The organism is Hydrogenovibrio sp. JE_KL2 (assembly GCF_009296185.1).
In the GTDB taxonomy this organism is placed as follows: domain Bacteria; phylum Pseudomonadota; class Gammaproteobacteria; order Thiomicrospirales; family Thiomicrospiraceae; genus Hydrogenovibrio.
The window spans coordinates 288,358-346,028 of record NZ_WBJR01000003.1; the positions used below are offsets into that span (position 1 = coordinate 288,358).

At 44.5% G+C, this 57,671-nt stretch carries 52 protein-coding genes, 1 tRNA gene and 1 pseudogene (2 of these 54 only partly in view); 27 read left to right on the plus strand and 27 right to left on the minus strand.

All coding sequences use genetic code 11. The annotated features are described in order from the left end of the window. From cheD to htpG, 5 genes are all read left to right on the plus strand, one after another. Positions 1–537, plus strand: the 3' portion of a protein-coding gene (gene cheD, locus F8R13_RS07365; RefSeq protein WP_029912947.1) for a chemoreceptor glutamine deamidase CheD. It extends 39 nt beyond the left edge of the window; the window shows 537 of its 576 coding nt (coding positions 40–576); its start codon lies beyond the left edge, outside the window; it ends in the stop codon at positions 535–537. An 11-nt stretch (positions 538–548) separates the two neighbouring features. Continuing rightward, positions 549–2,642, plus strand: coding sequence for a chemotaxis protein CheA (locus F8R13_RS07370; RefSeq protein ID WP_172967728.1), 2,094 nt, complete (start codon positions 549–551; stop codon positions 2,640–2,642). A 34-nt stretch (positions 2,643–2,676) separates the two neighbouring features. Next, on the plus strand, positions 2,677–3,243 hold the full coding sequence (locus F8R13_RS07375; RefSeq protein ID WP_152833112.1) for a hypothetical protein: 567 nt from the start codon (positions 2,677–2,679) through the stop codon (positions 3,241–3,243). A 198-nt stretch (positions 3,244–3,441) separates the two neighbouring features. Beyond that, positions 3,442–4,332 carry a hypothetical protein gene (locus tag F8R13_RS07380; protein WP_152833114.1) on the plus strand — a complete coding sequence of 297 codons (891 nt, stop codon included), beginning with the start codon at positions 3,442–3,444 and terminating at the stop codon, positions 4,330–4,332. 146 nt (positions 4,333–4,478) lie between these two features. After that, positions 4,479–6,371, plus strand: coding sequence for a molecular chaperone HtpG (htpG, locus tag F8R13_RS07385; protein ID WP_152833116.1), 1,893 nt, complete (start codon positions 4,479–4,481; stop codon positions 6,369–6,371). 66 nt (positions 6,372–6,437) lie between these two features. Here htpG and F8R13_RS07390 read toward each other — a convergent pair whose 3' ends face one another. After that, on the minus strand, positions 6,438–7,430 hold the full coding sequence (locus tag F8R13_RS07390) for a 2-hydroxyacid dehydrogenase (RefSeq protein WP_152833118.1): 993 nt from the start codon (positions 7,428–7,430) through the stop codon (positions 6,438–6,440). Positions 7,431–7,660: 230 nt separating this feature from the next. Here F8R13_RS07390 and chrA point away from each other — a divergent pair, with 230 nt between their 5' ends. Further along, positions 7,661–9,028 (plus strand): chromate efflux transporter, encoded by a 1,368-nt coding sequence (chrA, locus tag F8R13_RS07395; protein ID WP_152833120.1) that lies wholly within the window; start codon positions 7,661–7,663, stop codon positions 9,026–9,028. Between the two features lie 12 nt (positions 9,029–9,040). Here the strand turns inward: chrA and F8R13_RS07400 are convergent, their stop codons facing one another. Next, on the minus strand, positions 9,041–9,625 hold the full coding sequence (locus F8R13_RS07400) for a DUF4136 domain-containing protein (protein ID WP_152833122.1): 585 nt from the start codon (positions 9,623–9,625) through the stop codon (positions 9,041–9,043). A gap of 128 nt (positions 9,626–9,753) precedes the next feature. After that, complete coding sequence (locus tag F8R13_RS07405) at positions 9,754–10,638, minus strand: DMT family transporter (RefSeq protein WP_152833124.1); 885 nt, start codon at positions 10,636–10,638, stop codon at positions 9,754–9,756. Positions 10,639–10,998: 360 nt separating this feature from the next. On the opposite strand from F8R13_RS07405, the gene gshB reads away from it, so the two are divergent. Further along, positions 10,999–12,027: a glutathione synthase gene (gene gshB / locus F8R13_RS07410; protein ID WP_371414923.1), complete on the plus strand. Its 1,029-nt coding sequence runs from the start codon at positions 10,999–11,001 to the stop codon at positions 12,025–12,027. Further along, on the plus strand, positions 12,020–14,014 hold the full coding sequence (locus F8R13_RS07415; protein ID WP_152833126.1) for a flavohemoglobin expression-modulating QEGLA motif protein: 1,995 nt from the start codon (positions 12,020–12,022) through the stop codon (positions 14,012–14,014). Before gshB ends, F8R13_RS07415 begins: the two co-directional genes overlap by 8 nt. Before the next feature lie 74 nt (positions 14,015–14,088). On the opposite strand, the gene F8R13_RS07420 is transcribed toward F8R13_RS07415, so the two are convergent. Next, positions 14,089–14,946 (minus strand): DUF5718 family protein, encoded by an 858-nt coding sequence (locus F8R13_RS07420; protein WP_216642611.1) that lies wholly within the window; start codon positions 14,944–14,946, stop codon positions 14,089–14,091. 41 nt (positions 14,947–14,987) lie between these two features. After that, positions 14,988–15,851, minus strand: coding sequence for a thioredoxin (trxA, locus tag F8R13_RS07425; protein WP_152833128.1), 864 nt, complete (start codon positions 15,849–15,851; stop codon positions 14,988–14,990). 957 nt (positions 15,852–16,808) lie between these two features. Here trxA and F8R13_RS07435 point away from each other — a divergent pair. Next, a pseudogene (locus F8R13_RS07435) lies at positions 16,809–17,305 on the plus strand (GGDEF domain-containing protein); the annotation flags it as partial. An 88-nt stretch (positions 17,306–17,393) separates the two neighbouring features. Here F8R13_RS07435 and mutS read toward each other — a convergent pair. Continuing rightward, on the minus strand, positions 17,394–20,018 hold the full coding sequence (gene mutS / locus F8R13_RS07440) for a DNA mismatch repair protein MutS (protein ID WP_152833134.1): 2,625 nt from the start codon (positions 20,016–20,018) through the stop codon (positions 17,394–17,396). A 242-nt stretch (positions 20,019–20,260) separates the two neighbouring features. Here mutS and F8R13_RS07445 point away from each other — a divergent pair, with 242 nt between their 5' ends. The 8 genes from F8R13_RS07445 to F8R13_RS07480 all read left to right on the plus strand — a co-directional run bounded on the left by F8R13_RS07445 (position 20,261) and on the right by F8R13_RS07480 (position 27,771). Next, entirely contained in the window at positions 20,261–20,758 is a 498-nt protein-coding gene (locus F8R13_RS07445; RefSeq protein WP_152833136.1) for a CinA family protein, read from the plus strand. A 294-nt stretch (positions 20,759–21,052) separates the two neighbouring features. Further along, positions 21,053–22,090, plus strand: coding sequence for a recombinase RecA (gene recA / locus F8R13_RS07450; RefSeq protein WP_152833138.1), 1,038 nt, complete (start codon positions 21,053–21,055; stop codon positions 22,088–22,090). A 23-nt stretch (positions 22,091–22,113) separates the two neighbouring features. Next, positions 22,114–22,599, plus strand: a complete 486-nt coding sequence (locus F8R13_RS07455) for a regulatory protein RecX (protein WP_253806386.1) — start codon at positions 22,114–22,116, stop codon at positions 22,597–22,599. A 60-nt stretch (positions 22,600–22,659) separates the two neighbouring features. Further along, positions 22,660–25,251 carry an alanine--tRNA ligase gene (gene alaS / locus F8R13_RS07460; RefSeq protein ID WP_152833140.1) on the plus strand — a complete coding sequence of 864 codons (2,592 nt, stop codon included), beginning with the start codon at positions 22,660–22,662 and terminating at the stop codon, positions 25,249–25,251. Positions 25,252–25,266: 15 nt separating this feature from the next. Beyond that, positions 25,267–26,493 carry an aspartate kinase gene (locus F8R13_RS07465; protein WP_152833142.1) on the plus strand — a complete coding sequence of 409 codons (1,227 nt, stop codon included), beginning with the start codon at positions 25,267–25,269 and terminating at the stop codon, positions 26,491–26,493. Positions 26,494–26,638: 145 nt separating this feature from the next. Continuing rightward, positions 26,639–26,839: a carbon storage regulator CsrA gene (csrA, locus tag F8R13_RS07470; RefSeq protein ID WP_152833144.1), complete on the plus strand. Its 201-nt coding sequence runs from the start codon at positions 26,639–26,641 to the stop codon at positions 26,837–26,839. A gap of 119 nt (positions 26,840–26,958) precedes the next feature. Further along, positions 26,959–27,050 (plus strand) — tRNA-Ser (locus tag F8R13_RS07475). Positions 27,051–27,195: 145 nt separating this feature from the next. Beyond that, positions 27,196–27,771, plus strand: a complete 576-nt coding sequence (locus F8R13_RS07480) for a hypothetical protein (RefSeq protein WP_152833146.1) — start codon at positions 27,196–27,198, stop codon at positions 27,769–27,771. Between the two features lie 55 nt (positions 27,772–27,826). Here the strand turns inward: F8R13_RS07480 and F8R13_RS07485 are convergent, their stop codons facing one another. The 6 genes from F8R13_RS07485 to rnd form a co-directional block, all read right to left on the minus strand. Further along, a complete protein-coding gene (locus F8R13_RS07485) occupies positions 27,827–28,570 on the minus strand; it encodes a DUF1828 domain-containing protein (protein WP_172967730.1) in 744 nt (247 codons plus the stop codon). Then, positions 28,558–29,046, minus strand: a complete 489-nt coding sequence (locus tag F8R13_RS07490) for a hypothetical protein (protein WP_152833150.1) — start codon at positions 29,044–29,046, stop codon at positions 28,558–28,560. The genes F8R13_RS07485 and F8R13_RS07490 overlap by 13 nt, the downstream gene beginning before the upstream one ends. A 374-nt stretch (positions 29,047–29,420) precedes the next feature. Continuing rightward, positions 29,421–30,152, minus strand: a complete 732-nt coding sequence (locus F8R13_RS07495; protein ID WP_371414924.1) for a YdiY family protein — start codon at positions 30,150–30,152, stop codon at positions 29,421–29,423. 33 nt (positions 30,153–30,185) lie between these two features. Then, positions 30,186–31,031, minus strand: a complete 846-nt coding sequence (locus F8R13_RS07500) for a mechanosensitive ion channel family protein (RefSeq protein WP_152833152.1) — start codon at positions 31,029–31,031, stop codon at positions 30,186–30,188. Positions 31,032–31,081: 50 nt separating this feature from the next. Next, complete coding sequence (locus tag F8R13_RS07505; protein WP_152833155.1) at positions 31,082–32,350, minus strand: 6-phosphofructokinase; 1,269 nt, start codon at positions 32,348–32,350, stop codon at positions 31,082–31,084. Positions 32,351–32,383: 33 nt separating this feature from the next. Beyond that, positions 32,384–33,523 carry a ribonuclease D gene (gene rnd, locus F8R13_RS07510; RefSeq protein WP_152833157.1) on the minus strand — a complete coding sequence of 380 codons (1,140 nt, stop codon included), beginning with the start codon at positions 33,521–33,523 and terminating at the stop codon, positions 32,384–32,386. Between the two features lie 75 nt (positions 33,524–33,598). Between rnd and mpl the strand changes: the two genes are divergently transcribed. Both mpl and F8R13_RS07520 read left to right on the plus strand, forming a co-directional pair. Continuing rightward, positions 33,599–34,999 (plus strand): UDP-N-acetylmuramate:L-alanyl-gamma-D-glutamyl-meso-diaminopimelate ligase, encoded by a 1,401-nt coding sequence (mpl, locus tag F8R13_RS07515; RefSeq protein ID WP_371414925.1) that lies wholly within the window; start codon positions 33,599–33,601, stop codon positions 34,997–34,999. A gap of 68 nt (positions 35,000–35,067) precedes the next feature. Beyond that, positions 35,068–36,096 (plus strand): diguanylate cyclase domain-containing protein, encoded by a 1,029-nt coding sequence (locus F8R13_RS07520; protein WP_152833159.1) that lies wholly within the window; start codon positions 35,068–35,070, stop codon positions 36,094–36,096. A gap of 268 nt (positions 36,097–36,364) precedes the next feature. Here the strand turns inward: F8R13_RS07520 and F8R13_RS07525 are convergent, their stop codons facing one another. The 12 genes from F8R13_RS07525 to F8R13_RS07580 form a co-directional block, all read right to left on the minus strand. Continuing rightward, entirely contained in the window at positions 36,365–37,189 is an 825-nt protein-coding gene (locus F8R13_RS07525) for a GNAT family N-acetyltransferase (protein WP_152833161.1), read from the minus strand. Then, a complete protein-coding gene (locus F8R13_RS07530; RefSeq protein WP_152833163.1) occupies positions 37,186–37,638 on the minus strand; it encodes a DMT family transporter in 453 nt (150 codons plus the stop codon). The genes F8R13_RS07525 and F8R13_RS07530 overlap by 4 nt, the downstream gene beginning before the upstream one ends. 1 nt (position 37,639) lies before the next feature. Then, positions 37,640–37,906: a nitroreductase family protein gene (locus F8R13_RS07535; RefSeq protein ID WP_172967731.1), complete on the minus strand. Its 267-nt coding sequence runs from the start codon at positions 37,904–37,906 to the stop codon at positions 37,640–37,642. Positions 37,907–37,986: 80 nt separating this feature from the next. Beyond that, a complete protein-coding gene (locus F8R13_RS07540; RefSeq protein WP_152833167.1) occupies positions 37,987–38,571 on the minus strand; it encodes a Crp/Fnr family transcriptional regulator in 585 nt (194 codons plus the stop codon). 130 nt (positions 38,572–38,701) lie between these two features. Further along, positions 38,702–39,247 (minus strand): elongation factor P hydroxylase, encoded by a 546-nt coding sequence (locus F8R13_RS07545; protein ID WP_152833169.1) that lies wholly within the window; start codon positions 39,245–39,247, stop codon positions 38,702–38,704. 94 nt (positions 39,248–39,341) lie between these two features. Continuing rightward, entirely contained in the window at positions 39,342–40,622 is a 1,281-nt protein-coding gene (gene hemL / locus F8R13_RS07550; RefSeq protein ID WP_152833171.1) for a glutamate-1-semialdehyde 2,1-aminomutase, read from the minus strand. Positions 40,623–40,665: 43 nt separating this feature from the next. Then, a complete protein-coding gene (locus F8R13_RS07555) occupies positions 40,666–41,166 on the minus strand; it encodes a peroxiredoxin (protein ID WP_152833173.1) in 501 nt (166 codons plus the stop codon). A 138-nt stretch (positions 41,167–41,304) separates the two neighbouring features. Then, a complete protein-coding gene (gene rpiA / locus F8R13_RS07560) occupies positions 41,305–41,967 on the minus strand; it encodes a ribose-5-phosphate isomerase RpiA (RefSeq protein WP_152833175.1) in 663 nt (220 codons plus the stop codon). A 188-nt stretch (positions 41,968–42,155) separates the two neighbouring features. Then, the gene (locus F8R13_RS07565; protein ID WP_152833178.1) at positions 42,156–42,725 is read right to left on the minus strand and encodes a hypothetical protein; all 570 of its coding nucleotides are present in this window, start codon (positions 42,723–42,725) and stop codon (positions 42,156–42,158) included. 177 nt (positions 42,726–42,902) lie between these two features. Next, positions 42,903–43,418 carry a copper chaperone PCu(A)C gene (locus F8R13_RS07570; protein WP_172967732.1) on the minus strand — a complete coding sequence of 172 codons (516 nt, stop codon included), beginning with the start codon at positions 43,416–43,418 and terminating at the stop codon, positions 42,903–42,905. 10 nt (positions 43,419–43,428) lie between these two features. Continuing rightward, on the minus strand, positions 43,429–44,055 hold the full coding sequence (locus F8R13_RS07575; protein WP_152833180.1) for an SCO family protein: 627 nt from the start codon (positions 44,053–44,055) through the stop codon (positions 43,429–43,431). A 15-nt stretch (positions 44,056–44,070) separates the two neighbouring features. Next, positions 44,071–46,116 (minus strand): TonB-dependent receptor domain-containing protein, encoded by a 2,046-nt coding sequence (locus F8R13_RS07580; RefSeq protein ID WP_152833182.1) that lies wholly within the window; start codon positions 46,114–46,116, stop codon positions 44,071–44,073. 452 nt (positions 46,117–46,568) lie between these two features. Between F8R13_RS07580 and ilvA the strand changes: the two genes are divergently transcribed. The 8 genes from ilvA (at position 46,569) to F8R13_RS07620 (ending at position 54,207) form a co-directional block, all read left to right on the plus strand. Further along, positions 46,569–48,092 (plus strand): threonine ammonia-lyase, biosynthetic, encoded by a 1,524-nt coding sequence (gene ilvA / locus F8R13_RS07585; protein ID WP_152833184.1) that lies wholly within the window; start codon positions 46,569–46,571, stop codon positions 48,090–48,092. Between the two features lie 213 nt (positions 48,093–48,305). Then, complete coding sequence (locus tag F8R13_RS07590) at positions 48,306–48,980, plus strand: hypothetical protein (protein WP_152833186.1); 675 nt, start codon at positions 48,306–48,308, stop codon at positions 48,978–48,980. Between the two features lie 110 nt (positions 48,981–49,090). After that, positions 49,091–50,503: a polynucleotide adenylyltransferase PcnB gene (pcnB, locus tag F8R13_RS07595; protein ID WP_152833188.1), complete on the plus strand. Its 1,413-nt coding sequence runs from the start codon at positions 49,091–49,093 to the stop codon at positions 50,501–50,503. Between the two features lie 5 nt (positions 50,504–50,508). Next, positions 50,509–50,985, plus strand: coding sequence for a 2-amino-4-hydroxy-6-hydroxymethyldihydropteridine diphosphokinase (gene folK, locus F8R13_RS07600; protein ID WP_152833190.1), 477 nt, complete (start codon positions 50,509–50,511; stop codon positions 50,983–50,985). Positions 50,986–51,012: 27 nt separating this feature from the next. After that, positions 51,013–51,807, plus strand: a complete 795-nt coding sequence (gene panB / locus F8R13_RS07605) for a 3-methyl-2-oxobutanoate hydroxymethyltransferase (protein ID WP_253806387.1) — start codon at positions 51,013–51,015, stop codon at positions 51,805–51,807. Between the two features lie 19 nt (positions 51,808–51,826). Continuing rightward, the gene (gene panC / locus F8R13_RS07610; protein WP_152833192.1) at positions 51,827–52,675 is read left to right on the plus strand and encodes a pantoate--beta-alanine ligase; all 849 of its coding nucleotides are present in this window, start codon (positions 51,827–51,829) and stop codon (positions 52,673–52,675) included. 33 nt (positions 52,676–52,708) lie between these two features. Further along, positions 52,709–53,476, plus strand: a complete 768-nt coding sequence (locus tag F8R13_RS07615) for a motility protein A (RefSeq protein WP_152833194.1) — start codon at positions 52,709–52,711, stop codon at positions 53,474–53,476. Continuing rightward, the gene (locus F8R13_RS07620) at positions 53,476–54,207 is read left to right on the plus strand and encodes a flagellar motor protein MotB (RefSeq protein ID WP_152833196.1); all 732 of its coding nucleotides are present in this window, start codon (positions 53,476–53,478) and stop codon (positions 54,205–54,207) included. Before F8R13_RS07615 ends, F8R13_RS07620 begins: the two co-directional genes overlap by 1 nt. 3 nt (positions 54,208–54,210) lie before the next feature. On the opposite strand, the gene panD is transcribed toward F8R13_RS07620, so the two are convergent. The 3 genes from panD to F8R13_RS07635 all read right to left on the minus strand — a co-directional run. Then, entirely contained in the window at positions 54,211–54,603 is a 393-nt protein-coding gene (gene panD, locus F8R13_RS07625; protein WP_152833198.1) for an aspartate 1-decarboxylase, read from the minus strand. Between the two features lie 155 nt (positions 54,604–54,758). Next, positions 54,759–57,548 (minus strand): phosphoenolpyruvate carboxylase, encoded by a 2,790-nt coding sequence (gene ppc, locus F8R13_RS07630; RefSeq protein WP_152833200.1) that lies wholly within the window; start codon positions 57,546–57,548, stop codon positions 54,759–54,761. 93 nt (positions 57,549–57,641) lie between these two features. Beyond that, a protein-coding gene (locus tag F8R13_RS07635; protein ID WP_253806388.1) for a lysophospholipid acyltransferase family protein crosses the window boundary here: on the minus strand, positions 57,642–57,671 show its end. 888 nt of this gene lie beyond the right edge of the window; only the last 30 of its 918 coding nucleotides appear in the window; its start codon lies beyond the right edge, outside the window; the stop codon is at positions 57,642–57,644.

The window sequence follows — 57,671 nt, forward strand, 5'->3', positions numbered from 1 at the left end:
TATAAAATTCTTCCGGGGGAGTTCTATGTCACCAAGGAGAATGAGCGCATCGAGACTGTATTAGGTTCCTGTATTTCTGCGTGTGTTAGAGACCCAGTTACGGGTGTCGGTGGGATGAACCACTTCATGCTCCCCATGGACAAAAATGCAGCAGGCGCTTCAGAGCTATCCGACGCTAACCGTTACGGCAACTACGCGATGGAGAATCTTGTTAATGCGTTGCTCAACTTGGGGGCGAGGCGTGAAAGATTAGAGTTTAAGCTGTTTGGCGGTGGGCGAATTATGAGCTCAAAAACCAACATTGGTTGGTACAACATTGGCTTTGCTTTTGACTATATCTATACGGAAGGGTTTAAAATTGTTTCTCAAGATATCGGAGATGTCTACCCGAGAAAGATTTTGTACTATCCGACGACTGGAAGAGTGAGGGTGAGAAGGTTGAATGCTATGCACAATCAAACCCTGGCTGCGGAAGAAAGTCGTTATATTAATAATATTGGATCGAAACCTGTTGAAGGTGATGTCGAACTGTTCTGAGGAAGATGACTATGGATATGATGGAGACGTTTCGTCAAACTTATCTAGAAGAGAGTTTTGAAGGTCTGGATGTAATGGAAGCAGGTTTGCTGGAACTACCTCCAGGTGAACCTGATAACGAGAAAATCAATGAAATCTTCCGTGCTGCGCACTCAATCAAGGGCGGGAGTGGTACTTTTGGCTTTACCGAAATCATTGATTTTACGCACGTCTTGGAAACGCTTCTAGATGAAATGCGTGATGGTCGCCGCCAAGTCACCCAAGAAGCGAACGATGTCATGCTTCAAGCGGTTGACGTTCTACGAGACATGATGACGCGTTTGCAAAATCATGAAACCATCGACGAAGAGCGTGCTGCTGAAGTCCAAGCTGAGCTTGAACGTATTTTAGGGACCAGTGCAGACGGTTCTTCTGCGGAACCGGCTCAAGTAGTTGCCAGTGAACCTGTTGCTACGCAAGAGGCGGGGCAAGGTACTTGGAAAATTGAACTGATTCCAGAAACAGAATTGCTCCAAACAGGCAATGAACCTATCCGCATTTTTAGAGAACTTGAAACCTTGGGTTCTCTTAACGCCATCGTTGATGATTCTTCGTTACCTGACATCAACGATCTAGATCCTGAAAACCTCTATCTGAAATGGACGCTTGAGTTATCAGGCGACAATATTCAAGAAGACGATATTAGAGAAGTCTTTGAATGGATTGATGGAGATGGTGCTGAAATCAAATATCACAAGCCTGCAGTTTCTGTTGCCGCTTCAGAACCGGCACCTGCAGCTACTCAAAGTACCGTCCAACAAGAAGCTGTTCCTGCTGCGGCCGCTCCGGCGCCCAAGGTGGAAGCTGCTGCTGCGCCTGCAGCTAAGAAGGCCACTGCTGCTAAGGCGGTGGCACCGAAGCAAGACAGCTCTATTCGCGTTGACTTGAGTAAGATCGACCAAATGGTGAACCTTGTCGGTGAGTTGGTTATCACGCAGTCAATGCTTAGCCAGTTTGGAGAGCAAGCAGAACAGGGCGGAGACAATACCGAATGGGTTGATAAGTTGAAAGAAGGTTTGATGCATCTTGAAAGACATACGCGAGACCTTCAGGAAAGTGTCATGAACATCCGTATGTTGCCAGTAAGTTTTGCGTTCAATCGTATGCCGCGAATCGTTCATGATGTTAGCCAAAAACTTGGTAAATCAATTGAATTGGTAATGGAAGGTGAAGGTACCGAGCTGGATAAAACCATGCTGGAAGCCTTGACAGATCCATTGGTTCACATCGTTAGAAACTCAATCGACCATGGTATTGAAGCGCCGGATGTCAGAGAAGCGGCAGGAAAACCAGGAACTGGAACCGTTAAGATGGCCGCTTTCCACCAAGGTGGTAACATCCTGATTCAAATCACAGATGACGGTGCGGGAATTAACGCGGATAAAGTATATCAAAAAGCCGTTGAGAAAGGTGTTGTCGAAGAAGGGCAACATTTGTCTGAACAAGAGATTGTTGACCTGATTTTCCATCCCGGCTTCTCTACGGCTGATGTCGTGAGCGATATTTCAGGACGTGGCGTCGGTATGGATGTGGTGCGTCGAAATATTCGAGGGCTTGGAGGTTCTGTTGAGGTTAAAACTGAACTTGGTAAAGGCAGTATTTTTACCATTCGTCTACCTCTGACATTGGCTATTCTAGATGGTCAGCTTGCTAAGGTTGGTTCTGAAACTTATGTATTCCCGTTGGTATCCATTGTCGAATCTATCCAAGTTGATAAATCGCTTGTGAAAGGAATCGCAGGGCAAACCGAGCTTTACAAACTTAGAGACAACTATATTCCTGTTATTCGACTTCACGAGAAATTGGGTGTTGAAGATGCCAGAACCGATTTAGAATCGGGGCTATTGGTTGTGGTTGAGGATAATGGCGAAAGAGCCGGTATTTTCGTAGACGACCTTTTGGGTCAACAGCAAGTGGTTATCAAATCGCTTGAAAGCAACTACATGAAAGTCAACAGTATTGCTGGAGCAACAATCCTTGGGGATGGTACCGTATCTTTGATTCTGGATATTTCCGAAACCCTATCAGGGCATAAGGGTGGAAACATGCAGCATAGCGCTGCTTGATATGAATTGTAAAAAAATATAAAAAGAGAACTCTATGTCGTATGCACTTGGGGCGAAAGAAGTTCAAGAAACCATAATGGTTTTGAATTTATCTGTTGCTCAGATAGAATTATCAATCACCGATGGTGATAACTCTGTTAATACCTTGATCGATTCCTTTTCTTTTATGAGTAAGCATATTGAGGGAATCGAGGCTTCCAGCAGATTAATTGCTGAAATGGCTGAAGATATAGAAGGCATGGAAGAGCATAATGCATCTTTGTTATTGCAAACCAATGAGTTGGCGATGAAAATGCAGCAAGCCATTATTGCTTTCCAGTTTTACGATAAGTTGAGCCAAAGGTTGGATCATGTTTCTCAAGGTCTGTCTGGTTTAGCAGATATTGTCTCTCACGAAATGCATGCGCAGGATGAAGCTCAGTGGCAAGCTTTCAAAGAGAGCGTTCGTAAAGGCACGACTATGAAAGAAGAGGAAGAGTTATTTGAACTGATCTTCGATAAAGGGATGCCAGCTGAAGATGCGATTAACGAGATGAAAGAACGTATGCGCAATCGTATGCATGCCGAAGAGGAAGACGAGGAAGAAATCGAATTTTTTTGAGTTGGCACAAGCGCTTAATTAAAGAAACCGCAAGAATGCGGTTTTTTTGTGTCCGACTTTTTCAAGTAAGCGTATAAAGCGCTCTGTTGGCTTTACTGGCGCTTATTTGCACATAAATAATTTGAATTTTGAATTTACCAAGCTATTCCTCACAATAAGGCTTCTTTCATTAAATAATTATATTAGGGACAGGTAAACATGAAATTGAAATCTCTTTGGTCTGCATTGGCCATTTCAGCAGCGCTATTGGTTAGTTCTACCGCTGCAATGGCTGCTTCTTATATGCCATTCATTCTAGGTTCGACAACCTCAGATTCAGTGGAAGCGGCAGCAGATAAAGCAAAATCAGCTCTGACTGCAAATGGTTTTCAGGTGGTTGGTTCTTATAGCCCAACTGCAGATGTCCAAGTTGTTGTGGTAACCAATGATGCTTTGAAAGCGTTGGCAGCTCAGTCTAAAAATGGTGCTTTCGGCGCAATGGAAAGAGTGTCCATCGTAAAACGCGGTGGTAATACCGAAGTTTCTTATACCAACCCAACTTACATGTGGAATGTTTACAAAATGAAAGGGGATATTGCACCTATCCAAGCGGCAATGGAAAAAGCATTGGGTAACCAAGCAACTTTCGGTGCAGATGAAGCCTTGAGTGCAGGGGATTTGAGAGATTACCACTACAAATTCATGATGCCTTATTTTGATGATGTTGATGAGCTAGAAGATTATGATTCACATCAACAAGCGGTTGATACTATCGAGAAAGCATTGGCAGCTGGTAAAGCAGGTGTGACTAAGGTTTACCGTATTGATATTCCTGATGCAAAATCAACTGTATTTGGTGTGGCGATTTCAAAAGGAGAAGGTTCTGATAAAAACATCCTTTCACAAATCGATGGTTCAGGTCATTCACATGCAGCGCACTTGCCATATGAGATTCTAGTGGTTGGTGATAAAGCGATTGCCCTTAACGGTAAGTTCCGTATCGCAATCAACTGGCCAAGTCTATCGATGATGGGTTCAGGAAGTTTCATGTCTATCGCGAATGCACCCGATGAAATCAAAGACGCTTTGGAAAAAGTGGCTGATAAATAATCCGATTAGGATAGAAACCTAAAAAAAAGCGCAGTTTTCTGCGCTTTTTTTGTTTTTGGCTCTTGAAAAACACGCGATGACCCTTACTTAACTAAGAGCTTAAAAAACAATCATTGATGAAATCGTAAAATTAGGAGAACGATAGAATGAGTCATACCGAAACTCATGCCTTTCAAACTGAAGTCAATCAGCTATTGAAGCTGATGATTCACGCCCTTTACAGTAATAAAGAAATCTTTTTGAGAGAGTTGGTCTCTAACGCTTCCGATGCTTTGGATAAGTTGAGATTCGAGTCGGTTTCTAATGACGCCTTGACCGAAGGTGAGTCAGAGCTTTCCATTTTGGTTGATTTTGATAAAGATGCGCGTACCGTGACGATTTCCGATAACGGTATCGGCATGACGCGTGACGAGGTTATTGCCAACATCGGTACGATTGCCAACTCAGGAACGAAGAAATTTTTGGAAAACCTGTCAGGTGATCAGGCAAAAGACAGTCATTTGATCGGACAGTTCGGGGTTGGATTTTATGCATCCTTTATTGTTGCAGATAAGGTCACGCTGAATACCCGTAGAGCAGGCGATGATAAAGCGAATGGAACACGATGGGTATCAGATGGTGAAGGCGAGTACACGCTGGAAACCATCGAGAAAGAGACCAAGGGTACCGAAATCATCCTGCATTTGAAAGAAGACATGGATGAGTTCCTGAGCGACTTCCGCCTGAAAAATATCATCACAACCTATTCTGACCATATCAACTTCCCGATCAAGATGTGGAAGGAAGCGTTGGATGATGAAGGCAAACCAAACGGTGAAAAGTCACTGGAGCAGGTCAACAAGGCGACTGCGATTTGGACCCAACCAAAGTCTGAATTGACAGATGAAGAGTACAACAACTTCTATCAAACTCTTTCACATGATTTTGAAAACCCGTTGACGACCCTTCACAACAAAGTCGAAGGAACATTGGAATATACCTCTTTGCTGTATGTGCCAAAACGTGCGCCATTTGATTTGTATGACCGTGATCGTCGTTATGGGTTGAAGTTGTATGTAAAACGCGTATTCATTATGGATGACGCTGAAAACCTATTGCCGGCTTACTTGCGCTTTGTCCGCGGTGTGATTGATTCTAATGATCTGCCTTTGAACGTTTCGCGTGAAATCCTGCAAAGCAACAAGGTGATCGATAAGATTCGTTCAGCATCCGTCAAACGTGTGTTGGATAGCTTGGAGAAAATGGCAAAGGCGGAAGACCAAACCGATTTCAATACTTTCTGGGATCAGTTCGGTAACGTCATGAAAGAAGGGGTCATCGAAGATTACGCCAACAAAGAAAAGATTGCCAAGCTGTTAAGATTTACCACAACGCACGAATCTTCAACACAAGAGCAACGTGTCTCTTTGCAAGACTATGTAGACCGTATGAAAGAAGATCAGCAAGCGATCTACTTCATTACCGGTGATAGCTATGCAGCGGCGTCAGGTAGCCCTCACCTTGAGATGTTCCGTAAAAAGGGTATTGAGGTGTTGTTGTTGACTGATCGCATTGACGAGTGGTTAGTGGCGCATTTGACTGACTTTGACGGCAAGCAATTGAAGTCCATCACGTCTGCTGACTTGAAAGAGTTTGAAGCGGAAGATGAAGCGGACTTGACCGAAGAAGATAAAAAAGCTCGTGAAGCCATTACTGAAAAGGTCAAAACGGCGATTGAAGACTTGGTTTCTGATGTGCGTATTACGCATCGTCTGACGGATTCTCCAGCTTGCGTCGTGAGTGCCGAAGGCGATATGTCTGCACACATGGCACGTATCATGGAGCAGATGGGGCAGGCTATGCCTAAGCAGAAACCCGTTCTTGAGTTGAATCCGACGCATCCTCTAGTGAAGAAACTCGAGAAAATCGATGCAGAAGACAAGGTCAAAGAATGGTCATTGTTCTTGCTTGAGCAAGCACAGTTAGCTGAAGGCGATCAATTAGAACGCCCGGCAGACTTCATCAAGCGTATGAATACTTTGTTGGCGGAAGTCATTTAAGACGCTGTCTTGTGAAGTAAAAAGGGCTCCTTGGAGCCCTTTTTTTATGTCTTAGCGGGTGAAATGTTATTTCACTTGGTTGCCTGTCAATACCGTTTCTTCTTTGAAACGTTTCAGATTATCCAACGTCGTCTCAACGATATGGCATAACGCTTCTTTGGTGTAAAAGCCTTGATGCGCTGTGACCAGTACATTCGGGAACATTAGCAGGCGTTCAAAGAGGTCGTCTTGAATGATTTGTTCAGAACGGTCTTCAAAAAACAAATCCGCTTCCTGCTCATAAACATCAATGCCCAGATAACCGATTTGACCTGATTTCAATGCGTCAACGACTGCGCTGGCATCCAATATGCCTCCACGGCTGGTATTGATAATCATCACGCCCGGTTTCATCTTGGCAATGGATTGCTCGTTGATAAGATGATGGGTTTCTTTGAACAAGGGCACATGCAATGAAATGATGTCCGCCTTTGTATAAAGTGTGTCCAAATCCACATACTCCACACCAAGACCGAGGACTTCAGGGTTCTGTTTTACATCGTAAGCCAACACTTCCAGCCCAAGGCCTTTCAGAATGCGCGCCATGTGATAACCAATATGCCCGGTACCCACCACGCCAGCGGTTTTTTGGAACATATCGAACCCGAGCAAACCTTCCAATGAGAAGTTGCTGTCGCGAACACGGTTATAGGCTTTGTAGGTTTTGCGGTTCAAACTCATCATCATCGCCAAGGCATGTTCGGCAACCGCCATTGGAGAATAGTCGGGAACACGCAGTACCGTCATGCCGTATTGGTTTGCAGAGGCTATGTTCACTTGGTTGAAACCGGCACAACGCAGTAGAATCAAACGAATGCCATAGTCATGGAGTTTGGCGATCACCTTATCCGTCACATCATCATTCACAAAGACACAAACAGCGTCATAGGGTTGTGCCAAGGCAACGGTTTTTTCCGATAAATGATGCTCAAAGTAGTCGATTTCCACATCGTAGTTGCCCTTGGCAGAATCAAACAAGCGTTTATCGGTTTTGGTGGTGCTGAAAAAAGCCAGTTTCATGAGTATTCTCCGGTGCGTCTATGATGTAGGGGGTGTTGGTTGTCGTTTCAAGGTGCTTTATGATTTCTTATTAAAGCAGTTTTTGATGACAACGCCCAGCGTTAATCTTAATTTGGTGGCAGTAAAATACCCCAACCTGGTAGATTTTATTCGCTTGTTATTCACGTCACAAAGGCGTCACTTTTATCGTTTAAAATAATCCGATATTTGATTCTAAGTTGTCCCCAGTGATGTCACAACCTTCTCAATCTCCCGATCCTAAACCGATGATTCCTTTTCTGACGGCTTTGTTGTATTGGTTGAGGCTTGGATTCATCAGTTTTGGCGGACCAGCAGGGCAAATCAGTTTGATGCATCAAGAGTTGGTGGAAAGGCGTCGATGGATTTCGGAAAAGCGCTTTCTGAATGCATTGAACTACACCCTGTTACTTCCCGGGCCAGAGGCTCAACAGCTCGCAACTTACATGGGGTGGTTGATGCATGGCACAGTCGGTGGACTTGCTGCCGGACTGTTGTTTATCTTGCCGGCATTTTTCCTGTTGGTGTTGCTCAGTTGGGTTTATTTGACTTATGGTCACTTGGCTTGGATAACGGCTATTTTCTATGGCATCAAGCCTGCGGTTTTCGCCATTGTCGTGGTTGCCGTCTATCGCTTGGCAAGCCGTGTGTTGCATCATGCCGTTTTGTGGTGGCTGGCAATCGGCGCGTTTGTCGCCATCGCTGTTTTCAACTTACCTTTCCCTTTGATTATGTTGGCGGCGTTGAGCATTGCTTTGATGCTGAGCTTTGTTGCGCCTCGTGTTTTAGAGGCTAAGCCAGTTTCTGCATCAATGGGCGATAGTATGGAAAAGGCGCTGATAGATGATGATACGGTATTGGCGCACACCAAATTTCACTGGCGGAAACTGCTACATATCGTGTTACTGGGGGTCGCTATCTGGGCGTCAGCAATGGCGGGATTAATTGTATGGACTGGCGATGTCAATTCGGCGCTGGTGCAAATGGGATGGTTTTTCACCAAGGCTGCTTGGCTGACGTTTGGTGGCGCCTATGCAGTGTTGCCTTATGTTTATCAAGGGGCGGTAGAGCATTTCGCGTGGCTGACGGCACCGCAGATGATTGATGGGCTGGCATTGGGTGAAACAACGCCTGGGCCGTTAATCATGATTGTTACTTTTATTGGTTTTGTCGGCGGTTGGGGACAAGAAGCGCTACCAACCGTATCGCCATTTGTAAACGGGTTGTTGGCGGCAGGTGTGGTCACGTTTTTTAGTTTCTTGCCTTCTTTTCTGCTGATTTTGGCCGGCGCGCCTTTGGTGGAAGCCGGGCGTGAAAACGCCAAGCTAAAAGGGTTGTTGACGGCCATCAGTGCGGCATTGGTTGGTGTGATGATGAACCTTGCGGTCTTTTTCGGGTATCACGTTTTTTGGCCGCATGCCCCCAAAATGTTTGAAAACTTGGATGGTTGGCTGGCAATTGACCCCATCGCATTAGGCATCAGTGCGTTGGCGATAGGGTTGTTGTTTTGGAAGCAATGGGGCTTTATCCCGGTGATTCTGTTGAGTGCCGCATTAGGATTGGTCACATTGCTTTTTTGATGGTCTCAATCCTTATTTCTTCGGTGGATATTGAGCCATCAATTTTTGCACTATTTCATTCACGAGTTTGGTGGTTTCTTCTGGCGTTGAGTGATCTTCAAGCGGTGTAGAGCTGGTGCCGCGCCATAATAATTGACCTTTCAAACTGAGGATGTCTACCACCAATTGTCCTTCTTGATACTGCTCTACATCACTACCGGTTTGAAATCCAAAGCCAGTGTAGACTCCACCGCCCAAGCCGCTTCCGAAGCCGATAGAGGTTGTCACCGGGCTGGAACGAATTTTAGACACAGAGCTGATGTGGTAGGTGATGTAGGCATCAGCACCTTTATCAACGATTGATTGTCCTTTCAGATTTAATTCATGGACTAAAGCGGTCTCAATGCGTTTGGCAATCAGTGGATTGGTTTTTTCAAAGTCAGTCGCCTTTGGTTTGGTTTGCATATCAGCCGGTAGCCACTGGTAGCTGTGGAGCTGAGTGAAATCTGCTTTAGGGTCGTAATCCTGGCTGACCTGAATCATGGAGCAGCCTGACAGTAACAGTAATGAAGCGAAAAGCCCGCCGATAAATGAGGAACGCATGATCGTTTTATTCATGACTTTGTTTGCCTTGATTTAAAGTGAATTGAAATGGATGAATTCTATTTTAGCTTAATCATCTGCCGGAAAACCATGAATAAGCGTGGATAAAATCTGCCAGGTTGGGGTATGAGGTGATCTGACTACTATGCAACTCGCCGGGTAATCAGGTAGCCGCCAATCAAGATTGGGAAGACGCCAATCAATTGAGAAAGCGTCGGGGCTTGGTCAAGCACCCAGTAGGACAAGCCTATCGTCATCAAAGGCGCGAGTGCGAACAGTGCGTTGACCTTGGTGATGGGGAGTAAAAAAACCGCTTCTACCCAGAGAATCTTGGCAATGACGAATACTAAGGTGCCGATCAACACTAGCCAAATCCATTGGCTTTGGACGAGTTGCCAACTCGGTGACGGCTCGAAAATAACCGCCAGAAGATAAATGATGGGGAGCGCCAAAACGGAGCGTGTCAGCAAAATCGTTTCACTTGATACATGACGTCGCGCACGTTTTTGGTATAGGTTGACGAAAGGCGCGATAATCGCCGCCCCTAAAACCATGGCATCCCCAATGTGTAAGCTGAAGTGCTTCGGGAAAAGTACCAGAACCGCACCGAGAGTCATCAGGATGACGCCGAGCGTATGCGGAAGATTAAGGGTTTCTCCTTGGCGTCTTCCCAGAAGAAGATACGTGAACAGAATTTGCAAAAACAGGATGATGGCGACATTGTTGGCAGAGGTGTAGCGCAACCCGAGAAAAACCAGGGCGAATAAAGTCGTAATCAAAACGCTGATCATGAAAAGCGAGAAATAGGCTTCCTTATTGAAGATTTCATCTTGTCGTTTTCTGAACAACCACCAGAAAATTAGAGCGATAGAAGCGATGGCCAAGCTGTAAAAATAAGCATGCAATGCGCCCAGAGTTGTGACGGTAAAGGTGGCGAAAATCGGAAACCAGGCTTCGATAAAAGTCAGGCTTAAAGCGAAGAACTCTCCTTTTTTTTGAGGGCTGGTGTTCGCAAAGTCAAAGCGCATTACACAACCCTGCCAAGAGAAAGGGGCATCGGAAAGGCGAAGGATTTTCTATTTGTCGTCATGGGATTGTAGTGATAAGGTAAATGTACTAAAGCGTTAGTGACAAACTGGGTCAATCAGCTTGAAACTTAGTTGGAAATTTATAGTTTTCATTCTGCATGTAAAGCGCCTAAAGGCAAGTGAAATTCTGCTTGAATCAGGCAAGATGACAAATGGATGAAAATAAGTAAAAGACGCGATATTTCGCTTACCTTTTGAAACGCTTTCAGGTAATATCGCCACGATATTTTGAGCCCTGAAATAAAGGGGATTCAAGCTGGATTTTTAGACGGTCGATTCACAAATTGGAGGCAGTGCCACGTGAATATTCTATTTATTATGTACCCTTGGGAAAAAGTAGAACCGGAAACGGATTCCACCATACGCATGGTGCATGAATGTGTTTCCAGAGGACACACGGTGGCATTGGCAACGGTACACAACCTAACCATGCGTGAATCGACTGCCATGGCGTTTTGCCAGGTGTTCGATCAGCATGAACCGACACCGGCTAAAGTCGTCACTTTTTATAAGAAAGCGAAGTTCCGCAAGGTGAAATTACCCTTGGCGGGGTTCGATGCCATTATCATGCGTTCCAACCCGCCGCTGAATGTCACAGCCTTGAACTTCTTAGATTCGGTGCGTGACGATGTTTTTATCATGAATGATATTGACGGCTTGCGTATTGCCAACAATAAGCTATACACCAGTTCCTTTGATGACCCTGATAATCGTTTTATTCCTAAGACCTATGTGTCGAAAACCCCGGAATACCTTGAGTCGGTATTGAAAAATTCCGAGTCGGGCAAAATGATTATGAAACCGTTGGACGGTTACGGCGGTCATGGCGTCATCATGGTAGAAAAACAAGCCATCGCCAGTTTTTCATCGCTGTTGGATTTTTATATCAATAGCAGCGAAAAGGGCAATTACGTCATTTTGCAAGAGTATGTTGAAGGTGCGGATCAAGGCGATGTGCGTATCTTGATGCTGAACGGTCAACCAATCGGTGCCATGAAACGTGTGCCGGCAACGGGGGATTTGCGCTCCAATGTTCATGCTGGCGGTACGGTGCAAAAACACCATTTAACACAAACTGAAAAAGACCTTTGTCGATTGATTGGTCCAAAACTGGTACGTGACGGTTTGTACTTTGTGGGGATTGATGTCATTAACGGTAAGCTGATTGAAGTCAATGTTCTCAGCCCTGGCGGAATCATGCGTATCAACAAATTGAACCGCGTCAAACTGCAAACCAAAATTATCGATTTTGTCGAAGGTGTCGCCAAACGTAAACGCAATATCTCCGCTCGTAAAGCTGAGTTTTTAGAGGCAATGAAAGATGTTTGAATGGAGCGAAAAAGCTTGTTTAAAAGCCATAGATAAAGGCAAGTTGTTCCATGCTCGTGTAGAAAATCTGCTTGAAATCAAAATAGAAGACTACGGTTTTTTCATTTGCGCCGCCATTCATGACGGTCATCAACTTAGGGATGAGTTGATCGATTTGTGTGCGTTGAATGAGTCTGAACGCTTGTTTGAAGAAGACCCTTTTACAGGTGAGATGATTGCCTCCATGCCCATCACCATCACCGCATTAGATTCCCGCTATGAATACGACCTGAACCGTGCACCGGAAAACTGCGTGTATGAAGAAGCCTGGGGTAAACAGGTTTGGCAAACACCTTTGTCTGAAGACGTTAAACAACGTAGCTTGGAGAAGCACGCCTTGTTCTATCGTATTTTGGGTGCGCTGATTAAGAAAACCGAAAAACGCCACGGTAACTGTTTGGTGTATGACATGCATTCCTACAACTATCTGCGTATGGAAGGTCAAGAACCACCAGTTTTCAATATCGGTACCGAGCAGCTTGATTCGGTGCGTTGGGATAAAGTCATCCAGCACTGGAATCATTCATTGAACTCTATCGAGTTGCCGAATATTTCTTCTCGCTCAGCCATTAATGAAGTGTTCTGGGGGCGCGGTTATCTGGCGACTTTCGTTAAAAACAATTTCAAAAACACGCTAGCCTTGCCGACGGAAGTGAAAAAAGTCTTCATGGACGAACAAAGCGGCGAGCCTTATCCGATGGTGTTGGATACTTTGAAAGCCGAGCTGAAAGAACGCTTTTTGAACACGGCACTGTTTTTCGCCAAGCAGCATAAACCGAAGACGCCAAAACGTAAAACGCAAATGTTGTCGTCGGAAATCGACCCAAATGTTCAGAAGTTGGACATGAAGTTGCACCGCTTGTGCAAAGGCATCGAGACGCTAGCTTACATCAACCCGAAGAACATTGTGCGCGAGAAAAAGCGTTTCTTCGCCAAAGGCTATAATTATGAGCCGGACTTCACCTATCGTCAGTTGGAAATCAATCCGTTTGAGTTCCGCGAGAAGTTGTACAAGTTGCCGGAATCTTCCGTTAAGGACATCTCGATTCAGCAGATGTATCGTGACGTTATTGATGCTTACGCTACCAAGATTGACTTGCTCACGACTGTAGGCACCGACAAGTTCCTTTATAACTCTTTGCGTTATTATGGCGAGCCGAGTGATGAAGATATCGAGTTGGCGCATTTCCTACTCTATGCCAAACCGTTTGAAGAGTTTGCCGAGCGCAGTATTGACGCCAAGCAAGCCAAAGAGCGTTTCCTACATGCACTGGATGAATACAACATTCATTGTCATGTTGAAGTGACGGATAAGATCATTGCTTCCGCGATGGTCGACAACGGCAAGAGAACCATCCTCATCAACAAATCGATGCGAATGAATGATATGGAGTTGGACGCACTTATCCACCATGAGTTGGGTGTGCATATGGTGACGACTTATAACGCCAATAAACAGCAGTTAAAGGTCTTTAAACTTGGTTTGCCGGGCAATACTTACACGCAAGAAGGCTTGGCGATTTTGGCGGAGTTCATGACGGGTAATTTGAACCTACCGCGTCTGCAAACTTTGGCGTTGCGTGTGATTGCCGTGAACATGATGGTGAAGCACTATGACTTTTCATACACCTTCAAGGCATTGATCGACGATTATGGGTTGGATAAGGATGAGGCCTTCCGTTTGACTGCGCGTGTTTATCGCGGAGGTGGTTTCACTAAGGATTTCTTGTATCTGCGCGGGTTGAAGGATGCATTGCGCATCTATAAAAACCACAACCTGACGCCGCTGTATGTCGGTAAGACCAGTTTCCATTATTTGAATACCATCCAAGAGATGATTGAAAGAGGGATGGTTGCCGAGCCGACTTACTTGCCGATGTATCTGCAAAAAGATATGGGGGTGTTGCCGAATCCGATTTTGGAATATCTGTTGGCTTGCGGTGATTAGTCTTTAGCTAAATCTGGTTAACTAAAATCTGCCAGGTTGGGGTGTCTTTGTAGGCAACCCAACCTGGCATTTTTTTAAGCGGAAATGTCTTTCACCCATTGGTGCAAAAAGCAGCCTGACTCGAAAGGCTGGTTTGCATGGTGTGTGAAGTGTTCAATGACGTTGGCTTCATTGGTTTGCGTCGCGTCATAAACATACACGGCCAGTTCGTCTCCCGACTTCAAATAACCCGTCTCCCCAAAAGGCGTGTAGCGGGTCGCACCCAGTGTGACGATGATTTGGCTTGGGTAACCGATTGCCACCAGATAGCCATGTAGCGCTTCCAGAGGGCCAAAGTCCGGTTGGGTGTTAAGGGTTGACGTGATCCAGTTCAGCAGTTTCTCGTGAAAGTATTGGTAACCGACGACCGGGCTGTCGACACCATAGGCCAGCACCTCATTATCACGGCGAATCATGGATGCGATGTGGTAGTGGTCCAGCTTGCCGTTTTCCGAAAGATTATCTATCGCAATCCAGTCTTCGCCGATGCCGGTTGAAGAGGCACCCCAATTTTTCTTTTCGCTGATTTTGTGCGCATTGGGCCTGCGAATGGAGCAGTCATTAAATGCAGTGAAAGCTTTTGGCATCAAACTGTGGACTTGATTGTTTTGATACTCAACGTCCAATAACAAGCAAACTTCCGGCTCCAGTTGCAGGTTTTGCATCTGCGAAAAGTCGGCAACCAACGCATCGGAAGAAAGTGGAAAGGTTCCCACAAAAGAGTCAAACCCCGGAAGATAGATGGGAAACATACCTTTCGGAGCATGTACCTCAGCGGTTTCCACGTTGACGAAATCAGCATCTTCACCGGCCTGTGATAAATGTTCGGCAAAGTTACCGGCGATACCAAATACTGGCAGTTGTTTGAGTGTTTCTGTTGAGAGTTGAATCATGTATCTGTCTTTGAGTTCTTAAAGTCCGTTATCGTCAGTCATTAAAACATTAAGTTTTGAAGTTTGCGGCGGTAGGCTTTGACCAGCTCAGGATGGTCTTGTTGCAGCAGCTCGAAAACCTCAATCAAGGTTTTTTGTGCAAGGTTATCGCCATAGCTTCTGTCCACCATGAAGAGTTTGAGAAGTGCTTGCATGGCACTTTCAGGATTGTTGTTCAACATCAAATAACCGGAAAGCCCATAGAGTGCTTCGCAGTCGTTTTGGTCTGCGGCCAAGCGAGCTTGAATCTCTTCCAGACTACCGACTTCGGCAACGATTTTGGTAAATTTAAACAATGCCATGAGAGATTTCCCATCTTGGGATTCTTTGGCTTCGTCCGGTAATTTATCCAGTAGGTTTTGCGCTTGTTCCAAATGTCCGCTTTGGAAATACATTTTGCAGAGATCCAAATGGACGCGGAAGTTATTGGGGTTGGCTTTTGAGGCTTCACCCAAGAGCTGGATGGCTTGGTCGTATTGGCCTTGTGCAAACGCATCATGCGCCTGGAGTCTGAGCTCTTCTGACGGGTCGGCTTTGAGGTAGGGTTGTAAGGCTGTTTGGAAAGCGCTGACAGGCTGTGCGCCTTGTAGCTCTTCGACAATTTGGCCTTGATGGTAGATTTTAAATGACGGAATGCTGCGGATTTGAAATTGATTCGCCAGCTCGGTTTGCTCTTCAGTGTTGATTTTTGCGAGGATAAAACGTCCCGCTAAATCATTGGCGAGTTTTTCCAGCACTGGCATAATCTGTTTACAAGGCCCGCACCAAGGCGCCCAAAAGTCTACCAAAACAGGCACATGCATAGAGTTTTGCACGACCATTTGTTCAAAATTTTCTTGTGTGATGTCAATAATCATCGCTTGCATAATATTTCTCTCCCCAACGGTTTAGGTGGGTCTTCTATTTTATGGTGAAATCATGGTCAAAATTAAATGAGCAAATATTAATGTAATTGCGCATGAAATGGAATTTTTTGCGGTTTTCAGGTGTCTTGACTTCATATGGTTGAAAGACATGCTTCAAAGTCTAAGTAAAAAATCATAGACACATTTATCGAGCTTCTTCATAATGAAAGTCGTATAGCCTCAACGTCGAGACTTTTTTCCTTGAAGTTTTATAGGGCTATGGTCATGTGGCAATTGGATATTCGGAAACTCGAAAATAACATTACGATACGTTATGTTATTGCCATCAGTTTGATTGCGTTTCTCTCAACGATAGCTTACTACGCCTTTCAGTCAGCACTTTCCCGCTCTTACGATACGGCATTAATTGTCAATATTTCCGGTCGTCAACGCATGTTGAGTCAGCATATTGCGCTTGATGCTCACCGATTGTATCTTAAACGATTCGACCATCTGGATAAATGTCAGCATTCGGCTGTTTTTCTGATGAACGCGTTGGAAAAAAATGCCCAGGAGATGGCTTTGACGAATCAACGTCTGTCTATCGGTCATATCAGAAATGAAGAGTTTGAGATGCTTTCTCCTCCCATTTACGAGATGTATTTTGGAAAAATGAACTTGGCGAAGCGCGTTGACGACTATGTTGCTCTTGCTCGGGTGTTGGAGACAGAAAATGATAAGGTTGCCGCACGAGAGGTGTTAAGCAAAATCAATGGTGTGTCTGAAAGCTTGCTACATGACCTGAATTTGGTGGTTCATCAATACCAGAAAGAGGGTGAGCAAAAGCTCGCTAGAGTGAAGCAGATAGAATGGTTTAACTGGATTTTGACACTCATCGTACTGATTCTGGAAGTGGTATTTATCTTCAGGCCAATGGTCAGAAAAATTGTTCAACTTACCAAGTCCGAAGCGCAGACCATGGTGTCTTTACAGGAGTTGGTGGCATTACGAACTTCTCATTTGGAAGAGGCGAACTCTAAACTGGAAAAACTGGCGCAACATGATGCATTGACTGGTTTGCTGAACCGGTTGAACATGGAAGAAGATATCGAAAATGCTATCAATGATTATCACAGCCAACAGATTCCATTTGCGATTTTGATGTTTGATGTCGATTGGTTTAAGCGGGTAAACGACAACTATGGACATGATGTCGGTGATATGGTGTTGATCGAGGTCGCGAAGCGACTGAAAAAGGCGTCAGATATGATGACAAGGTATACCGAGCAGGGGGGGAGGAGTTTGTGATTTTGCTCAGTCGAGCGCCAATGGAAAACAGTCTGTCGAAAGCTATGGATATTTTAAAAGCCGTCGAAGAGCATCCTTTCCCGGTTGATGGCGAACAACTGAAGCTGACGTTGAGCGGCGGTTTATACCATTCTGATTTATGTCCGCCTGTTGATGTTAAAGGCGTGTTGAAACAAGTGGATATCGCCCTTTATGATTCCAAAAACCAAGGGCGAAATCGCCTGACGCAAGTTAAAGACTGTAACGACTGTTAACCTACTTGTCCGACAGAAGCTTTTTCAGCTCGTAGAGCGTTTCCAAAGCCATTTTTGGCGTCATTTCATCTGGATGGCAGTTTTGTAACTGCTCTATGATATTTTCTGTAGCAGGATCTGGCGCATAGGCGAACATATCGACTTGTGCATGCGGTGAACTGCTTGCTGATTGTGCTACAGGCGCGTTGACCAAGGTTTGGTTTTCCAAGCGTGCGAGCTGCTGTTTTGCAATATCAATAACGGGCTTGGGAACTCCCGCCAAAGCCGCTACCTGCAAGCCATAGCTTTGGGAAGCTGGACCTTCTTGTACCTGATGCAGGAAAACGATTTTGTCCTGATATTCGACGGCATCCAAATGAATGTTGATGACATTGTCATATTGTTCATTCAAAGTGGTAAGTTCAAAGTAGTGGGTGGCGAACAGGCAGTAGCCTTTGATTTTACCCGCCATTTGTTCCGCTATCGCCCAAGCCAATGCCAAACCATCGAAAGTTGAAGTGCCTCGACCGACTTCATCCATCAATATCAGTGAGTTTTCTGTGGCATGGTGCAGGATGTTGGCGGTTTCCGTCATTTCCACCATGAAAGTCGAGCGCCCGGAAGTCAGGTCGTCTGATGCACCGATACGTGTGAAAATACGGTCAATTGGCCCCAACCTGGCAGATTCTGCGGGGACATAAGAACCCATGTAGGCCAAGATAGCAATGAGCGCCGTTTGACGCATGAAGGTGGATTTCCCGCCCATGTTCGGCCCGGTGATGATTTGTAAGCGGCGCTGCTCGTCAAAACAAGTGTCGTTGGGAATAAACGGTTGTGAAGACAGGGCTTCAACTGTCAAGTGTCGGCCTTTGATGATGCTGATTTCCGGCGCGTCGGTCAGTTGTGGGCGATTGAGGTTTAAAGCGTTTGCCTGACGAGCTAAGTTCACCAAGACATCGATTTCAGCCAAAGCGCCTGCCGTTGCCTGTAAAGGACGCAACTCGGCATTGATGGTTTCCAACAATTGTTGGTACAGCCATTTCTCTCTGGCAAGTGCTTTTTCGTTTGCACTCAGCACCTTGTCTTCAAACGTTTTGAGTTCCGGGGTGATATAACGTTCCTGTCCCTTGAGGGTTTGGCGTCGCTGGTAGTCCATCGGCACTTTGTCTGCTTGCAGTTTGCTGACTTCAATGTAATAGCCATGCACGCGGTTGTAGCCGACTTTCAATGTTGATATCCCGGTACGTTCCTTTTCGCGTTCTTCCAGTGCCAGCAGGTAATCGCCTGCTTGAGTTTTGAGGTTGCGCAGCTCATCAAGCTCAGCATCATAACCTTCGGCAAATACGCCGCCGTCTCGCATCAGCATTGGTGGAGATTCAACCAACGCCTTATCCAAGGTATCGGCTAAGTCTGGATAGAGCCCGAGTGTTTTAGCAAGAGATTGCCACCTGTCGGCAGACTGTTCGGCCAGTAATGTTTGTAGCTCAGGCAATTGTAAGAGGGATCGACCGAGGTGCAATAAATCTCTCGGGCGCGCAGAGTAAAGCGATACTCGGCTGAGAATACGCTCAAGATCGCCAATCGGTTTGAGCAGCTCACGAAATGCATCAATTTGGTAGCTGGTCAATAAGGATTCGATAGCGTCCAGCCTTGCATTCAACTTAGCTTGATCTCTCAGCGGTTGGTTGATCCAACGTTTGAGCAAACGGCTACCCATGGCGGTTGCCGTTTTGTCGAGAATGGCAAACAGGGTGTTGTGAGTGCCGCCGCTGAGGTTGGTATCCAGCTCAAGGTTGCGGCGACTGTTGGCATCCAGAATCAGGGTGTCGTCTTGCTGATAGGTATGTAAACTTTGCACATGTGCCAAGTCGTTTTGCAGCATGGATTGAGCATATTGGATAATGCCACCGGCTGCAGCAATCAATGCTGGCAAATCATTACAGCCAAAAGCCACCAAGTCTTTGGTGCCGAACTGTTTTAGCAGCCGTTTACGCGAGCTTTCCGGTTCAAAATGCCAAGCAGGAAAATCTACCAGGTTGGGTCTGTTACGAACGGTTTCCGGCAGGTTTTGCTTAAACAAGGGATCGTCAGGCAGGATGATTTCCGCAGGTTTCAGGCGTTCCACTTCGGAGCTGAGAGCTTCTTGATCGGCAACCATGGTGCCTTCAAATCGACCACTGGCGACATCAAGGTAAACCAAACCATATTGAGCGTCATTTGCCGTTTCACTCTGGACAATCGCGCACAGTAAATTCTCTGCCTTGTCTTCAAGCAAAGCGTCTTCTACCAAGGTGCCAGGCGTGATGATGCGTACTACCTTGCGTTCAACAGGGCCCTTAGAGGTTGCCGGGTCGCCCACTTGCTCGCAGATAGCGACTGATTCACCCAGTTTGACCAGTTTCGCCAAATAACCGTCCGCCGAGTGATGGGGAATTCCCGCCATAGGAATCGGTTCGCCGCCGGATTTGCCTCTAGCTGTCAAGGTGATATCGAGCAACTCAGAAGCCTTTTTGGCATCTTCATGGAAGAGTTCATAAAAATCGCCCATCCGATAAAACAGCAGGTGATTCGGGTGCTCGGCTTTGACTGCCAAGTATTGCTGCATCATGGGGGTGTGGGTGGTTTCGGATTTGGTTTTTTTGGTCATGTTGTCGGGAGATTTAGAGTCGTGTTTCGGAAAATTCCGTCGTGTAAAAATGGTTAACAAAACGATTAGAGGATGATTTTACCGTTTTAAAGGTTTTTTTGCAGTTTTGACGGAATTTGATTTTGTCGAAGCTGTCAAAAAAATGCAAAAAAAGGTATCCTAGTCAAACTTGAGTTGTTTCGCCTTTTTGAATGGTGGGGGATTCGAACTCAAATGTATTAAAATCAAAAGGAGCCTCTTTCATGAGTGATCGTTCTCAATTATTTAGCTTGGTTTCCGAGGTGGGTGAAGCCTTGAAAAGCCATGAAAAAATGATTGTGACTGCGGAGTCGTGTACCGGCGGATTGATTGCCGAAGCCTTGACTTCGATCGCAGGCAGTACCGCATGGTTCGATCGAGCTTATGTGACTTATAGCTATGAAGCTAAGAGGGAGATGCTTGGCGTCAAAGAAACGACCATTATGAAGAAAGGGGCGGTCAGCCAAGAGTGCGTGGAAGAAATGGTGCTGGGCGCATTACAGCAGTCCCATGCCAAGGTGGCGGTTGCCTGTAGCGGCATTGCCGGACCTGGAGGCGGAACGCCAGATAAACCGGTAGGCACGGTTTGGATTTCTTGGGCGATACAAGGTCATGACAAATTGATTTCAAAAGAATTTCATTTTGATGGTGATCGCGATGCCGTGAGAAGCCAGTGTACTGTCGAAGCTTTAAAAGGTGTTTTAGACCTTTTGAACGAATAATTTCTGCCCGCACTCAGGCGGGCGCAAACCTTATCTCTCCTTCTGAAAACCCTCTTTTTGCACTAAAAAACAGAACATTTCTTTCTTGTTGATAACCGGCTCTGATTTCCTTTCAATACCGTTTAATGAGAAATACACAAAAAACCCCAGCTAACCTCAAAAATTAAGTGCTTAAATCCTTAAATTATGGGATAATTTTCGGCTAAAATTTGCGCTCGTTTTTGAGGGTTTTTCTCTCCATGGGAACAGCGCCAATCTCCGAAATGCTAACCAATCAAAAGTAGGAAAAGTTCAATGGATGAAAACAAAAAGAAAGCTCTTGAAGCGGCCTTAGGTCAAATTGAAAAGCAATTTGGTAAAGGTTCAATCATGAGGATGGGCGATCAAAGTGTTGCTCGTGACATTGAAGCGATTTCAACCGGTTCTTTGGGATTGGATATTGCATTGGGTATTGGCGGTTTGCCACGCGGTCGTATCGTTGAGATTTACGGACCGGAATCTTCTGGTAAGACAACATTGACGCTGCACGTCATTGCAGAGATGCAAAAGACGGGTGGAACAGCAGCGTTTGTGGACGCCGAGCATGCGCTTGACCCTATCTATGCTGAAAAGTTGGGTGTTGATCTGGATAACCTATTGGTTTCTCAGCCGGATACCGGTGAACAGGCTTTGGAAATTACCGATTCATTGGTGCGTTCCGGTGCAGTTGATGTGGTGGTGGTCGACTCGGTAGCGGCTTTGACGCCTAAGGCGGAAATTGAAGGTGAGATGGGTGATTCCCATATGGGTCTGCAGGCACGTTTGATGTCTCAGGCGTTGCGTAAGTTGACGGCAAATATCAAGCGTACGAATACCTTGGTTATTTTCATCAACCAGATCCGTATGAAGATCGGTGTGATGTTTGGTAATCCTGAAACCACGACGGGTGGTAACGCATTGAAATTCTATTCTTCAGTACGTTTGGATATCCGTCGAATCGGTGCCATCAAAAAAGGTGAAGAGATTTTAGGAAACGAGACGCGCGTCAAAGTTGTGAAAAACAAAGTGGCGCCGCCGTTCAAGCAGGTTGAGTTCGATATCCTATATGGCGAAGGGATTTCTCGTGAAGGTGAGATTATCGACCTTGGTGTCAAAGAGAAATTGATTGAGAAAGCCGGTGCCTGGTATAGCTATCAAGGGCAAAAAATCGGACAAGGTAAGGATAACGTCCGTCAGTATTTGAAAGAGAATCCTGAGATTAACGAAACCTTACAAGCACAAATTAAAGAAAAACTGATGCCGGCGAAGAAAGATGCGAAAGCCGCTGACGTTGAAGTAGATAGCGAAGCCTAAGTTTTTAGCCGAGTTTCACTATCTTGTTTTCGCTTGAAACCGCCTCTGCCGAAGAGATTGATTTAGTCAAGCAAATGGAGGCTAGGGCGGTTTATTTACTGGCCATGCGAGAGCATGGTTCCAAAGAGCTGAAGCGAAAACTCAAGGAAAAATTTCCCGAGACTGAAAATCGACCCAACCTGGTCGATTTTGTCATTCTGACTTGCCAAAAAAACGGTTGGTTGTCAGATGAGCGTTTTGTTGAGATCAGTGTGCGGCAAGGGATTGAAAAAGGGCATGGCCCTTATAAAATTCGCCAGACATTGCAGCAACGCACCGACGCATCGGATTTGATAGAAATGTATTTGGAAATGGATGATTCCGATTGGGCTGAAATCGCTAAAGCCGCTTTGGAAAAGAAATACGGCGACGCTATCAAGCCAAAAGAAATGAAGGAGCAAGCGCGTAGAATGCGCTTTCTACAAAGTCGTGGGTTTAGCCAATCGCAGATATGGAAAGCAATGCGATAACGAAATCGACGACGAATACAAAATTTGAATTAATGAGTAAAACTCTAGGAAAGTAACTTTATGACCAGTGCAGAAATCAGAAAAGCGTTTTTAGACTTTTTTGTAAAGCAAGGCCATACCGCTGTGCATTCTAGCCCAGTCGTGCCGGCAAACGATCCGACCCTGCTGTTTACCAACGCGGGGATGGTTCAGTTTAAAGAAACCTTTTTGGGTCAAGAAACGCGTGATTACACTCGTGCGACCAGTGTTCAGCGTTGTATTCGTGCTGGCGGAAAACATAACGACTTGGAAAATGTCGGTTATACCGCTCGTCACCATACTTTCTTTGAGATGCTTGGAAACTTCAGTTTTGGGGACTACTTCAAACGTGAAGCGATTCAGTTCGCTTGGAAGTTTTTGACCGAAGAGTTGAATCTGCCACCAGAAAAGCTTTGGGTAACGGTCTTTGAAGAAGATAAAGAAGCTGAAGATATTTGGTTGAAAGAAATGAATATCGACGCATCGCGTTTTTCGCGTTGTGGTGCTAAAGACAACTTCTGGTCTATGGGCGACACAGGACCTTGTGGACCTTGTAGTGAGATTTTCTACGATCATGGCGAAAGCGTTGCTGGCGGTCCTCCAGGTTCGCCGGATGAAGATGGTGATCGTTATATCGAAATCTGGAACTTGGTATTCATGCAGTTCGATCGTTCTGCGGATGGCACCTTGACGCCTTTACCAAAACCTTCTGTCGATACTGGAATGGGTTTGGAGCGTTTGGCGGCGGTGATGCAAAAAGTGCATAACAACTACGATATCGACCTGTTTAAAGCCATTGTACAAAAAGCCTCAGAACTGACAGGGGAAAAAGACCTTGCCAACAGTTCTTTGCGCGTTATCGCAGACCATATTCGTTCGTGTTCGTTCATGATCGTTGATGGTGTATTACCGTCAAACGAAGGACGCGGCTATGTGTTGAGACGTATTATCCGTCGTGCGATCCGTCATGGTTACAAGCTAGGACAAACACAGGCTTTCTTCCATAAACTGGTGCCTGTATTGGTCGAGCAGATGGGAGATGCCTACCCTGAGCTAGTGAAAGAGCAGGCTAATGTCGAAAGAGCGCTGAAGTTGGAAGAAGAGCGTTTTGCTGAAACGCTGGAAAACGGTATGAAGATTTTGGAAGAAGATATTGCTTCTTTGCAGTCTGACGTTATCAGTGGCACAACGGCATTCAAATTATATGACACCTATGGTTTCCCTTTGGATTTGACGGCAGACGTTGCGCGTGAGCGTGGCTTAACAGTTGATGAAGTCGGTTTCGAGAGAGAGATGGAAGCTCAGCGTGAGCGTGCGCGTTCCGCCAGTAACTTCTCAGCCCAATCAAAAGGCAAAATCGATTTCAACGGTCAAACAAAGTTCTTGGGCTACCACAAAGATGATGCTGATGGCGTGATTCAAGCAATCTTCGTCGGTGAAGCTTCTGTAGAGTCTGCTGTTGAAGGTCAGGATGCAATCGTTATTTTGGATCAAACGCCTTTCTATGGTGAATCGGGTGGTCAGGCAGGTGATTCTGGAAGCCTGACGGAAGGCATGAACAGCTTCCATGTTAATGACTGTCAAAAACAAGGCGGCGCATTCCTGCATATTGGTCGTGTGACGGCAGGGCAGTTGAAAGTGGGTCAAACACTTCATGCTCAGGTAGATGTCGCGGCACGCCGTGCTTCTGAGAGAAACCATTCGGCAACGCATTTGTTGCATGCCGCTCTAAGACAAATTTTGGGAACACATGTTCAGCAAAAAGGGTCTTTGGTTCAGCCTGAAAGATTACGTTTTGACTTTGCACATTTTGAACCGATTTCCGCCGAGAAATTGCTGGAGATTGAAAAACTGGTTAACCATAACATCATGTTGAACACACCGGTTTGCACGGAAGAGATGAATATCGAAGCCGCTAAATCCAAAGGGGCGATGGCACTTTTCGGTGAAAAGTATGGTGATGTGGTTCGCGTGGTTGATATGGGAATCTTTTCAATCGAGCTTTGCGGTGGAACACACGTTAACTCCACGGGTGAAATCGGTCCTTTCCGTATTTTGTCTGAAACGGGGATTGCTTCCGGTGTGCGCCGTATTGAAGCGGTAACTGGCGAAGGTGCTTGGGACGCGATTTACAAAAATGAACAGACGCTTCTCAGTATCTCTACGGCAGTGAAATCTGATAAACAACAAGTTGAAAACAAGGTTCTTCAATTGGTTGCAGAGCAGCGCGAACAAGAAAAGTTGATTAAACAACTGCAATCCAAGTTGGCATCTTCTCAAGGAAGTGATTTGGCCAGCTCGGTTGTGAAAGTGGGTGATGTTAGTGTTTTAGCCGCTAAGTTGGAAGGCGCAGACGTCAATACCCTTCGTGAAACATTGGATTCGCTAAGAGATAAGCTGGAACCAGCAATTATTGTATTGTCGGCGGTCATGGACGACAAGGTGACTTTGGTTGCAGGTGTCAGCAAATCAATTACACAAACATATAAGGCTGGAGAGCTCGTCAATCACGTCGCCTCGCAAGTTGGTGGAAAAGGCGGCGGTCGTCCTGATATGGCTCAGGCTGGTGGGAATGATCCAAGCAAGCTTGACGAAGCATTGGCTTCTGTTCAGGCTTGGGTGGAAAGTAAATAGGAAGCATAAAAACAGATGGCATTGATTGTCCAAAAATACGGCGGTACATCGGTTGGTAGCGTCGAAAGAATACAAAATGTAGCGAACAAGGTCGCAAAATTCGTTGATGAAGGGCATCAGGTAGTGGTCGCGGTTTCTGCCATGAGTGGTGAAACTAACCGATTGATGGCTTTGGCAAAGGAAATGCAGGACGAACCTTCCAGAAGAGAGCTTGACGTTCTGTTGACGACCGGTGAGCAGGTTACAATTGCATTGTTGAGCATGGCGCTTCAGCAAAAGGGATATGATGCGATTTCCTATACGGGATGGCAGGTTCCAATCCATACCAATAACGTCCACTTCAAAGCACGTATTGAAGATATTGATGCCGATAAGATGATGGCACAGTTGAATCAAGGCAAGGTTGTCGTTGTTGCAGGCTTCCAAGGAGTCACACCTGATGGTGATATCACGACTCTGGGACGTGGCGGTTCGGATACGACGGCTGTAGCTTTGGCAGCAGCTTTGAAAGCGGATGAGTGTCAGATTTATACGGATGTTGATGGTGTTTACACAACAGATCCAAGAGTGGTGCCAGAAGCGAAGCGCCTAGACGTCATTACCTATGATGAGATGTTGGAATTGGCCAGCCTTGGCGCTAAAGTTTTGCAAATTCGCTCAGTAGAGTTTGCCAGCAAATATAAAGTACCTTTGAGAGTATTGTCATCGTTGCAAGACGGCGGCGGTACATTGTTGATTTCAGAAGAAGATTTTGAGGGATTGGAAATGGAAAAACCATTGATTTCCGGTATTGCGTTCAGTCGTGATGAAGCTAAGTTAATGATTTTGGGCGTACCGGATAAGCCTGGTGTGGCTTACCAAATTCTAGGGCCTATTTCTGATGCGAATATTGAAATTGATATGATCATCCAAAACCAAGGTGTTGATGGCACGACAGACTTTACCTTTACGGTTGCCAGAAACGACTTGAACATGGCAAAGGACATTATCAAGAAGATTGCCGGTGAGCTTGGTGCGCGTGAAACGCTTTGCGATGACACCATCGTTAAAATCTCTATGGTAGGTGTTGGTATGAAATCTCATTCAGGGATTGCGAGCACGATGTTTAAGACATTGGCGGACAATAACATCAACATTCAGATGATTGGTACCACAGAAATCAAAATTTCTGTGGTGATTGATGAGCAGCATCTGGAAACGGCTGTTAAGGCATTACACCAAGCATTTGAGTTAGATAAATAAAGTTTTTCGACTTTATGAATGAAAAAGGCTCATTTGTGAGCCTTTTTTTATGGACATTTTTCAACATAAGGTTGAAGATAAAATAGATTTGGGGTTTGATAAAATATATAATAAGTAGTTAATCTTATAAAAAAGGATTCCATTAATGTTAGTACTGACTCGAAGAGTGGGCGAAACCCTTATCATTGGTGATAATGTGAAACTAACAATTGTTGGCGTAAAAAGCGGGCAAGTGAGAGTTGGAATTGACGCACCTAAAGAGATTCAGATTCAACGTGAAGAGCTTCTTTTAAAGCAAGACAAAAATTCAGAAGATGCTTCTTCGAGCTCAGATGAAAATAGTTGAAAAAATAAAAGATCTATTTCTCAAGAAACTTCACGATTGCGGTTTACAAAATTTCTAAGAAACGTTAATATACGCGCCATCGACAATGTCTATGTCGATGGTAAATCTACATTCTATACGGTGAAATGGCCGAGAGGCTGAAGGCGCTCCCCTGCTAAGGGAGTATAGGGTTTATCCCCTATCGAGGGTTCGAATCCCTCTTTCACCGCCATTTTCTAAATTGCTATAAAAACTTTTAAAAATCAATATCTTAATTTAGCATTGTTTTTTAGCTTTCCCCCACATTTATTTTACTCACGATGTTTTTTCTATTTGTTACTATGGTTTTTTTAATTGAAACGGCTTGAGTAAAACAAATGGCTAGGAATATTCACTGGGATTACTACATTTCTTTAGAACAAGATTTAGAAAACTTATCTAGATATATAGAGTTTGAAAAGTCTAACTTTTCTACACACTCTTTAGAGCTAACTAGATTGTTACTAACTATTGGTTCAGAAGTTGATGTTGTTGCCAAGGAATTATGTTGTTTGTTTTCTTCGAAAACTCAATGCGGGAGTAGGATTAATCAGTATAAAAAAATATTAAAGGACAATATCCCAGATATATCATCAATATCTGTATATTCTGACAGGTATATGCTTAGATTTACTCCATGGTTGAACTGGCAGAATATCGAGGCTGAAAACCCTAGTTGGTGGAAAGCGTATAATGATGTAAAACACTATCGAGGTGAGCATTTTAAGGATGCAAATTTGCAGAATGTTTTAGAAGCTATGTCTGCATTGCTAATAATGAATATATACCTTAATCATTATGTTACTGTAAGAAATGATCCTGATTTTCCTCATAATTTAATCACCTCTACTGATTGGTTGAAACCAAGAAGCTCTCTGCTTAAGTTTGATGAATTATTCTTATATCTAGGTTAGCTCCTATCTTAAAAAGACCAGAAAAAAATAAAATCCTTTTTAAGAGTTGTACTAACTAATGCAATTGGGTGAGTGGGTCAGTCCCGTGCTCTAAAGTCGTATATAGAATCACACTAGCTACGGAACTAATGATTGCACTTTCTTTGTGAGAAGCATCATGGCCTTTTCTGTCATCAATTACAAAGAAGCTTTCAGGGCTTTCAGTAGCCTTAGATAGATCGGCAATCTTTCTCAATGCAGCTCCTGTAGCATTTCTATGGGGGTTCAGAACGTCGATATAGGTGTTTCCAGCTTTAATATCGAAAGAATACTTTGAACCAGATCCACCTTCGATTGGTTTTGGGTTTGTTTCGATTGAAAGACGAGGGTTTCTACGCTTGAGGATTGTAATTACATCATCAATAGCTGCGCCATCTTCATCGTCAATAAGTAGACTTTCTCTTTCCCATATTAGCAAACTAGGTATGAACTCTAGAAACCTACCGAAAGACAGTTCTAGTTTTTGAGTTGCTGTAAGCGTTTCAAAAGCTCCTTTTTCACTTAGAGCTATGCCAAATTCCTTGGCACTTTTAGTTAAATAACTAACTCTTCTTTGGTCACTTACGTTGAGTCCTGTACTTTCTAGGTGGAATAGAAACTCGCCTTTGTCTGATATTAGATAGGATTTTCCGACTTTTTCAAGATATAGGTATACGGGTTCGCCATCATCAAAGATTAGTGGTGTTTCGATTTCTATAGAACCACTTTTTAGTTGGAAACAACCAAAACCTAGTTGTTTGAATACCTCTAGGCACTCCATGGCCATCCTCCGATTTGCTGGGACGGTGTATTGTCTTTAATGGTGAAGTTATACTTTTTAGCCATAAAATTTAGCCAATTAATTCTATTATCTCTATCAAAGCATTCAAGTTCGAGTGCTACATCGCTAACAGTATCCAATTCATGAAGGTGTGTTCCATGAAAGACGTTACCGTCAGAGTGTTTGTGCGTTCGTTTTCTGCTGGGGGCAACGTCTAACCTTGCTACAGGTTCTTTTTTGCCTTGATAGCTTTTGAATATTGAGTAGTTTTCTTTACAATTTTCTTCGCTAGGTGGATTTGCTAGCACCCTAAAGAACCAACCAGGAATGGTGACTCCATTAGCGTCGTAGAAGTCTGAAGCCCAGTCTGCGTACTCCCTGTGAGAATGTGGCTTGAGACCTTCTGCGGGAATAACGATATATTTTTCCTTTTCGATGAATGCTCGAAGCTCACTTTCAGTGGTACGGAATGGCATTACTCTCTACACTTTTTTCTTAATGTACTAGCATTATGGCAATTAAATACTAAAAGACAACTATAAGGTATTTGTTTTTGCTTATATAGGAATGAATCTGTATCACGATACACCCCTAGGGATGATACATAAGACTATCTAAAAGTCAGGGTTTACATCCCCCCAAGAATCAAGCGGAACGCCCAGATATTCGCCTAGTCTTTCAACCAATTGTGGCGAGTAAATCTAGCTAGCCTTTAATTTTAGCCGAGTGTGGCTATAAGAGCAGTTCTCAAAAGTATTGTTGGATTAGACAGAAGTGATTGTTGTTTGGCGATATGGGTTATTGTTGAAACAAAGCCGATGAAGTGAGTGCCTTCATCGGCTTTTTTGTTTTAGAAGTCGTAGATCATGGTGATCATTGATTCAGTATCTTCTTTAACTTTTCCAGCCGCCGGTGCTGAATTGTAACGATACTTGTACGACACCTTCATATTAAGGTTGTCAGCAAGTTTAACTTTAAGCCCGGTGTTGGATTCAAAGTTGGCTTGTTTTTCACCATAGTACTCGGTAAGTCCTTGGAAGAATCGAACATTGGGATTGAAACTGTAGCCAAATTTTCCGCTAAATTTACCGATTGCTTGTTCGAAATCTTTAACACCACTCTTAACCGTATAATTCTGGCTTTGATAACCTAGACCCACTTCAGCGCTTAATTTGGCGGTATCATTGTCGAGGAACTGATAACCCAAACCGGCGATATAGTAGCTATTCAAGTCAATGTCGGAAAAATGGTCGCTTTCCCAGCGCGTCTGACCAAAGCCATAAGCCTTTTGGTAGTCGGAGAAGAATAGGTTGCCTTGCAGGTCGCCAACATAACGTTCTTTTGTGCGAACACCGTTTTCGGATTTATTGTTGGCTTCAACCAAACCTTTGAGTTGATACATTTTTTGGAGATACTTCAAACGAAGTGATGAGTAGATTGAGCTTGAAGGGGTGTTACCTGTACTATCAGATAAGCCCACCTCTCCCGAACCACTGGTTCCATACTTTTTTGTGTCTGCGATTGCCGCAGTTGAAGCCATCATTAGGCTGATTAGAAGTGTGCGTTTTGCCGTAAATTTCACTTTTACTCCTTAATTTGGATTTAGAGTTTTATTTTAGTTTTCTGTTTTTGTCTCGGTGTGAAGGTGCACATCCATTTGAGGGTAAGGGATGCTGATACCGGCGTCATCAAACGCCAGCTTGACCTTTTCGTTCATGTCCCAGAGTACAGCCCAGTAGTCAGCTGCATTTACCCATGGACGGACGATAAAGTTGATGCTCGAATCCCCGAGTTCGGAAAGAGCGATGGTAGGCTGAGGATCTTTTAAGATGCGCTCATCTTCTTGAACCAATTGTTCTAAAATCGATTTTGCCTTTTTGATGTCGTCATCATACCCAATTCCAAAGGTCATATCCACCCGGCGCGTAGGCTTTGTCGAAAAGTTGGTGATGCTCCCGGAGTAGATGGCACCGTTTGGCATAATCAATGTTTTGTTATCGCCAGTGCGTAGTGTGGTGCTGAAAATACCAACCGCCTCGACTGTTCCAATTTTGCCTCCGATTTCGACAACATCTCCTACCTTAAAGTGTTTAAAAACTAGTAACAACACGCCGGCAGCAAAGTTTTGCAGGGAGTTTTGCAAAGCAAGGCCAATAGCAAGACCTGCAGCACCAATCAAAGCGATTAAGGATGCAGTGTTGACGCCTAGTTGACTCAGCGCTGCAATGATAATCAGCAGCAACAGCAGTGTTTTTGAAACAGAAACAACGAAATTGGAAAGCATTGGGTCAACGGATGCTTTTTGAAGACCTTTCTTGAGTAGTTTAATCAAGATATTCGCGATGCTTTTCCCAATAAAGAATATCAGGATGGCAAACAGAATATTGCTACCCCATGGAATGATGACTGTGTCCCATAGCGTTTCAATATCAAGGTGTGCGACTAGGTTTTCGAATGTCATAGGTTATGAGCTCCAAAAGTGATAGAGGCCGTTATTTTACGGCGTTATGCTTATTTTACAATTTTATAAGGCGCTAATTGTTGCGGTAGTAGTGAAAAATTGAATAGGCGGATATCAGGCAGTCCGTTGGTATAGGTGAACGGCATTTCCCCTTGGATTAGCGGGGTGAGGTAATCAAGCGCCGCTTGGGTGATGTCCATGCCATCTGGGGTTAGGAAGTGGTCAGGTACTGTTTTTTCCAAGTCTGCAACGGTCATTAAATCTACGTTGGTAAAGCGCCAGGTAAACGAAGAATCAGAAGTCATCTCAATAATGGGAAGTACGCCATGTTCGCCATTCATTGCGGCGATAACGGCAGCCTTTCCAGCGTCATAGGCCATTTGCCAGTCGGTTTTTGAAACGAAATGGCTGGCAGAGCGCTGAAGATAGTCAGGTGTAATGCTGTGCGTTTTAACGCCCGTTTCTTGAGCAACCATGTGAGATAAAGCGTCCGCTACACCGCCAAGCTGGGTGTAATCTTGTAGGTGGGTATGCTCGATATTGGCGATAGAGACATAGTTGCCTTGTTCATCCTGTAAGCCTTCAGACACTACGCAAAGACAATAGCCTTTTTCATCGAACAACTGCTGAACACGTGTTAGAAACTTTTGTTTGTTGAAAGCTCTCTCCGCAGGCAGAATCAGTAGAGGAATATCTGGAACTGCATTCTTGATTAACCCCCCTGCAATCGTGAGCCAGCCGGTATTTCTTCCCATGGCTTCAAATGCTAAGAATTTAGTTGAAGTGTTGTGCATGGACTTAAGGTCCATATTGACTTCCAATAAGCTGGAGGCAATGAATTTGGCGGCACTACCAAACCCAGGGCTGCAATGCGAAATATCCAAATCGTTATCAATGGTTTTAGCAACGCCAATGCAGGTGACGGGGTGGCCTTGGCTGGTACAGTAATCCGCGACTTTTTGGGCGGTAACCATGGAGCCGTTTCCACCGTTATAGAAGAAATAACCGATGTCATAGTGTTTGAAGACCGTCAGAACACGTTCGTATTGTTCAGGGTTGTCTTCTAATGGATCTAGGTCAAATCGGCATGCTTCAAATGCAGCACCTGGGTGTGTTTTCAGTTGTTCGACTTGCGATGCGCTTAACTGAGACATATCGACAAGACGCTCTTCCAGCACACCGACAATGCCGTTGATCGCGGCATATACGGTACCGAACTTTTCGGGATGGCTCTGAGCAGTTTCCAATACCGCAGCAGCACTAGCGTTAATAACCGCTGTGATACCGCCGGCCTGAGCATAAAGAACATTTTTAGACATGGGATATTCTCATTTCTGAAAGGTTTGAATTTGTCATAAACTTAAGTGTCCATTGTTCACTTTCAGGCAGCTTTCAGTATGAAAGATTTTTTGCAAAGGCTGCTCGACCAGTAGGTGTCGCCATCCGACGAATTGTGGCGTTTGGGGCGCGCGAATCAGTTCTAACAGTTGGTTTTTAGCCGCCAGGTTAGGGAATTGTATGTTGTAATCCAGCGCCACTTGCTGGCAGAAAGCGTGCGCTAAGGACAATAAAACTTCTTCCTGAGGTGTGGGGGGCGGAGGCGTTTCTAGCTTTTCCGGCCAATATTCAGGATGCGCGAATATCTCGTCAATAATACTGATCCATTCGTCGCCGTAGCTTTTAACACTGGATGCTTTGATATTAGGGACTTTGTAAAGCGCTTGCGCTGTTTTGGGCGGCCGTTTAGCGATGGCGACAAGCGCATCATCCGATAACACCCAACGTCTTGGCTCATTGTTCTTTTGTGCATAGAGCTCGCGCCATTCAGCCAGTGCATAACAAATCGCCATGTATTTAGGTTTGAGATGCCTGCCGGACTTAATTCTTTCGCCAGCCTTTTCGGGTTGGATTTGATATAAATTAATGTCCAAAAGCGCGGCAAAGTCTTCACTCAGTACATGAAGTTGTTCGGGGGTTAAGCGCTCGCAGATTTTTTCATAGAGTGGTGCTAGATAACAAACGTCATCAAATGCGTAGGCAAGCTGCTCTTGGCTTAATGGACGCTGGTTCCAGTTGGTTCTGGTTTGGTCTTTCGGGAGTTGAACGCCTAACTCTGCGTCGACGATTTTTGCTAGGCCAACGAGGTCGCCATAGCCGAGAAAAACGGCGGCAATCTGTGTGTCGAAAATTGACTGGGGCAAGCGCCCTGCAACTTGATACAATACTTCCAAGTCTTGACGCGCCGAGTGAAATACTTTCAAAATGCCTGGGTTATCTAAAATTTTCCAGAGCGGTTCGAGGTCATCGATTGATAACGGGTCGATAATGGCGGCGGCGCCTAGGTTAGATTGTATCTGGATCAAGCTTAATTCAGGATAATAGGTATCCTTACGGACAAATTCCGTATCGATTGCAACCCATTCAGTTTGTTCGCAAAGCGAGTTGCAAAACTGGACGAGGTCGTTTGTATGGGTAAGGTACTGATACTGCATATCTCGAAGTTTAAGGGCTTAGAGGATACAGGGCAAGATGATAAGGTCAGATAATTAAGAATAAAGAGGATTTAAGTGGCTGAGCGAAAACATCACATTCATATTCTAGGGATTGCCGGCACATTTATGGGCGGCATCGCTCAGCTTGCTAAAGAAAAAGGATTCGAGGTCACCGGTTCGGATCATGCGATCTATCCGCCAATGAGTACTCAGCTTGAACAAGCCGGAATAGCGGTTTCCGCTTATGAGGACGATGACTTTTTATCAAATCCTCCAGAAGAGGTCGTTATCGGCAATGCGTTGAGCCGTGGGCATCAGTTGGTGGAAGATGTGCTTAATCGCCAGCAACGTTATACTTCAGGGCCACAATGGTTGGCGGAAAATATCCTGCAAGACCGCTGGGTGGTCGCTGTTGCAGGAACGCATGGCAAAACCACAACCGCTTCCATGGTTGCCTGGATTTTGGAATATGCCAAATTGGAGCCAGGGTTTCTTATTGGTGGCGTACCGGAAAACTTTGGAAAATCTGCCAGGTTGGGGGCCTCTCCTTTCTTTGTGGTTGAGGCGGATGAGTATGACACCGCGTTTTTCGACAAGCGTTCCAAGTTTGTTCACTATCATCCAAGAACTTGTGTGATGAACAACTTGGAGTTTGATCACGCCGATATCTTTGAGAACTTGGAAGCCATTCAGAAGCAGTTCCATCATTTGGTGCGCACCGTTCCGGGAAATGGATTGATTGTGGTGCCAAGCGATGATGATAATCTTCAAGCAGTGTTGGAGAAGGGCTGTTGGACGCCTAAAGAAAAGCAAGGTTCAGCCGACAGCCTTAGTGGTTGGTCTTTTAAATTGTTGGCTGAAGATGGCTCTAAGTTTGAGGTGAGGCTAGATGGTAAACCTCAAGGAGAAGTGCATTGGTCCATGACAGGGTTGCACTCCGTTAGAAACGGTTTGAGTGCGATTGCCGCGGCGAGACACTGTGGTGTGCCGGTAACGGTGGCCATAGATGGGCTTTGTCATTTTAAAGGTGTTAAACGCAGAATGACCAAAGTTGGTGAAGTGAACGACATTGTGATTTATGATGATTTCGCCCATCATCCGACGGCAATTAAGACCACTTTGCAGGGGCTGAGAGCGCAGAAAAATCTTGCGACTGTGGAAGATAAAGCCTCTACAGGGCGCATAATTGCCGTGTTTGAACCAAGATCGAATACGATGCGTATGGGCGTGCATCGACAAACCTTGCCAAAGGCATTTGTCGACGCTGACCAAGTGTTTGCTTTCATTGACCCAAGCTGGCAGTGGGAACTGCCGACCGAGTCTTTTGAAAAGCCAGTTTTTGTCTATGATAGCTATGATGCGCTTTTAGAAGGGTTGTTGGAAGGTTTACAACCATTTGATAGAGTGGTTATCATGTCAAACGGTAGCTTTGGAAATATTCATCAAAAGCTATTGTCATCATTACAAGCAAAATAAATATGCGACTGTCGGGAAGATAGCGCATGGAAGTGATTTGGGTGTAACTGTGATTAAGGAAGTAATACATGAATGAGCATGTGACGGCCAGGAAGGTTCTGGAGTACCTGACAAAAGAAGATATTAAGCCGAATCCCGTTACCTTGAGCATTTGGTATTTGTATTTCCGTGGTAGCAATAAAAACTTCATTTCCCGGATGAAGTCTTTGTTATCGACTGGTCAGCCCATTTCTGACGAATCCTATCAGAAGCTTTATGAGACTTATGTACTCAAGTCCTACTTCAAAGAATCTCTGGGAATCAATCGCACCACCACTCAAATCATTGAGCGTGCAAATGACTTGAAAGCGCGCATTGGTGAATTCGTTGACGCTATTCGCGAACATCAATCATCTATTGGCGATATGCGTAACAGCTTGTCCATTGCCGAAACCAAAGATGCGATTGAGGTCATTTTGTCCGAAGCCATGTTGCAACTCAAGCAAGTTGAAACCGAGTCGGTCGACACCACTTTAAAAATGGAAAAGGGCACGCAACATCTATCGCAAGCAAACCAAGAGATTGTGGAAATAGAGCAGGCAATGAACCGTGATTTCCTGACAGGGCTGCCGGATTATGGTTATTTTCAAAAGACCTTGTCTCAGATGCTGACCGATTCGCTGTCTGGCGTAGTGACGAAACGTTATTTTATCGTGTTCGATATTCAGCAGCTTGAAGCCTACAACAAAAAGCTGTCCTGGTTGGTCGGAGACAGTATTATCCGTCTCATGGTAAAAATGATTCAGGATTTGACCGACAAGTCTTGGCCGGTGATGCGACTTCAGGATGATGAAATTGCAGTATTGCCGCCAGAGACCTTCCCGATTCATGAAATTCCTGCCTACATTCAAGAAATACAGAATGCCGTCAGTTCTAAAAAATTGAAGGTTAAGAACCGGGATGAAGACATTCAGAATGTTACTTTGAACGCTGCCATTATCAAGGTGCTGGTGTACGATGATACCAACACCATAGAGCAGAAGATTCACCGTGCTCTGAAGCTGATCAAAAACGATGGCAACGGTAAGCGTTCATCATTGGTCAAGATAGACGACTGAATATGTGGGCGCTGTTAGAAGTCGGCATTATTTTGTTTATCGTCCTGCTGATTGTTTGGGCGATATTCAGTAAACCCAAGTCTTAAACAACTACCTGCTTATGTTCACAACCAAGGGTTGTGTGACTAACGGTTTCTCCGTTAGCACTGTAAATAAAAGAATCCAAGGGATGTAACGGCGCGCTAGTTGACCGGAAATCCATTTTCTTAAGATTCATTTCCCTCCCTGTTTTCTGAAGACAGCCATTTCTTCATGGGATTGTCCTTTTTCATACAACTTCATCAGGTTGTTTTGCTATCCAGTAATGATTTATCTGGAATAGTTCGTTAAATCCTAGTTTTTGGTATAAAGGTAAACCTGCTTTGGATGCTTGCAGTACTAGTGAGTCAGTGTTTAGGTTGGCGCTAAACTGCAAAATCTCCTTCATCACTTTTAATCCGATGCCTTGACCTTGCATGGATTTTTTGACCCCGACTTGATGAATTCCTATCGTGTTTTGTGAAACATTCAATAGAGCGCTGGCAACCGGGGTGCTGTGGTGATAGAACAGTAGGAGTTTTATCTCTGGGTAAGCCAGTAGACCTTGTATGACATTTGGGGTAACTTGATATTGGAATGCTTCATTGGTGATCTCAATCCACGTTCTAAGTTGTTTTTGTGAATCCGGTTGGGCTTGTTTATTTACCGCTTGGATTACCTCGATTGCTAGATCGGTTTTATACTCTGAATCTTGCGCCGCATTGAACTTTTTATGCATTGCAGTCAGCTGGAAAATTGATGTGTACTGGTGCTTGTCCAAAAATGAATTTAGATAGCTTGTATGGTTTAGCCAATTTAGAGTAAGTGGTTGATCCAAAGATTTATCATCAATTATGGGCAGAATTCTACCTGGTGCAATTTGCTGAATCACCTTTTCTAGCGGATTCGAATGAAGGTCATTTATTGATGCCGTATTAGATTTTCTTTCTAACCAAACCCGATTTGGCCAAGTCACGTGCTGATACAGTTCCATACCAGCAAGGGAATGGCTCACCGCACCGTATTTTTTCCAAAGATCAAGGAGATTGTTAAGATTCTGTTCAATCGGATTCATCTGTTTGGGCCTTCCCAGTTAATTAAAAAAATTCCGGCTAGCATGGCAAACAGTCCGAATAGCTTGCTAAGATTTATGGGGGATTTGGGCATTTCTAACCAGCCAAAGTGGCTGATTATCATTGCAAAAACAATCTGTGCACCTAGGACATAGGTCATCATACTGCCTGCCCCCATTTTGGGAATGAGAAAATAGAACAACCCCACGCCTAAAGCACTCAAACCACCTGAAAACCAGAGATACCACGGAATTTGCTTAAACTCAGAGAAGTTTGGAGTACTTTTATTCCAATAGAGCCAGAACAGGGTGGTTACCGTTAGGGCAGCTAAAAATGCAATCAGAGTGGCGAGCAGTGAATCTTTTAATAGAACACCTAATTTTGCATTCATTACCGCTTGTAATGCAATTGATAAGCCTGCAACAATTGCTAAGATAGGAAAGGTTGCCATTTTAAACCTCCAGTCTCATATCTTGGTCGTCGGTCGTCATGACGAATTTTCGGCGGCTTGCTTGTCTGTATGAGTGTTCAGCCAGTTGCTGACGGATCGAATCAGATGCCCGAACCAAAATTCTAAAAGATTGCAGCCCGTAAAAGGTTGCAACCAAACCGGTTGCTTCCAACAAGTTTTGAATCTGCTCTGTAGAGATTTGATTTGTAAATTGGTGCACCGCATGGCGCCACGATAATACATTAAGTAATGCATTAAATAATTCCATTTTTATTCTCCTAAGTTTGTTTACTTGAACGTAGAGAATAAATGGTTGGCTTAAAAGTCGCATTTACATAGGTTGATTGGCTAGATTTTTTTTCGTATGCGGCTCAATTGGGTTGGTGTAATGCCGAGATGTGAGGCTATGTGGTACTGTGGGAGGCGTTTTGCCAAGTTGGGATGTTCCATTAAAAAACGCTGATAACGCTCGGAGGCATCCTCTTGCACAATTTCTACTTCCCGAGCGTCTTTTTCCAAAAGCCAGTGTTTCTCCAAATAATGGATTTGAAGCAGCTTAAGGTCGTCCTTTTGGTGCATCAGTTTTCTGTATGCGACAAAGTCGATTTCAAACAGGGTGGTTGGTTCAAGTGCTTCAAAAGTGAGCTCAGAAGGCGTAGCGGTGAGAAGCGATGTCATTGATCCGGGAAAGCGTCCTTCATAGAAAAAGTTTTTATTGTACTCATTGCCTTTCTCGTTCAATGAATAGGAGCGGATAAGTCCTTTAATCACAAACGCAAAGGATTTAGACAGTTCGCCAGGCGCATAAAGTATTTCATCAGGTGCTAGCTCTCTTAGCTTAAGCAGAGGCAGAAAATCCTGCCACGTTTCTTCACTAATCGGATAATAGGAATCCAAAACTTTTTTTAAAGATTGTTGAGCGGCCTGTTTCATTACCTAAAGTCCACTTGTAGAGTGAAAAATAATCACTATTTCTCGCCCTTAACCAGAGCAACTATCTGCAAGGGCACTTTTCCCCAAAATACAGGAAATCTCGACCTGTGCTAAAAAACATCAGCCTGATTCACTGATCTTCGCTCAGCTCAAATTCCTCAACGCTCAATGGTTTATCGGCACGATAAAAACCAATCAAAGTTTCCGACCACAGCTGAGCATCTGATGGTAACCCCTGATGCAAATAGTGTAAAGCCTGTTCTCTGACCCTTTCTCTAAAGGCAGAAGAGACGCCTGCGGCTCCGTTTAAATTGTCGGCGCTGAACACAAAATGGAATCCGGCAGAGACAGAGAAAATCCATTCTAAGGCCTGAGGTTTGACCTCAACCGACTCAAACAATCTTTGCTGTTCTTCCGTTCGGCCATCCGGTTGATACCAGTAACCGAAGTCTTCCTGTTGTCTTCTGTCTTTGCCTGCGATACACCAATGCGCGATTTCATGTAATGCAGAGGCGAAGAAACCATGTGCGAAAATAATCCTGTGGTGGGGGTGTAAAGCATCCGCAGGGCGGTAAATAGGCTCAGGTTCACAGCACACCAACTCCGTGTTGTGTAACGGAATAAAACGCGTGTTGAATAGTGTGATCAAGTCATCAATATGGTGGCGAGTGTGCATTTCGAGATGTTGTTAGAAGATGGTGGTTGAGTAGCATAAATCAGAAAATCTGCCAGGTTGGGGTTTGCTGCGAAGCACCCCAACCTGGTAGTTTTTATAGTGTTTTCATCACACGACGGGCAGCGGCAATGGTATTGTCGATATCTGCGTCCGTGTGCGCAGAGGACACGAAGCCGGCTTCAAAAGCTGAAGGCGCCAAGTAAACACCTTCATCCAACATACCGTGATAGAACTTCTTGAATCGTTCCATGTCGCCTTTGGCTACTTGGGCGAAGCGACGGATGTTTTTCTCTGTGCTAAAGAAATAGCCGAACATTGCGCCTACTTGATTGGTTGTGAAGTCAATCCCAGCGTCATCAGCGGCACTTTGTAAGCCTGCTACCAGTTTGGTGGTTTTGGCTTCCAAGGCTTCAAAGAAACCGGCTTGGCTAATCAATTCCAAAGTCTTTAGACCGGCTGCCATTGCGATAGGGTTACCGGAAAGCGTCCCCGCTTGATAGACAGGACCTAGCGGCGCAATTTTTTCCATGATTTCGCGTTTACCGCCGAAAGCACCTACCGGCATACCGCCACCGATGACTTTACCGAAAGTGGTTAGGTCTGGGGTAATGCCGAAGCGCCCTTGTGCGCCGGACAGTCCCACACGGAAACCACACATGACTTCATCAAAAATGAGTACCGTGCCGTATTGATCGCAGACTTCACGTAGTGTTTCCAGGAAGCCTTCTTCCGGTGGAATACAGTTCATGTTGCCAGCAACCGGTTCAACGATGATACAAGCGATCTGTTCGCCGATTTCAGAGAAAACTTTGCGCACTTCATCCGCATCATTGTGCGTTAGCGTCAGTGTCTCTTCTGCCAAGGCAGCAGGCACCCCCGGAGAAGAAGGTACGCCCAATGTCAATGCACCTGAACCTGCTTTAACCAGCAAGGAGTCCGAGTGACCGTGGTAACAGCCTTCAAATTTAACAATCTTATCTCTGCCGGTATAACCACGCGCTAAACGAATGGCCGTCATGGTTGCTTCGGTTCCCGAACTCACCATACGCACCATGTCCATGGAAGGAATCAGGTCACAAACCAAATCTGCCATGGTAGTTTCGATTTCGGTTGGTGCACCGAAGCTTAGGCCAAGTTCGGCTTGCTCTTGAACGACTTTAATTACATCAGGATGAGCGTGTCCAAGAATCGCAGGTCCCCAGGAAGCAACATAGTCGATATAAGTCTTATCATCGGCATCAGTCAGGTAAGCCCCTTTTGCCGACTTGAAAAAGACAGGATCACCGCCAACACCTTTGAAAGCTCTTACTGGAGAGTTTACGCCACCAGGAATGTGTTTTTGCGCGGCAATGAATAAATCGTGTGAATGAGACATGTTGCTTCCTTAGTTGTCTGTCTTAAATATTTGTTGATGCCTTTTAAAGATCGGGCGTCATTTCTGCCAGTTTTTTATTGACGATAGCATAATCAATTTCGCCGACCTTTTGGTAAACGATATTGCCATTAGGTGCAATCAAAAAGCTGGTAGGGGTGAGCATAACGCCACCAAAAGCTTTCGCCATAGAACCGGTTTTATCCATGATATAGGTAAATGGATAGTTGTGATTTGCCATGAATTTTTTCACTTGGTCTTCAGGGTCATAATCCATAGACACGGCAACCAACTCAAATTTGTCGCCGAATTTTTTCTTCATAGCGGCAAGGTGTGGCAATTCGGCAACGCAGCCCGGACAAGTCGTTGCCCAGAAGTTTACCAAAACCGGTTTCATCGGTTTGCTGAGGTTCAGCGTTTGATTGCTTGCGGTTTTGACTTGAATGTCTGGTGCTTGTCCATTGCCGGAAAAAACGGTGACATAAACCAGTGCGGCCAGTAAAACGACAACGAGTAGGCTAAAAAGTTTACTTCCAAGTGAATTCATCTTGCGTTGCTCTCTACAAAAATAAGAATAAAAAAGGAGAAAATTTTCTCCTTCTTTAGTTGCTATAAAGCTGGGGATTAAAAAGCTTAAGTGTATAAGCTTTTTAATCTAGGCTGTAGTGCTTGAGGCTAATTTCAATTATGCTTCAATAACTTCCACACCATTTGCCGTACCGCACAAGAAAACATCCGCTTTTCTAGCAGCAAATAGACCGTTGGTCACAACACCAACAATGCCGTTCAGTTCATTTTCCATCGCAACTGGGTCAACGATTTGCAAGCCATGAACGTCCAAAATAACGTTACCGTTATCCGTGACGAATCCATCACGTAGTACAGGTTCTCCGCCGAAACGTTTCACGATTTCACGTGCAACGTAACTGCGAGCCATAGGTATGACTTCAATTGGAAGAGGGAACTTACCTAGAATGTCGACTTTCTTGCTATCGTCAGCAATACAAACAAATTTGTCAGCAACTGCTAGCACGATTTTCTCACGTGTCAAAGCACCGCCGCCGCCTTTAACCAAGTGTAGACCTGGATCCGCTTCATCAGCACCATCAATGTAAACGGAAATTTCAGAAACCGAGTTTAAATCCAATACTGGAATGCCGTGGCCTTTTAAGCGTTCAGCAGAAGCTTCCGAGCTAGCAACAGTTCCTTCGATTTGACCTTTGATTTTAGCCAATTCATCAATAAAGAAGTTAGCCGTTGAGCCTGTACCAACACCGATAATCGTACCTGGAACAACGTGTTCAATCGCTGCTTTTGCAACCTGTTGTTTTAATTCATCTTGTGTCATATTTTTGTTCTCGATTGTGTGAGCGGATAGCTCGGTTAGAAATAATTGGCGTTATTTTAATCAGTCTTGGCTGGTTTATCCAGTAAAACGGATAGAGGCAGGAAAATGCCAAGGAAGAAAAAAACGGTGATGCAGTTAGAAACCCTCCTCTTTCCCATGCAGGGAGAAGAGGAAGTGGATGGGATGGTTTATTTTTGAGGTTCCATGCCTGGGTGCATTGGACGTCCGCCCGGTGCTTCGAAAATCACTGGTGGCCCTTGCACTTTTGGTGCTTTTTCGATGAGTTTTGGTGGCATCTCACCTGGTTTACGCTCATATTTGTTCATGACCATGCCCACTTGGGTGACATAGTAATGTTTAGGGTAAACGTGAACCACTTTAAAAACCATTGGTCTTAGCCATACGCCTTTTTCCTGTAAAGGTTTGCCAAGTATCATGTACATGCCACAAGTGGTATTGCCTGGTTCGACCAGTTTTTTCTTAAGGTTTTCGTGATCTTTCTCACTGAGTTGGGTGCGTTTATCCAGCTCTGCCATCACCGCTTTCTTTTCCTTTTCCATTTTTAGAGTGGAATAGGCAACACATAAGTCGATATTACGTGCTTTGTCCAAAGGGTAAATGGGGCGAGGTTTGTTTGTTGGAACTTTGCCTGCATTTGGATCTGCTGCAAATGAAATCTGTGAAAAAGTCAAAGTTAAACCGCCAAGCAATGACAGGGCAAGCATCTTGAAGAAATTTGGTTTTGGTAAATATTTCATAGGTTTTTTATCTGTTGTCTGTTTATTTTTAGACTGTGTAATATAGAGGATTGGTGTGTTTTTTCAAGCTAAAAAAATGAATACACCTTGGATATGTATTGAGAGAGGAAATGTGTGAGCTTGTTTCTCGAACCCAAAAGGACTTTGGGTTCGAGGAGAAACCTAATGTTGCTTTGGTTACATATTGTGCATATGCATCATGCCACCCATGCCTTGAATGGCTTTGACTGGCATGTTAACGGTTTTGTGGCTGCCGTCCTTGAAGGTGAGTTCGACTTGAATTTGCTGTCCTTTAACCAATTTCTGTTTTAGCCCAATCAACATGATGTGGAATCCACCTGGTTGTAGCATGGTCATGCCGTGAGCGGGAATCTTGATGTCTGGTACCTGACGCATACGCATCACACCGTTATCGTGAATATGGGTATGAAGTTGGACTTCTTTTGCTACTTTTGAGTCGGCTTGAATCAAATAAATATCGTGATCGCTGGTGTTTTTAAGCGTCATAAAGCTGGCACTTGCCATGGCACCAGGAGGCACTTCTCTTGCATAAGGGTTGGAAACTTCGATTTGTGAAGCTTCATTCTTTGACATCGCACTTGCCATTGTGCTGATGAACAAACTACTTAGCAAAATAACTGCTGCTGCATAGCTTTTGTTTTGGAAAAAAGACAAAAGTGTTTGTTTTTTCATGAGATTCTCCTTAATGAGAGGTCGATTGGTTTAAATGCTTGCGCATATTCTTTAAAAAATCCTGTGGGCTAGTGCCGTGCGGGAGCTGCTCAATGAGCTTGCCATCGGGTGAAATCACATAAGTGAACGCCGAATGGTCAACCGAATAATCATCCCCGTCTCCTTTTTCGCGATGGATGGAGTATACCGCGCCGTAACGTTTGGTGACATCATCAATGACAGATTTCGTGGCGGTGACGCCAAGTAGATTCATGTCGAAATAACGGCTGTATTCATCCAGTCTTGCCGGTGTGTCTCTTTGAGGGTCAACTGAAAAGAAAATCAATTGAAGGTGTTTCTTTTCTTCTGGCGTCAGTTGATGGTAAGCCCCTGAGAGGTTGCCTAGGTTGGTAGGGCAAATATCCGGACAAAAGGTGTAGCCGAAGTAGAGGTAAACCCATTTTCCTTTGAAGTCGGATAATGAGACAGGACCTTTTAAAGATATTGCGGTAAAGCCTCCGCCAGTTGGTGCTGCCGAAATCTCTGACTTGGATGGATGGGTGTTGGTAGAGTCGAACCCTCCAAAATAGAGAAGGCCAGCCACCAAAGCGATGACTAGCCCAACTAGGATAAGACTCAAGCGAGAACGTTGAGACATAAGCTTCCTTTGAAATTAAAACTTGGCTGAAATACGAGCCCAGATATTGCGGCCTGGTTCCATGACTTTATAACTCGTACCCAGCACGTCAGTACGGTTCAAGTAGTTATAATAAGCATGGTCAAATAGGTTGTCTACACCTGCTTGCAGTTGTAAGGTTTTGTTCATGGTGTAACCAGCAAACAAATCAACCGTACTCCACGCTGGGGTTTTGTCCTCACCATATTCAGTGTTGACGGAAGACTGTTCTGATGCAAAGTTGAATCGTGTTCCGGTATACCAGTTAGAACCTGTGTATTTTGCATTCAGGTTACCGCTAATAGGAGCAATGTTGCTCAGGTTGCGTTTGTCGGTGGTGTTGCGACCATACACTGCAGAAACCTGTCCACCCAAATCAACTGAAGATGATACATGGAATGTTGTTTCCAGTTCTGCACCATAGATAGTGGCATCTTTATTGACATAGATGTTTTCTGTACCTGTCAATGATGTCAGGCCTGCTTGGTTCTTAGCATAATCTCTTAAGATGTAGTCTTTAACCTGGTCGTAATACGCATTGGCGCTCCAAGAAACGGAAGTCGTTGCTTGAGCCAATCCGATGTCTACTTGTGTGTGTTTTTCTGGTTTAAGGTCAGGGTTACCGATCCAGTTACTTTTGGCCATGAAGCGCTCGGTTTCATCCGCAGTTCGGCTGGTTAGGCTGACACCTGTAAACCAACTCATGCCTTTTGAAAGGCGCTGTTCATAACGCACTAAACCATTCCAGTTGGTTTCATCCACTTTGGTCTTACCAGAGTAGTTGGTGTATTTTGAATACAACGAAGTTGCTTTGACGTTTGTGTCGGATGCCACGTTTGCCTTTTTGGCTTCTGCTGTGACTTGGTCAACTCGTACGCCATAAATTAAGTCTTGGCTGTCTGTTAAAGCACTTTTAGCTTGAACGAATGCGCCATTTTGATCTGTGTGCGCATCTGGCCACATTAAAGAAACCGATTTGTTGGTGCCTCTGTTATATAGCGTAGCGTTTTTAACAACTGATTGCAGTTGAATACCATAGTCTAACTGGGTTTTGCCAATTAGATGGGTAAGCTTGATTTTTGCACCTTTTGCTGTAGTGTCGGTAGGCGTTTCCATTTTCATCATGCCTGGCGTACGAAGTGTGTAGTTATCCATCACATGCTTTACAGTAGATTGGTAGGCATCAACCAATACAGCATCCAATTGGCCATTGGTTTTGCCATCGGACAATTTTTTGCCTTTATATTGTAGTCTTAAGATGTCACCATCAGACTTTGGAGCGTCCATTCCAGCACCACCATAAAGCGCATCTTGCGTGCTACTTTTCTCAGCCGAGAACTTCACTTCATTATGTTCATTTGGTGTCCAACCTAGGTCAATGTGTCCTTGTTGGGTTTTGTAGCTGGATTTTACGGTGTCGCCATTACCATCCTGATAGTTGTTGGCTTCTTTTGTGTCACCTTGAAGCACGACATACCCTTTTTTACCAACCGCTTGAACTTGAGCATTAAGGTCGAAGTTCAAGATGTTTGATTTCATGGCAGACACTTCGCCCGATACAGATTTGTTTGGATCATATTTCGGAGTTTCACGTTCAAAAAGAATCGTACCACCCGTACCACCTGCACCATACTCTAAAGACTTGACGCCTTTAATAACGGTGACCTTGTCATAGCTAGAGACTTCTGCATAAGATGTTGGCGGATCCATGCGGTTTGGACAGCCCCCTTCGATTTTAGCGCCGTCTAAAAGGATGTTAAGTTGAGATTGTGTTTGCCCTCTGATGACTGTATCTAGACCGTGTCCCCCCATTCTGTCAGCATCGACACCATTCACCTGTCTAAGAACGCTACCTGTCTCGGAGTTTCCAGTATTTTCCAGCTCTTGTTTGGTAAAGGTTTGTGATTGAGATGCGGTTTTGTCGGTAGCCGTGACTGCAATCGGATCAAGTTGTGTTGTGTCGGTTGTTGCGGCTAAAGAAACATGGGGAATAGACATCACAATTGCGCTGTTGATCGCCAGCCAAAGAGGGGTTCTTTTCATTTTTAGAGCGTCCTTTAAAATCATTTTGTTTTTAAAAGCTAAGAGACCTTTGAATAAGAACACTGTTATCGTTATCGAAAAAGTCTGGCACAAGCATTTTTCGACTGATAAAAAAAACGCAATAGTGAGGAGTAGCTATTGCGTGAGGTTTTTGACTAAACTTACTTTGCAATGAATATCGAAGCTATTATCGCGGATAGCCCCGACAGTGTTCTTATGCAAAGATCTCTGAGGGTTTTATTTTGTAAGGCAGATATTAAGGAATGCTCTGAAATCAATCAATGCGACAAATTGTCGCACCCCCGAATTTACACGGTGAATCAAGGTTGTTTAATTCAGATTGCAGTGATTGTGGTTAAGAAACCTTTTGTTATAATGCAAAATCAATATTGAAAATGTCCAGTCGCCGCAGTTGGTGACCTGGGTCAACCCCTAATGTCATCGAGAGTTTTATGCCTGAAAAGATTTTAAGACAAGTTTTGTCTGTCCCTGTTTATGAAATCGCGGAACAAACCCCATTGGAGAAAGCGCCGCTGATTTCCCAGCGACTCAGAAATCAGGTATGGCTTAAACGTGAGGACTTGCAACCGGTTTTTTCTTTTAAATTGCGCGGTGCCTACAACCGCATGCTTCATTTGACCGAAGAAGAAAAACAACGTGGCATTATTGCCGCTTCCGCCGGAAACCATGCACAAGGGGTTGCGATGACGGCCTCTAAGATGGGTATCAGTGCAACGATTGTCATGCCTCAGACCACGCCTGCCATCAAAGTCAACTCGGTGCGCAACTGGGGTGGAAACGCGGTTCTATTCGGTGATACTTATGATGAAGCTGCCGCTCATGCGGAAATGCTGCGCGCGAAAGATAATCTGACTTATATTGCGCCTTATGACGATGAATATGTGATTGCCGGGCAAGGCACTATTGCTTTGGAGTTGCTTAGACAGGGGAAGGATCTAGATGTCATTTTTGTGCCTGTTGGCGGTGGTGGTTTGATTGCCGGTATCAGCGCTGTCATTAAACAAGTTTCGCCAAAGACAAGAGTGGTTGGTGTCGAGCCGGAAGATGCCGCCTGCATGACAGAAGCGCTGAAAGCAGGCAAACGTGTCGTGCTGGATTCTGTCGGCATTTTTGCCGATGGGGTTGCGGTGGCGCAAGTAGGGAAAATTCCGTTCAGGATTGCACAGACCTGTGTGGATGAAATGGTCACTGTGAAAACAGATGAAATCTGTGCTGCAGTCAAAGATATTTTTGAAGACACCCGAGCGATTGCTGAGCCAGCAGGTGCATTAGCGCTGGCTGGGATGAAAAAATTTGTTGAGGAAAAAGGTGTTTCCGATCTGAACATGGTGGCGATTGTAAGTGGGGCGAATATGAATTTCGACCGTTTACGCCATATTTCAGAAAGAACGGAAATCGGTGAAAAGCGTGAAGCGATTTTTGCGGTAACGATCCCTGAAACTCCGGGCAGCTTCAAGAAATTCTGCGAATTTTTGGGCGACAGACGTGCCATTACTGAATTTAACTACCGATTCGCGGACAGCAAAAGAGCGGTGGTGTTTGTGGGGGTTCGCACCGAAGGCGGGTTTGCTGAAAAAGAGCAGTTGAAAAAGCAAATGCTGGAAGCAGGTTATCAGTTCGAGGATATGAGCGATAACGAGATGGCGAAACTCCATCTGCGTTATATGGTCGGTGGTCATGCGCCGGGTATCAAAAACGAGATTCTCTATCGCTTCCAGTTCCCTGAGCGCCCGGGCGCATTGCTGCAATTTTTGATTCAAATGTCGGAAGAGTGGAACATCAGTTTGTTCCATTACCGTAACCACGGTGCGGCATATGGTCGAGTGTTGATTGGTGTGCAAGTGCCGCCAGAACAAGAGGAGGCTTTTGAGTGCTACTTGAAAAATCTTGGCTATCCATACGATTGCGAACAAGACAACATCGGTTATGACCTGTTTTTGAAACCTATTGATTGAGGTGTGACCCCAACCTGGCAGATTTTATGAGGGTAATATCGCTCTCTGTCACCTACTGGGTAAATCAATCAATCTTATGGAATGATTATAAGTTTTAATTATTTATCTTTCGGCTTTGATGGTTTAATTGAACGTTAGATAAAAATATAAGTTGTTCTAAAACAACATGTTATTCCTTTGATTGATTATGCTAAGTAGGTTTCTTGGGCGCGAATGATTCATATTTTTAGGTTGTACAGTAATAAAAAATGCGACTTTTTAGAGTTTGTAGATAAAACCGATGTAGTGGATGTGTTCAAGCAAGAACGCAATCCTATGCAATATGACTGGCGTACAATGCCGATCAAGCAAGCTTTGAAAGAAGAAGAGAGTTTGCTCAAACACGGCTCTCTGTTGAAAATGCAGCAACGCGGTGATAAAGCGGTCATCCGTGTGACTCTCAAAGGGGAATGTAGCTGGTATTCTCCGAGTTCGCAATATACTCAAGGTATCCCATCCTTTTATCGCGTTGCCATCAGTTATTTCACTGATCCGGCAAAGGAATTCAAAGTTACGACACAGCATCATGAGATTTTTGAGGTTATTCGTGACGAACGCTTCAGCAGTCTGAGTCGTCAACTGTTTTACAGTATTTTGAAACGTGTAAAAAGTTCTCAGTGCGAAAGGCGGCTAGATCAATACGTTGACTACAATTTGAAGAAGCTCAAAGAGTACGGCGTCAATTTACCCAGCGTGAAAGGCACCTATATTCAGATCAAACAACAGGTCGCCAACGAAGATATTTCTTGTCCTTTCTACAGTGATTTCTTTCATCAACTGCTCGATGTATGCATTGAAAAGGAAAAAGAACTGCTAGGTGAAAACCGAACCTACGTCAAATACATCTAAGTTTTTCTTGTCAAAGCAAATTTGGCTTATCTAATTTTGTCTCGTCTTGCAAAACAGAGTAAAATAACGCCACTTCTATTCTTTTATAAATGGTTCTGTAATTTTCATCTATGCAACGTTTGATTCGAAAAGTCGCTTCGTTTTTCTCCAAAGCCCAAAGCCAACCTCCTTATACAAATTCAGAACCGGATATCATTTCGCGAAAGCAGCATAGTATTTCCCGTGAACAAATTGATAAAGGTGCATTGGATGTGCTTTACGGTTTGAAGCGAGCAGGGTATGAAGCCTACCTCGTTGGGGGCGCAGTGAGAGACCTTTTACTAGGGCTTGAACCGAAAGATTTTGATATTGTCACCAATGCCGAACCGGAAGAGATTAAGGCGGTATTCCGCCAGCGCTGTCGTTTGATCGGTAGACGTTTTCGCCTAGCGCATGTGCACTTTGGTAGAAATGTTATTGAAGTGGCAACTTTTCGTGGTGCCGGTGATGCAGAAACTCTAAAACCCTCCAGAAGAAAGACCAGTCACTCAAGAGCAGTTGATGAGACCGGACGTTTGGTGCGTGATAATGTTTATGGCACCATTGATGAAGATATCTGGCGACGAGACTTTACGGTTAATAGCCTTTACTACAACATCAAGGATTTTTCGATTGTCGATTATGCCGGCGCACTGCGCGATATCAAAAAAGGTCAGTTACGTTTGATTGGTGATCCTGAAACCCGATACCGTGAAGACCCGGTCAGAATGATTCGTGCGGTACGTTTTGCCGCCAAGCTCGGTTTTGAGATTGAGTCCAAGACCAAAGCGCCGCTTTATGAAATGGGACATTTGCTGAAAGATGTTTCCAATGCTCGCATGTTTGAAGAGGTTCTGAAGCTTTTCCATAGTGGTGTGGCAATAGAGGTGTTTGAAAAACTGCGCCATTTCGGTCTCTTTACCTATCTTTTTCCTCAAACACATCATGTCTTGTCCCAAGAAGAACAAGGGTTTCCGAGAATGTTAGTGGTTGAAGCGCTCAAAAGTACTGATGCACGCATTCAGTCAGGAAAAGGCGTGAATCCTTCTTTCCTTTTTGCGGCCATGTTGTGGGAACCTATGTTGCAAAGACGCGAGCAACATCTGTCAGAAGGCTTTACGCATCAAGATGCTTTATATGCTGCTGCGAATGATGTGATTGAACAACAAATTGTGGCAACCTCCATTCCTAAGCGCTTTTCATCGCAGATTAGAGAAATTTGGAGTTTGCAGTTCAGGTTGGCGAGGCGTTCGGGCACGAGAGCGCAAAGGTTGTTCGAGCATCCTCGATTCCGCGCGGCCTACGACTTCCTTGGGATCAGAGCGGCAGCTGGTGAAACATCAGAGCAGGAATTGTTTGATTGGTGGACGCAGTATCAAGAAAAGGATGCTATCGATCAAGTGGCTTTCGCGAATGACGTGCGAACTGAAGGCCGAAAGCCAAGAAGACCGAGAAGAGGGCGTAACCCTTACCGTAAAAGAAGCAGTTCGACCGACGCGGAATAAACGGTTTGGTTGAGGCATATATCGGTATAGGTAGCAATCTGGAGAACCCCGTTTTTCAGGTTAATGCCGCCATCGAATCTTTAGCACACCTGCCGGATACAAGGCTGGTTTCGTTTTCGTCTCTGTATGTGTCAAAGCCGCAAGGGCCACAAGATCAACCGGATTTCGTTAATGCCGTCGCCAAAATAGCAACGCATATGTCTGCAACAGCGTTGTTAAGTGCTTTGCAGACCTTGGAGCGAGAACAAGGGAAAGTGAAGAAACGCCATTGGGGAGAAAGGCTGATTGATTTGGATATTCTCCTGTATGGTTCCATGACCATCGAAACCCCCCAATTGGTGGTTCCTCACCCAGAAATGCAGTCGCGAGACTTCGTTTTGCTCCCATTAAGAGAGTTGGTTCCCGATATCCCCGTTTTGGGAAGTGTGGACGCTCTCATCAACGAACTGAAAGAAACGTTTGTTTTTCCGCTAAATACATAGTCCTCAAAATTTTAAGAGAGCCTTACTATGACTACGAAGAAAAAAATGACCTTATCCCGTCTGAAAAAGATGAAGATGGCAGAGGAAAAAATCGTCTGTTTAACGGCTTATGACGCGACGATGGGGTATTGGTTAGATCAGGCCGGCGTAGATGTTATTTTGGTCGGCGATACGCTGGGAATGGTGGTGCAAGGCCATCAAACCACTTTGCCCGTCACCTTGCAGGAAATGGTCTACCACACGCAAATGGTGCAGAGAGGGAACCAGCATGCTTGGTGCGTGGCGGACTTTCCTTTTATGTCTGATATTTCCATTGAAAAAGCGTGTGAGTCAGCGGCGATGCTGATGAAAGAAGGTCATGCGAATATGGTGAAGCTTGAAGGTGGTTCACCGAGAACGCTCTCAATTGTTGAGCGTTTATCTGAGTTGGGCGTGCCCGTTTGTGGTCACTTAGGCTTGTTGCCTCAATCAGTGGAAAAAAGCGGCTATCGTCGAGCAGGAAAGGACGAAGCTTCTGCCAAAGTATTGCTGGAAAGCGCTATTGCACTAGAGAAAGCAGGGGCAGAAATGTTGGTGCTGGAATGTGTTCCTGACTATCTTGCAGGGGACATATCGCGAGCAACAAGTATTCCCGTGATTGGTATTGGGTCAGGTGGTGAAAGCGATGGTCAGGTATTGGTATTGACGGATATTTTAGGGACTTCCGTAGGCGGTATTCCTCCTTTTGCTAAAAACTATCTGGCGAGCGCTGGTTCAATTCAACAAGCCATACAAAATTATGTCGAGGAAGTGCGTAACAAGCTGTTCCCTGGGCAGTTATGAGAGCAGGGAGTCAATACGGATGCTAAAAGTCGAGACCATAAAATCGGTTCGAGAACAAGTTGCTCAGTGGAAACAAGAGGGGCTGAAAGTTGGTTTTGTGCCGACAATGGGAAACCTGCATGACGGGCACTTAAGCCTTGTTAAAATGGCGCAGGAAAAGGCAGATAAAGTTGTTGTCAGCATTTTTGTTAATCCGCTTCAGTTTGGACCAAATGAAGACTTTGGTAATTACCCGCGTACCTTGCAGAAGGATTGTGAAAAGCTCGGTGCATTAAACGTCGACATGGTGTTTTTCCCTTCGGTAGAAGAAATGTATCCGGAAAATGGTATGGACACTTTAGTGAAGGCTTCTGCAACGCTAGGCGCCTTGTGGGAAGGAGCGTCTCGTCCTGGTCATTTCGACGGTGTAACGACCGTTGTGACTAAGCTGTTTAATATTGTTACCCCGGATGTTGCCGTTTTTGGACAGAAAGATTTTCAGCAGTGGCGTATCATCAAGCAAATGGTGGTTGACTTGTCCATGAGTGTTGACATACTCAGAGCGCCTATCGGAAGAGATATAGATGGTTTGGCGCTGAGTTCGAGGAATCAGTATTTGACAGAAGTACAGCGGCAAGTTGCACCAAAATTATTCGTTACCCTACAAGATATTGCTTCTGCCATTGAATCAGGTAATACGCTTTATAGAGAGCTAGAGGTTACAGCAGAAAAACAATTGCTTGCTTATGGCTTTGATGCTGTTGATTATATTAGAATTGTAGATGCAGATACGTTAAAACCCGTAATGGAAAAGAATGGTAGTTTGGTTGTTTTAGCCGTGGTTCGTTTGGGGGCTACGCGCTTGCTGGATAATATTTGCATTAACTAATGCTTACCTGAACTTTGGAATTGTAGAGAAAGCATGAATTTTTCAACATTTATTGGACTGATTGTCGGTATTGTCATTGTGCTTTGGGCGATGTCGATGGGGTCGTCCATTTTGATTTTCTTTAATATTCCCGGGTTGATGATCGTTTTTGGCGGCACCATTGCTGCGACCATGATTCGCTATTCACTCAAAGAAGCGATCTATTCAATTAAGATGTCCTTTCGCATTCTAATGCCATCAACAGATATTCAAGATAAAGAAGAACTGATTGAACTCACCGATCAACTGGTGAGATCGGCAAGACAAAACGGTATTGTTTCACTAGAAAAGATAGAAGTTCGTAATGAATTCTATCAATATGGTGTAAGAATGCTGGTTGATAATTATCCTAGAGAATTAGTGCGTCAAACCCTCAAAGAAGAGAATAGACTGTTGGTCGAAAGAGCGCAAACAAGTGCAGGGGTCTTCAGTTCAATTGGTGGGGCGGCACCAGCATTCGGTATGATTGGAACCTTAGTCGGTCTGGTGCAGATGTTGGCGAACTTATCTGACCCGTCTTCAATTGGTCCAGCAATGGCGGTTGCTATGTTGACGACGCTTTATGGCGCGATGATCGCCAATTTATTTGCATTGCCTTTAGCGGATAAGATTGCTGTCTGGGGGCAGGAAGAGTCCATTCGCCAGCAAATGATTATCGATGCGGTTGATTTTATCGCCAAAGGGCTACATCACAGTATGTTGCGAGATGTTCTATCGCCTTACTTAGATAAGAAGCCACAGTTCGATGAGGAAGTCGCCTGATGGCTAAAAGAACGAAGCCATGTCCAGAGTGGATGGCGACGTTTGCCGATTTGATGTCGTTATTGATGGCTGTTTTTGTGTTACTTTTTTCCATGTCGACTATTGATGCCAAAAAATATGAATCTTTGGTCGAGTCTTTGACTAATGCCCTTGGATTTGGTGTTGGTCTTTCTCCTTCTCAAGTTGAATACTTTAATGCTACCAAAGACCAGGCGGAAAAAAATGCTATTGTGAACAAGCCACAACAGCAGGTGATAGATGAGCTACATCCGTTATATGAAAGCCTGATTAAAACCTATGCTCTCGGGCACCATACCGACAGTCCCGAGAAGAAAATCGATGTCAGTATGGATTTGCAAAAACGACAAATAAAAGTTTTGCTGCCTGAGACCATTTCCTTTTCGCCCGGTAGGGCAGACTTGAAGACGGAAAGTTTTGCAGAGCTAGATAAGCTACGCCCCTATATTACGAATAAGGTCTCAGTAAAAGTAATCGGTCACACGGATAAGCGTGCCGTCACCGGTGGGCGTTTCAGAAGTAATTGGGAGCTTTCTAGTGCTCGTGCCGCGGCAGTCGTGGAAAAACTGATTGAAGATAAAATTGTGATGCCGAAGCAAGTTGAGGCCATTGGCGTAGCGGATACGCAGCCAATCAGTAACCAGGAAACAGAAGAAGGTTTTGCGAAAAACCGCCGTGTCGAGATTGTTATTATCCCGAAAGCGGAACCATAAACACTAAGCAGTGTGTTGCTGCATTTGTACAGGAATGCTGTTGCGAGTGTTTGTAATTTTATTGTCTTTATCAAAGTAAACCAGCACTGGCTTGAAGTTATCTGCTTCTTGCGCATCCATTGTGGCATACGTCGCAATAATCAATAAATCGCCAGGTTGGGCCTTGTGAGCAGCAGCACCATTAACCGAGATGATGCCTGAATCTCTTTCAGCGCAAATAGCGTAAGTTGTAAATCTTTCCCCATTATTCACGTTGTATATTTGAATCTGCTCGTATTCACGAATACCTGCAACGTCCAATAGGTGAGAATCAATTGCACACGAGCCTTCGTAGTCTAGCTCCGAATGCGTGGTGGTAACTCTGTGAAGTTTAGATTTAAGCAGGGTAATTTGCATATTTACAATCGCTAATTTTGTGGGTTTTAAACAACAGGCGGCTAATTATACAGAAAATTTTCTTTAAAGTTAATAAGACCGTTTTATAGATTTTCAAGGGATGCCGAGATGTTCTATGTTATAAAACATCTCGGCTAATCATAACGGAAGCCGTTTTATCCTGTGTTTCTCATGCCAGCAGCAATCGCATTGATGCTGTTCAGTAAGGGCGTTACCCAAACTTCGCGTTCTTCATCAGTAAGGTCAGGGTTTTTGTAACGCTTAAGAATCGCAACTTGAATGTTGTTTAGCGGCTCAAGATACGGTGTTCTTCTCATTAGCGATAAAGCAATTTGAGGCGTTTCTGCCATTAAGTATTCATTGCCACTGATGTTCAAGTTGGCTTCAACCGCACGCGTATGCTCATCCGCAATCATGTGGTAGATTTTTTGTGCAGTTTCCTGATCAGTGCCAAGCTCACTGTAGCTCTTACCGATAATCAAATCGGTTTTGAATAGTGCCATTTGAATATTACTTACCAAACCTCTAAAGAAAGGCCAGTTTTCATACATGTCTTTCAGTTGCTTGTCACCATGATTATTGGTCCAATCAGCTAAAGCCGAACCTGTTCCATACCATGCAGGGAAGGTAAGTCTAGCTTGCGCCCAGCCAAATACCCAAGGAATAGCTCGGATAGAAGATTTGGATAGGTTTCCTTGCTTTCTATGTGATGGTCTTGAGCCAATGTTTAATAAGCCAATTTCGGTAACGGGAGTTGCTTCGTAGAAGAACTTAAAGAAGCCATTGGTGTGGTCAGTGAGTTCTCTGAATGCTTGCTCGCCTTGTTTTGCCAATTGTTGCATGGTTGCAAGGAATTCTGGGTTGTCATCTTTGGTTTCTCTAACCAAGCATTTACTGGCTTTCATTAGCCCGGTGACACCAAGAGAAATTTCATACATAGCAGTTTCAGCATTGCTGTATTTGTACGACAATACTTCACCTTGCTCTGTGAACTTGATTTGCCCACGAACAGTGCCTGTTGGCTGAGACAGAATCGCGTTATGTGTTGGTCCGCCTCCACGTCCAACCGTACCCCCACGGCCATGGAACAAGCGACAGTCAATGCCGTATTCGTCAGCAAGTTTCATGATTTGCTCTTGTGCTTGGTAAAGTGTCCAAGCTGAAGACAAGTTCCCCCCATCTTTCGCAGAGTCTGAGTAACCTAGCATGATTTCCTGCAGGTTGCCTGATACTTTTAGCAGTGCGTGGTAGGTTGGATTGTCGAATAGTGCCGTTGTAACCGGGACGATGTGCTCTAAGTCTTGAATGGTTTCAAACAATGGCGAGATACGGATTTTGCAATAAGGTTCACCAGCGTTGTATCCTGCTAGACCCGCTTGGTGAGCAAGGAACAGGACTTCCATGACATGACTTGCTTCGTGCGTCATGGAGATAACATAGTTATTGAAGGCTTTTGGACTGATTTCTTCGCGCATTCTGCGGATGACGTGGAAGACTTCCAAGACTTCTTTTGTCATTTTATTCAGCGCCAGATGCTGTGTATCAATGATTGTCGGTGAAGAAATATGCTTAGAAAGTAGGTCAATACGTTCAGCTTCCGAAAGTTGTTCGTAGTTGATGCCTAGGTGAGACAAGAGATCTGAGACAGCATCGGTGTGAACGGTTGACTCCTGGCGAATGTCGAGTCTCATCAGGTAGAAGCCGAAAGTCTGAGCAAGGCGAATAAGGTCTTTCAAATCCGCATCAGCGACTTCTTGGTCACCATGACCGCATAGTGATTCGTAAATCAGCTCTAAATCGTCAATAAACTCTTCTTCACTGTTGTAACAGAACGGTGATTTCTCAATAGGATCATCGTTAAGCTGTGCTTCAACATAGGCAATGTTTTGCTGAATGCGACCACGCATTAAATAAAGGAATCGACGGTAAGGTTCATCGATAAAACGTGATGAACGCTTGTGGAAAACCAGCTCCATTAAGTCAGCATCGATAATCGTCGTTTTATTAAGGATTTCTTGTTTGATCTCCGTTAAATAACGAGATTGAGTCAGTTGGCTACTTAGTTGGAAGATGCGTTTCTCATATTCGTAAAGCACAGCGCGTGCTTGCATGAGTAGCGCATTCACCGTGGTTTTGTGTGTTACGAATGGATTACCGTCGCGGTCACCACCAATCCATGAACCAAATGTTAAAAAGTTTGGTGTAGGAATATTGTCATCTGGGTAGTGTCTCGCAAGGGCACGTTCCATGTAGCGGTAAACCGTTGGAATTGCTGCAAATAGAGATTGTCTGAAGTAATAGATACCGTTACGAATTTCGTCTTCTACAGTCGGCTTAATGCGTCTTACTTCGTCTGTACGCCAAAGTACCTGAATTTGGTATTGTAGCTTTTTAATAACTTCTTCTTGCGCATAAGGATTTTGGTAGTTTTCGGCTTCGTTAAGCTCGCCTAGCGTTAAGAAAATGCGGCGAAGGTTATCCATGACCGCGCGTCTTTTGGACTCTGTAGGGTGTGCAGTGAAAACCGGAATATAGTTTAGTTTTCCAATCAAGGTTTTTACTTCATCAGCAGTCAAGCCGTCTTTCTTGAACTCTTCAATAGTGTTAAGAACCGAGCCCATCCATAAGGGGCCGTCAGATTTTAGTTGACTTTGGCGTTCATGAAATTGATGTTCTTCTTCCGCCAAGTTGACTAAGCTGAAGTAAAGGTTGAATGCACGGATAATTAGGATTAAATCTTCAGGATTTTGCTCTTCAATAAATGCTTTTAGCTCGGCTCTTAAAACTGGATCTTCATTATCATGAAGTTTAATGTAGCCTTTGCGCAATTTCTCAACAGCATTCAGAATATCTTTACCTACTTGCGTTTCAATCACTTCACCTAGAAGTGAGCCAAGTAGTTTGACGCGCGATCTGAGTTGCTTATCTCGAAGTTCCTTTGCCATAGTTATCCTATTAAAAATAAAATTGAAATCATTGAAAAAAATTATACCGTATTCTACGAATTTTTGGGGTTGGTTTTGTCTTGGACCAGAAGATTATTGGCGCCAGCGATTATGCACCCAGAG

Coding starts and splice junctions, on each gene's coding strand:
- F8R13_RS07370 (WP_172967728.1), top strand. CDS start 549: ATGGATATGATGGAGACGTTTCGTCAAACTTATCTAGAAGAGAGTTTT.
- F8R13_RS07375 (WP_152833112.1), top strand. CDS start 2,677: ATGTCGTATGCACTTGGGGCGAAAGAAGTTCAAGAAACCATAATGGTT.
- F8R13_RS07380 (WP_152833114.1), top strand. CDS start 3,442: ATGAAATTGAAATCTCTTTGGTCTGCATTGGCCATTTCAGCAGCGCTA.
- htpG (WP_152833116.1), top strand. CDS start 4,479: ATGAGTCATACCGAAACTCATGCCTTTCAAACTGAAGTCAATCAGCTA.
- F8R13_RS07390 (WP_152833118.1), bottom strand. CDS start 7,430: ATGAAACTGGCTTTTTTCAGCACCACCAAAACCGATAAACGCTTGTTT.
- chrA (WP_152833120.1), top strand. CDS start 7,661: ATGTCACAACCTTCTCAATCTCCCGATCCTAAACCGATGATTCCTTTT.
- F8R13_RS07400 (WP_152833122.1), bottom strand. CDS start 9,625: ATGAATAAAACGATCATGCGTTCCTCATTTATCGGCGGGCTTTTCGCT.
- F8R13_RS07405 (WP_152833124.1), bottom strand. CDS start 10,638: ATGCGCTTTGACTTTGCGAACACCAGCCCTCAAAAAAAAGGAGAGTTC.
- F8R13_RS07415 (WP_152833126.1), top strand. CDS start 12,020: ATGTTTGAATGGAGCGAAAAAGCTTGTTTAAAAGCCATAGATAAAGGC.
- F8R13_RS07420 (WP_216642611.1), bottom strand. CDS start 14,946: ATGATTCAACTCTCAACAGAAACACTCAAACAACTGCCAGTATTTGGT.
- trxA (WP_152833128.1), bottom strand. CDS start 15,851: ATGCAAGCGATGATTATTGACATCACACAAGAAAATTTTGAACAAATG.
- mutS (WP_152833134.1), bottom strand. CDS start 20,018: ATGACCAAAAAAACCAAATCCGAAACCACCCACACCCCCATGATGCAG.
- F8R13_RS07445 (WP_152833136.1), top strand. CDS start 20,261: ATGAGTGATCGTTCTCAATTATTTAGCTTGGTTTCCGAGGTGGGTGAA.
- recA (WP_152833138.1), top strand. CDS start 21,053: ATGGATGAAAACAAAAAGAAAGCTCTTGAAGCGGCCTTAGGTCAAATT.
- alaS (WP_152833140.1), top strand. CDS start 22,660: ATGACCAGTGCAGAAATCAGAAAAGCGTTTTTAGACTTTTTTGTAAAG.
- F8R13_RS07465 (WP_152833142.1), top strand. CDS start 25,267: ATGGCATTGATTGTCCAAAAATACGGCGGTACATCGGTTGGTAGCGTC.
- csrA (WP_152833144.1), top strand. CDS start 26,639: ATGTTAGTACTGACTCGAAGAGTGGGCGAAACCCTTATCATTGGTGAT.
- F8R13_RS07480 (WP_152833146.1), top strand. CDS start 27,196: ATGGCTAGGAATATTCACTGGGATTACTACATTTCTTTAGAACAAGAT.
- F8R13_RS07485 (WP_172967730.1), bottom strand. CDS start 28,570: ATGGAGTGCCTAGAGGTATTCAAACAACTAGGTTTTGGTTGTTTCCAA.
- F8R13_RS07490 (WP_152833150.1), bottom strand. CDS start 29,046: ATGCCATTCCGTACCACTGAAAGTGAGCTTCGAGCATTCATCGAAAAG.
- F8R13_RS07500 (WP_152833152.1), bottom strand. CDS start 31,031: ATGACATTCGAAAACCTAGTCGCACACCTTGATATTGAAACGCTATGG.
- F8R13_RS07505 (WP_152833155.1), bottom strand. CDS start 32,350: ATGTCTAAAAATGTTCTTTATGCTCAGGCCGGCGGTATCACAGCGGTT.
- rnd (WP_152833157.1), bottom strand. CDS start 33,523: ATGCAGTATCAGTACCTTACCCATACAAACGACCTCGTCCAGTTTTGC.
- F8R13_RS07520 (WP_152833159.1), top strand. CDS start 35,068: ATGAATGAGCATGTGACGGCCAGGAAGGTTCTGGAGTACCTGACAAAA.
- F8R13_RS07525 (WP_152833161.1), bottom strand. CDS start 37,189: ATGAATCCGATTGAACAGAATCTTAACAATCTCCTTGATCTTTGGAAA.
- F8R13_RS07530 (WP_152833163.1), bottom strand. CDS start 37,638: ATGGCAACCTTTCCTATCTTAGCAATTGTTGCAGGCTTATCAATTGCA.
- F8R13_RS07535 (WP_172967731.1), bottom strand. CDS start 37,906: ATGGAATTATTTAATGCATTACTTAATGTATTATCGTGGCGCCATGCG.
- F8R13_RS07540 (WP_152833167.1), bottom strand. CDS start 38,571: ATGAAACAGGCCGCTCAACAATCTTTAAAAAAAGTTTTGGATTCCTAT.
- F8R13_RS07545 (WP_152833169.1), bottom strand. CDS start 39,247: ATGCACACTCGCCACCATATTGATGACTTGATCACACTATTCAACACG.
- hemL (WP_152833171.1), bottom strand. CDS start 40,622: ATGTCTCATTCACACGATTTATTCATTGCCGCGCAAAAACACATTCCT.
- F8R13_RS07555 (WP_152833173.1), bottom strand. CDS start 41,166: ATGAATTCACTTGGAAGTAAACTTTTTAGCCTACTCGTTGTCGTTTTA.
- rpiA (WP_152833175.1), bottom strand. CDS start 41,967: ATGACACAAGATGAATTAAAACAACAGGTTGCAAAAGCAGCGATTGAA.
- F8R13_RS07565 (WP_152833178.1), bottom strand. CDS start 42,725: ATGAAATATTTACCAAAACCAAATTTCTTCAAGATGCTTGCCCTGTCA.
- F8R13_RS07570 (WP_172967732.1), bottom strand. CDS start 43,418: ATGAAAAAACAAACACTTTTGTCTTTTTTCCAAAACAAAAGCTATGCA.
- F8R13_RS07575 (WP_152833180.1), bottom strand. CDS start 44,055: ATGTCTCAACGTTCTCGCTTGAGTCTTATCCTAGTTGGGCTAGTCATC.
- F8R13_RS07580 (WP_152833182.1), bottom strand. CDS start 46,116: ATGAAAAGAACCCCTCTTTGGCTGGCGATCAACAGCGCAATTGTGATG.
- ilvA (WP_152833184.1), top strand. CDS start 46,569: ATGCCTGAAAAGATTTTAAGACAAGTTTTGTCTGTCCCTGTTTATGAA.
- F8R13_RS07590 (WP_152833186.1), top strand. CDS start 48,306: ATGATTCATATTTTTAGGTTGTACAGTAATAAAAAATGCGACTTTTTA.
- pcnB (WP_152833188.1), top strand. CDS start 49,091: ATGCAACGTTTGATTCGAAAAGTCGCTTCGTTTTTCTCCAAAGCCCAA.
- panB (WP_253806387.1), top strand. CDS start 51,013: ATGACTACGAAGAAAAAAATGACCTTATCCCGTCTGAAAAAGATGAAG.
- panC (WP_152833192.1), top strand. CDS start 51,827: ATGCTAAAAGTCGAGACCATAAAATCGGTTCGAGAACAAGTTGCTCAG.
- F8R13_RS07615 (WP_152833194.1), top strand. CDS start 52,709: ATGAATTTTTCAACATTTATTGGACTGATTGTCGGTATTGTCATTGTG.
- F8R13_RS07620 (WP_152833196.1), top strand. CDS start 53,476: ATGGCTAAAAGAACGAAGCCATGTCCAGAGTGGATGGCGACGTTTGCC.
- panD (WP_152833198.1), bottom strand. CDS start 54,603: ATGCAAATTACCCTGCTTAAATCTAAACTTCACAGAGTTACCACCACG.
- ppc (WP_152833200.1), bottom strand. CDS start 57,548: ATGGCAAAGGAACTTCGAGATAAGCAACTCAGATCGCGCGTCAAACTA.